This is a genomic window from Zoogloea sp., assembly GCF_041914405.1.
Taxonomy (GTDB): Bacteria; Pseudomonadota; Gammaproteobacteria; order Burkholderiales; family Rhodocyclaceae; genus Zoogloea.
Map to the genome: position 1 here is coordinate 170,560 of NZ_JAYSDK010000001.1, position 57,219 is coordinate 227,778.

Below are 57,219 nucleotides of genomic sequence, written 5' to 3' on the forward strand. Positions count from 1 at the left end.
TCCACCAGGCGGATGTTCTTGACCTTGGTGCCGACCTTCACCACCGAGGACGAACCCTTGACCTTCAGGTCCTTGATCACGGTGACGCTGTCGCCGTCCTGCAGCACGTTTCCGTTGGCGTCGCGGACGACCTTCTGTTCCTCGGCGGGGGCCGCCTGCGGCCATTCATGGGCGCATTCGGGGCAGACGAAGTTGGCGCCGTCCTCGTAGGTATATTCGGAGCCGCACTGGGGGCACTTGGGCAGACTGCTCATGGAGATTTCCTGTATCGGTTACGGAGTTCAGGCGCTGCGCTTCTTCAGCAGCACGCCGCACTCCAGGTGGTGTGTATAGGGAAACTGGTCGAAGGCCGCCGAGGCGGCGATGGCGTGGCTGTCCTGCAGCGCGGCGACGTTGTCGCGCAGGGTCTCCGGGTTGCAGGAGATGTACAGGATGTTGTCGAAGCCGCGGGCCAGCTCGACGGTCGGCGCGTCGAGGCCGCTGCGCGGCGGGTCGAGGAACAACGTCGTGAAATTGTAGCTGGCCAGGTCCACGTCCTTCATGCGGCGGTATTCGCGGCCGCCGGCCAGCGCGTCGCTGATCTCGTCGCTGGACATGCGCACCATCGCCACGGTGTCGATGGCATTGGCTTCGAGGTTGTAATGGGCTGCATGCACCGACGACTTGCTGACCTCGGTGGCCAGCACGCGGCCGAAATGGGGCGCCAGCGCGATGGTGAAGTTGCCGTTGCCGCAATACAGCTCCAGCAGGTCGCCGCCCAACCCGCGAGCCTGGGCGCAGGCCCAGCCGAGCATCTGGCGGTTAACGCCGCCATTGGGCTGCGTGAAGCTGCCCTCGATCTGCTTGTAGCGCAGCGTGCGGCCGTCCAGCTCGAAGGATTCCAGCAACCAGTCGCGGCCGATGACGATCTTCTGCTTGCGGCTGCGGCCGATCACCTGCACGCCCATGTCGGCGGCCAGCTCAGCGGCGGCAGCCTCCCAGGCGGCGTCGAGGGGACGGTGGTAGACCAGGCAGATCATCAGCTCGCCGCTCAGCGTGGCGAGGAAATCCACCTGGAAGATCTTGAGCTTGAGGGCCTCGCTGGCCATCAGGCGCTCGCGCAGCACCGGCATGGCGCGGGCAATGGGCTCACAGGCCGGCGGAAAGTCGTCGATGACCACCGGCACCTTGGGTGCGTCCGGGTCGTACATTGCGTAATCCACCCGCGGCCCCATGTGCCACATGCGGAACTCGGCGCGCAGCCGGTAGTGCAGGGGCGCGGAGCGGAACACGTCCGGCTCGGGCAGGCCGAAGGGCGCGAAGTCCTGCTTGAAACGCGCGACCTTGGCGTCCAGCTGGGATTCGTAATCGGCGGGGTTGAAGCTGGGTAAAGGCATGGTATTCAGGCACATCCAGTACGCCCCGGCACGGGCCAGCCGGCGGCGGAGGACGGACTATACGCCTGTACCCCTGCCCAAGGTAGGGTCAGCCAAACAGGCGGGCCGCGCTGGCGCAGGACAGCCGCGCCGCCGCCTCCAGCGGGCGGGTGCGCTGCTCGGCGGAGATGATCTCCACGCCCCACGGTCCGTCATAGCCGCCGGCCTGCACCGCGGCGATGAAGGCCGGCAGGTCGAACTCGCCATCGCCGCACAGGCGGCGGCGGTCCAGCGTGTCGGCGATCGGTGAGCCGACGGTGGCCAGCGTGCCGTCGTCCAGCTCCGCGCCGCCTATCGTGCCCGGCGGCAACGCGGCAATCCGTTCCAGCGGCATGCCGCCGCGGATCACGTGCCAGCTGTCGAGCATCAGCCCGCCGCCGCGACCGGCGCTGGGCCCGATGATGGCCAGCGCCGTATCCAGGTCGGGAATATTGGAAAAGGCGATCGGCTCCAGCGTGACCACGCTGCCGACGGTGCGGGCCTCGCCGGCGAGTTGCTGGAAGGCGTCGTGCATGCGCTCGATGCTCCAGTCCGCCCTGCCGAAATCCCCGGCGGCCTTGATATGGTGGGCGCCCAGCTCGGCCGCCGCGGCCAGCAACAGTTGGCGGTCAGCGTCGGACTGGCGGCGCGCCGGGCCGTCGGCACACCAGTCGAACAGGGCTTCCAGTTCGACATGGCGGAGGCCGTTGCCGGCGAGGATCGCGCGGATCTCGGCGTAGCCGTGGCAGGCCAGGATGCGGCGCAGGTCGGCCTGCTTGAAGCCGAAGCCCGTATAGCAGGCCCGCCCCGCCGCCTCGGCCCGGGCGCGGAAGGACCACGGGCTGTGGTCTTCGGCACCAAACGTGTAGTTGCCGGCCAGCGTCCAGTAACAACCGATGAGCTCGACCGGCATCGCGCCCGCCCCTCAGTGCGGGTAGTAGCCGACCGCCACCACCAGCCCACCGACCTTGCGCAGCAGGGTGTGCTTGCGCTCGACCTTGCTGGTGACGGTGTTGCGCCAGGCGTAGTCGGTCTCGCCCTGGTCCTTGTCCTTCACGCGGGCCAGCAGCGTCTCGATGAAAGGCTTGCCGTCGGCGTCCCGAAGGGCCAGCGCGTCGCTGCCGACCAGGCGCGGGATGGCGCCGTGGGCCTTGAAGCGCTTGTCGTCGAGGCCGATCGCAAAAACGTAGAGGTCGTCCTCGCTGAAGCTGCCGTTGAGCTCGTTGAACGCGGCGATGGCCTTGGCCGGGTCTTCCTTCACCGCGGCGGCGGCCCGCTCCACCAGCGCCCGGGCCTGCTCGGCGCTGCCGTGGGGCAGGTAGTAGCCGACGGCGATGATGCGGTCCTTGACCTGCTCGAAATAGGTCAGCTTGCGCTCCACCTTGCCGTCGCGGCGGTTCAGCCAGCGGTACTCCACCGCGCCACCGCCCTTGGTCTTGGCGACGTCGAGCATCTCGCGGAAGAAGGGCTTGCCGGCAGCGTCCTTCATGTCGGCCACGTTGCGGTCGATCAGCGCGGCCGACGAGCCACCGCTGGCCAGCATGGTGCCCTTGCTGTCCAGCACGTACACGTACAGGCTGGGGGTCAGGAACTCACCCTGGCGGCTGAAAGCGCCGAGGGCCAGGTCCTGCTTGTCCTTGTAGTAGGCGACGGCCTTGGCGAGCAAGGCCTGGGCCTGCTTGGCGTCGTCGTCGGCGGCCTGGGCCGCCGGGGCCAGCAATGCGCTCGACATCAGCAGCGCGGCAGCAAATTTGGGGAACATCGGTTTTTCCTTTCGTCGTTCAGACCAGGTCCGGCACCAGCACGCCGCGCCCGACCAGCTTGCCGTCGCGCAGGTCCTGCAGCACCTGCGGCCCCTGCTCGATGCCGAAATAGCTGGCATCCACGTGGATGCGCCCGCTCTGGGCCAGCGCGATGACTTCCATCAGCTCGGCGCGGGAGCCCCACAGCGGCGTGCTCACCGAGCAGCCGAAGGGCAGCGTCCATTGGGTCAGCGGGATCGTGCCGCCGCCGACACCGACCACCGTCAGCTGGCTGTTGCGGCCCACCAGCTGCACGGCCAGGTCGAGGGTCGGCTGGATGCCAACGAAGTCCAGGACCAGCGCAGCCTTGCGCCGGCCGGTGAAGGCGGTGATCTGCTCCGCCGCCGCGGCAGCGTTGCGGGAATTGACCACCAAATCGGCGCCCAGCTGGCGGGCGTGCTCCAGCTTGCGGTCGTCCACATCCACCGCCACCACACGGGCGCCGCACAGCACGCGCAGCAGTTGCACCGCCATGTGGCCGAGGCCGCCGACGCCGATCACCACGGCCGTCGCGTCCGGCGTCAGCAGGTGCAGGCCGCGTTTGATGGCGTGGTAGGGCGTCAGGGCCGCGTCGGTCAGCGGCGCGGCTTCCCGTGGAGCCAGGCTGCCCAGCGGCACCAGCAGGCGCGGCGAGGGCACCAGCATGTATTCGGCCATGCCGCCGTCGGTGCCGATGCCGCCGCCGTTGTTGGGCAGGCTCTCCCAGTTCTCGCAATAGGCCTCCATCGACAGCAGGCAGGCATGGCAATGGCCGCAGCCCCAGAAGCCGAACACCGCCACCGGGTCGCCCTCCTTCACGCCGGTGACGCCGGCACCCAGCGCCGCGACCCAGCCGGCGTTTTCATGGCCGAGGGTGAAGGGACCGTGGAAATGCATCGCACCGTGGTCCAGCACGTGGAGGTCGGAATGGCACACGCCGGCGCCACCGATCCTGACCAGCACCTGGCCGGGGCCGGGCTGCGGGATCGGAACTTCCTCGACGATGGGCGCAGCGCCCGGAACGGTGAAGCGGACAGCTTTCATGCTCATGGATGCATCCTCGGCGGGGCGTTGGGTGTCAGCGGGCGGTGGCGGCAGCGAGGCCCTGGAACATCAGGGCGTAGGCCATGCGTAGGAAGGCGTCGGCCTCATCAGGCTGGCCGGATTCGGTGGTGAATTCGCTGTGGTAGTTGAGGCGGCTGCGCCCACCAGCCAGCGGCTCGATGCGCCCGGTGGCCTGGTAGGCGGTGATGCCGGCGGGGCGCTGGCCGACGATGGACAGCTTGTAGGTCATCGTCTCCGGATCCTGGAAATCCAGCCGTTCACTGACCGGCGCGGCAAAGCCCTTGTTGTAGATGTGGCGGGTCAGGCCGATGCCCTCGCCTTCGAGCTCGACGCGCTCGATCTGCACGGCCGGCACGTCCTGCGGCCACCAGCGTTCGATATGGGCGAAGTCGGCGAGCAGGTCCCACAGCAGCGCGGCGGGGGCGTCGAAGTCGTGATGGGTGGTGATCTGGTGCATGGTGTCTCCGGGTCTTGTATTTGTCGGGGTGCTGCAGTCACTACTACGGCAGCGCGGCGGACGGCCGTGCCGCGATGCACTCGCGCCAGGCGGCCAGGCGCTGATGGGCGGGATCGAGTCCCTGCCCCACCAGGGCGCCGAACTCCACGAAGCAGAACAGCAGGATATCGGCCACCGTCAGCGCGTCGCCGGCAATATACGGCTTGTCGCCGAGCTGTGCCTCGAACCACGCGAGACCCTCGCGGGCGCTCTGCTTGAGGTCGTCGGCAGCCTGGGGCAGGCAACGCACCCGTTCCTGGAACAACGGCAGGCCTTCGGCGCCGCGGAAGCCGGCGGTCATCGGCTGGACCACCAGCAGGTCCACGCGCCGCCACCACATGCGCGTGACGGCGCGGGCCTCCGGCGTGGCGCCGATCAGCGCCGGCGCCGGCCGGAACTCCTCCAGGTACTCGCAGATTGCGGTGGTCTCGGCAATGCGCAGGCCGCCCTCCAGTTCCAACACCGGCGTCGTGCAGGTCGGGTTGATGGCCTGCCAGGCCGGCTGGCGGTTCTCGCCGGCGATGATGTCCACCACCACATGGTCGAGGGAAATGCCCTTCTCGGCGGCGAACATCCTGACGACGCGCGGGTTGGGTCCGATCGAGGTGTACAGCTTCATGGCCGGCGCGCTCCGCTCAGAACTGCACGCGCTTGGTGTAGCCGCCGTCGATCACCAGGTTGGTACCGGTGATGTAGGAGGCCGCCGGGCTGGACAGGAAAACCATCGCGCGGGCCACGTCTTCCGGCGCGCCGAAGCGGCCGAGGGGCATCTCGGAGAGGGTCTTGTCGTACAGCTCGGGCATCGCCTCCTTGATCATCGACCAGTTGCCGCCCGGGTAGGCGATGGGGCCGGGGCAGACGGTGTTGACGCGGATCTGCTTGGCGGCCCACAGCTGGGACAGCTGCTTGGCGTAGGTGATGATGGCCGCCTTGATGGCATTGAAGGCCTGCGGGTAGATGAAGGTTTCCACGGCCGCGGTGCTGGACATCAGGATCACCGACGGGGATTCGGACTTCTCGAGGAAGGGCTCGAGGGTCTGGCAGCCGGTGACGGCGCCCATCATGTCGAGGCGGAACGTCATGTCCCAGTCGGTGGTGCCCTGGGCGCCAGAGGAGCTGGCGTTGTGGATGAAGATGTCGCAGCCGCCCAGGCGCTCGGCGGCGCTGGTCAGCCAGGCCTGGTAGGCGGCGCCGTCGTTCATGTCGAAGGCGTCGCCGATGACCTTGCCGCCGTGCTGGCGCAGCTCGCCGACGGTCTGCTCGACGCGCTGCTTGTCACGGGAGAAGAAGGCGATGTCACAGCCTTCCGCCGCGTAGATTTCCAGCGCCGCCTTGCCGATGCCGCGGCTACCGCCGTTGATGATGACTTTCTTACCGCGCAGTCCGAGTTCCATTTGTCTCTTCCTTTCGAGTGAAGTGCGGCGGGCTGGCGCCCGTCTGATCTTGCTTGTGTGCGGTGGGCGAATGAATTCGCCCCTACATGTCGGTGCTGCCTTTTCGTGGGGGCGAATTCATTCGCCCGCCGCCGGTTCGGCCCGGCCTTTGCCCCAGGCGATGCCCCGGCGCAGCAGTTCGTAGAACACCGGCTGCTCCCAGGCGCACTTCTGCTTCTCGGGCCAGTAGTCCATGAAGGGCTGCATGTCGTAGTGGCCACGGCAATGGCCGAGGGTCAGGTAAAGCACCGCGCCGGCGCCGATAGGACGCAGGTAGAGCACCGGGTGGCGGGCGCGCTTCCACTTGCTGCGCGCGAAGCCGGTGCCCTCCCCTTCGAACTCGGTGTCGAGGAGCACGTGCAGTTCGGCGTGGATGTCGGACAAGTAGAGCTCGTCCACCACCTCGAACGGCTCAATGCCCTTCACCAGCTCATGCTTCGGGTCGGCCACCTCGACCCGGTAGGGGCCGATCGGCGGATGGGCGATGAACTGGCTGCCGAGGGTTTCCATGAAGTGCGGCGCCAGCGCGGGCGAATCCACCAGGCCGTTGTCGAGGAAGCGCAGGATCGACGCGGTGCCATGCAGCGCGTACCAGCGCCCGCCGCCGGCGACCCAGGCGCGCAGGGCTTCCTGCTCGTCAAGGCTGGGGACGACATCACAGGTGTAGGTCACCAGGAAGGCGGCGTTGCGGATCGCGTCGAGGTTCGAGTAGTCCTCGAAGACCCGCACGCGGATACGCTCGTCCTCGCCGAGCAGCTTGAGCAGCTCGAGGCGGGCGAAGTCGATGTCGTGGAACTTGCCGGAGGCCACCAGCACGCAGTCGATGCGGCCGGGCGTGTTGCTGTCGCTCATCGCCGCCTCCTCAGCCCACCGCGCGGATCGGCTCGCTGCCGTCCCAGTTGCGGGCGGCATCGCGCATCACGTCGAAGAAGGCGTAGTTATCCGGCGGGAAGCAGATCATCTCGATCAGGCTGCCCGGGCCGCCGCCCGCATCCACGTAGATCGCCTCGCCGCCACCGGGCAGCCAGATCTCCTGCAGCACCGTGGCGCCGGCCTCGGCACAGATCTCCCGCGCCTTGGCCATGTCCTCGACGACGATGCAGACGTGGTGCAGGCCTTCGCGGCCCTCGCCGCGCCAGCTCTTGTAGATCGACGGCGCGTCGTTGTGCTGCTCGATGATCTCCACCTGGGTGTCACCCCAGTAGGCGATGTACACCGAGAAGTCGATGCTGGCCGGCTCGCCCTTGTACTTGGCCGCGTCGACGACGATGTTGGACAGCTTGAAGAACGGGCCGACGCCCATCGTCTCCGTCCAGTAGCGCAGCGCGCCGGGCACGTCGGCCGGCACATAGGCCATCTGCATCACGCTGCCGAGGCGGCTGATGAGGGATTGATTGCTCATCCTGGTGCTCCTCAAGCCTGGGCCGCCGCGGCGACGGCGGCCTGGATTTCTTCGCGGGTGGGGTTGCGGCGCAGGGTCAGGCCGCCATTCACCTGCAGGTTCTGGCCGGTCATGAAGCACTCGTCGCTGGCCAGCCACACGGCGGCGGCGGCGATGTCCTCCTTGGTGCCGATGCGTCCGAGCGGGTAGCCGGACAGGAAGCTGTCGAAGAGGCCCGGCACATCCTTGGCACCGGCCGTCATCGGCGTGTCGGTGAGCCCCGGCGAGATGGAGTTGGCGCGGATACCGCGCTCGCCGAACTCGTGGGCGACGCAGCGGATCACGTGGTCGGTGCCGGCCTTGGTGCCCATGTAGGCGGCGTGGTCGTTGAGCATGATGGTGGCGGTCGCCGAGCTGATCTGGATGATCGAGCCGCCCTTGGCCAGAGTGTCCACCGCCGCCTGGCAGAAGTAGAACGGGCCCTTGAACTGCAGGTCGGTGATCTGGTCGATCTCCGCCACGGTGGTTTCGGTGAAGCCCTTCAGCAGGCCCCAGCCGGTGGCATTCACCGCGATGTCCACATGGCCGCCCCAGTCCTTGGCGAAGGCGAACAGGGCCGCGACCTCGTCCTTGCTGGTGATGTCGCACTGGTAGGCCGCGCCGCCGATGGTCCTGGCGAAGCGGTCCAGCTCGTCCAGCTTGCGGCCGGCGACGACGACCCGTGCGCCTTCGTCCGTGAAGCGGCGGGCGATGACCTGGCCCATGTTGTCCTTGCCGGCGGCGCCGAGAACGATCGCCACCTTGCCTTCGAGTTTCTTGCTGGCTGCCATGTCAGGCTCCTCCGCCGATGATCGATGAAGCGTTGTCGAGAACGATGTGGGCGCCGCTCATGTGGCGCGATTCGTCGGAGGCCAGGAACAGCACCGTGTTGGCCACGTCGGTGGGCTGGCCGAGACCGGGCAGCGTGTCGGCGCCGACCGCCGCCAGCAGCGGGGTGTTGATCATTCCGGGCAGGATCGCGTTGCAGCGCATCGCGTAGCCCTTCTCGCGGATGTGCGCGGCGATGGTGGTGGTCAGCGCCAGGATCGCCCCCTTGGCGGCGGCGTAGGTGATGACCCCCGGAAAGCCGCGGATCGCCGACAAGGACGAGATGTTGATGATCGAGCCGGTGACGCCGGGGTTGGCCTTCATCGCCCTGATGGCGGCCTGGCAGCCGAGAAAGGTGCCCTCGGCGTGGATCGCGTTGAGCAGCCGGTACTGTTCCAGCGTGGCCGTCTCGATGTCGGCCGGCACGACGATGCCGGCGTTATTCACCAGGATGTCGAGCTTGCCGAAGCGCTCCAGCGCAGTGCCGACGGCCTTGTGCCAGTCGTCTTCGCTGCGCACGTCATGGCGCACGAAGATCCCGTCGATATCCCGGGCGAGGGCCTGGCCAGCCTCCTCGTTGAGGTCGGTGACGACCACCCGCGCGCCTTCGCGCGCCAGCGCCTGGGCATCGGCACGGCCGAGGCCCGATGCGGCGCCGGTGACGAGGGCCACCTTTCCATTCACACGTGCCATTCTTCTGTCTCCTTCGGTCGATCTGCGCGGCCCGCCTCGACGGGCGGACTCACTTCAAAAACAGACTTGATTCTTTTTATAAAAAGCGGACGCCGGGACCAATCTGGGGACCGCCACTTTCCCGGCGTCCGGGCGCAAGAACTCAATCCTGCAGCGCCTCCTCCGGCATCAGCGCCTTTTCCGCCGGGCTCATCACGTGGTTCTTCACGGTCTCGCCCTTGAGCAGGAAGTGGGACAGGGCCGGGATCAGGATCAGCGCGCCGAGCATGTTCCACAGGAACATGAAGGTCAGCAGGATGCCCATGTCGGCCTGGAACTTGATCGGCGACCAGGCCCAGGTGATCACGCCGGCGGCGAGGGTCACGCCGACCAGAGCCACCACCTTGCCGGTGAAGGCCACCGAGCGCTGGTAGGCCTCGCCGAGGGAGTAACCCATGCGCTGCTGGGCCAGCTGCACGCTGAGCAGGTACAGCGCGTAATCCACGCCGATACCGACGCCGAGGGCCACCACCGGCAGCGTCGCGACCTTCACGCCGATGCCGAGCTTGACCATCAGGGCTTCGGCCAGCACCGAGGTGAGGACCAGCGGCAGCACCGCCACCACCACCGCCCGCCAGCTGCGGAAAGTGATCGCGCACAGCAGGATCACCGACGCATAGACGTAGAGCAGCATGGTGCGGTTGGCGTCGCGAACCACGATGTTGGTGGCCGCATCGACGCCGGAGCTACCGGCCGCCAGCAGGAACTGGCGATCCTTGGTGTCGTGCTGGGCGGCGAACTCGCTGGCCGCGGCGACAACCCGGTCGAGGGTCTCGGCCTTGTGGTCGGACAGGAAGGCCAGCACCGGGATCAGCGAACACTGGGTGTTGAGGAACTCGGAGTTCCAGCTCATCGCGTTGCCGATCTGCGCGTCGATCAGGCCCTGGTTGTCGCTGACGGTGATCCACTTCGGGTTGCCCTCGAAGCCGCCGGCGGTGTAGTTGCGCACCGTGTCGGCCAGGGACACCGTCTGCTGCACGCCGGGGACCTGGGCCAGGTGCCAGGCGAGGCGGTCGGTCTCGGTGAGGGTCTCGAAGGAGCGGCAGCTGTCGGGCGGGGTCTTCACCATCACGGCGAACACGTCGCTGGAGATGCCGTAGTTGGCGGTGATGAAGGCGTTGTCCTGGTTGTAGCGGGAATCCGGGCGCAATTCGGGCGCGCCGGCGTCCAGGTCGCCGATCTTCAGGTCGTGGGAGACGACGAAGCCGATCACGCCGAGCACGGTGCTGGCGACGATGGCGATGGTCGCCCAGCGGCGCTCGGTGAAGTGGTCCAGGCAGGCCCACAGCTTGCCCATGCCGCGGCCCTTGATCTCGTCGCTCTCCTCCTTGAGGCTGCGCTTGGCGGCCGCGGGGCTGACACCGACGTAGGACAGCAGCACCGGCAGCAGGATCAGGTTGGTGGTAATGAGCACCGCCACGCCGAGGCTGGCGGTCATCGCCAGTTCGCGGATCACCGGGATGTCGATCACCATCAGCACCGCGAAGCCCACCGCGTCGGCCAAGAGCGCGGTAAGGCCGGCCAGGAACAGGCGGCGGAAGGTGTAGCGGGCCGCCACCAGCTTGTGGGTGCCGCGGCCGACGTCCTGCATGATGCCGTTCATCTTCTGGGCGCCGTGGCTGATGCCGATGGCGAAAACCAGGAAAGGCACCAGGATCGAGAACGGGTCGAGGCCGTAGCCGAAGGTGACGACCAGACCAAGCTGCCAGATCACCGCCACCAGCGAGCAGAACAGCACCAGGCCGGTACTGCGCACGCAGCGGGTGAACATGTAGATGATGAAGGTGGCGATCGCTGCGGCGATGGCGAAGAAGGTCATCACCTTCTGCAGACCGTCAATGAGATCGCCGGCCAGCTTGGCGAAGCCGATCACGTAGATGTTGACCTTGGCGTCCGGGCCGCTGGCGTAGCGGGCGCGGATGTCCTCCAGCGACTTCGACAGGTCGTGGTAATTGACCGCATTGCCGTCGCCGTCCTTGGACAGCAGCGGGATCTGGATCATGCTCGACTTGTAGTTGTTGGCCACCAGGCTGCCCACCACGCCGGCACGGCCGATGTTGATGCGCAGATCCTCGATGGATTTGGCCGAGCCGTCGTAGTCGTTGGGCAGCACCGGACCGCCGGTGAAGCCTTCCTCGGTCACTTCGACCCAGCGCACCACCGGTGTGAAGATGGACTTCATCCAGGCCCGGTCGACGCCCTTCAGGATGAAGATCTCGTCGTTGATCTTGGCCAGGGTGGCGAGGTAGTCGGCGTCGAAGATGTCGCCCTTGGGGTTTTCGATGACGACCCGCACCGAATCCCCGAGACCGCGCAACTGTTCCCGGTTTTCCAGGTAGTTGGTGATGTAGGGATGGCTGTGGGGCAGCATCTTGTCGAAGCTGGCGTTCACCGTCATGCCGCGCAACTGGAACGCGAAGAAGAGGGTGATCACCAGGCAGCCGAGCACGAGCAGCGCCCGGTTGTTGAAGATGAGTCGTTCGAGCAGGCTGCCGGAGCGTTCGTCGAAATCCTTCGGATCCGAGATCACGGCCATCTGCTGCTGATTGTGGCTAAGGTCCATGGCACTCACACTGAGGTTGGCAGGGGCGGCAGGGGCGCGCTCACTGGATGGATTCGAGGCGCACGCCTTCGGCGCCGACGAGGACGATCCGCTTGTCGTCCAGCGGGGCGAGGCCGAAATAGGCCATCGGGCGGCTGGTCTTGACGGGCTGGAAGGTCTTGCCGTCGTCGCGGCTGACGTTCACCGCGCCGGCCTGGGTGGTCAGCAGCACGCTGCCACCATTGAGCGCCACGCCGCCGGTGATGCCGGCCGGGGTGCCGAGGGAGGCCTTCTCCCAGCTGCGGCCCTGGTCATCGCTGCGGTACAGGCTGCCGCGCATGCCGAAGGCCAGCACGGTGTCCTTGTCGGTGACGACGAGGCCGAACAGGGTGCCCTTGTAGGGCGTCGGGGCCTGCACGAAGCGCTGCGAGGCCTTGTCGAAGCGCCACACCGCGCCCTGCTCGCCAGTCAGGTAGAGACTGCCGGCGCGCCCGCGGATGCTGTAGAAGTGCAGCTCGCCGGGGTTGTCGGTGCGGTCCATCCACGGCGTCCAGGTCTTGCCGCCGTCGGTGGTGCGGAACAGGCGGTTGAAGGTGCCGACGACGAAGCCGGTCGTCTCGTTCTCGAAATACACATCGAGGAAGGGCTGGGTACCGCCACCGGCCTGCAGGTTCTTTTCCCGCTCGACCAGCATCGCCGCCTCCGGCGCGCCGGAGCCCTGGAAATGCCGCAGCGTCAGCTCGGCCGCCTGTACACCGTCGAGCTGCTTGACCCAGGTGGCGCCGCCATCGCTGGAATGCAGCACGACGCCGCCGTGGCCAACCGCCCAACCGAGCTTGGGGCTCGGGAAATTGACCGCCACCAGGTCGGAGCCGACCGGCACGCGGGCCTGGGTCCAGCTGGCACCGGCGTCGTCGGAATAGATGATCATGCCGCGCAGGCCGACGGCGACGATGCGCGTACCGGCCACCGCCGAGCCGAGCAGCGCGCTGGTCGCGCCGATCTTGCTCTGGGCTGCGGGGATGTTGATCGGATTGTCGAACGCCAGGGCGGTCCCCGCCTGCGTCGATGCGATGAGTAGCAGGGACGCGACGACCCCTGCCTTTTTTATTATCGGCAACACGTGTGTTCTCCTTCCACCAGGTGAGACTGGGGCAGGCGCCGGACCGGATGCACCGGCCCGCGCCTGTCGGGGTGAGGCTGGGTGCTGGCTTAGCGGATACCGCCGCCGGCCAGGGCCTCGGAGCTGAAGAAGTTGTTGGGCTTGGCGTCGGTGACGATCCAGCCGCCGGTGTCGGTCACGTTCTGCTGGCGGGCGTAGTTGCCGGTGGCCAGGTCGGCGGTGACCCATTCGTCGGTGGAGTGGTGGCCCGGGGCGTCATACAGGGAGATCGGCAGGCTGTAGGTGACGCGGTAGATCTGGTTGGCCGAGTCGTAGCCTTCGGTCATGCCGATGCCGGGCATGTCCTCGTCCCAGTACAGGGTGCGCTTCGGATAGACGTGGCGCTTACCGTCCTTGAGGGTCGCTTCCACCACCCACACGCGGTGCAGTTCCCAGCGCACGCAATCGGGGTTCAGGAAGTTCTTGGTGGCGAAGGCGGTGGAATTCGGGCAGCTCTTCGGATCACGCACCTTGTAGGTGTTGTACGGGATGTACATCTCCTTCTTGCCGATCAGCTTGAAGTTGTAGCGGTCCAGCGCACCGTAGAACACCGCCGCCTCGTCCACCGTGCCGGCGCCGCCGCCGGTCGGGCTGGGGGTGTCGTAGGCGATGTCCGGCGACAGCTTCACGCGACGCTGGCCGGGCAGGTAGGACCAGGCGCGGCGGCCGACGTTGACCATATCCACCGAGTCATGCACGACCAGCTTCTCGCCGGCCTTGCGGGCGGGATCGGAGTAATCGACGCGGATCTTCTCGTAGGGCTCGTCGGCGCTGATCGGGGTGGTGCGCTTCGGGTCGAAGATCGGATACTGGATCCACATCGTGGCGACACCCGTCGTGGTGTTGTTGCCCTGGGTATCCACCACGGTGCCGGTCATGCCTTCCGACATCAGCGCGTAACCGTCGTACTTGAACAGGCGGTTCCACATCACCTCGTTGCCGGTCTTGGGAATCGGGAACGGGATGCCCGCGTAGCAGCCTTCCAGCTGCAGGCCGTTGTTGATGGTCTTGCAGGCGGTGGCGTTCTTGATCGAGTTATCCAGGTAGAACTGCGGATAGGTGATGTTGCGGTGGGTCGGATAGACGTCGATACGGAAGCCGGCGTACTTCTTCATCATCGCCTTGATGCCCTCGGACAGCTTGCCGGCGTGCTTGTCCATGTTCTTGGCATCGATGGAGTACAGCGGCTTCTCGTTGGCGAAGGGGTCGGGGCGGTGCTTGGGGTTCTTCGGGTCAAAGTTGGCCGGCGGCTTGATCGGGCCGGCCAGGTCGGGAATGGTGCCTTCCTTGTTGCCCTTCTTCTCGGCGCCCCACGGAGTCAGCGTGGAGCCGAGCTGCTTGGCCTCCTCGGCGGTGACGGCGGCCAGGGCGGACGCGGAAACGGTCGAGGCGACAGCCAGTGCGACCAGGGTGCGGATGTTCGTTTTCATGCCTTGTCTCCTGCCTGATTCTTAGAATGTGGTCTTGAACGTGAAGGACAGCCAGCTGCGGTCGCTGATCGCCGCGTTGCCGTTGAAGGCCGATACGGTGCCGTCGGCGGCGCGCAGGTAATTGCCGAAGTAGTTGGTGTAGGCCAGGTCGAACTTGTACTTGGCCATGTACTCGGCGCCGACCCCGATGCTCCAGGTGCCGCTGTTCTCGTTACCGCCGAAGGGCACCGGGGAATTGCCCTTGAGGCCGATGTCGTAGTGGATCGGCATGGTGATGTCGACACTGGGCAGGGCCTGGAACCAGGTCGGCGTGAAGGTGGCGGAAATACCGTAGGCCGAATCGGTGGAGCAGCCCGACTTCACGCCGGAGCAGGCGCCGTACTTGTCGCCGCTGAACAACGCCTTGGAGCCTTCATCCACGTGGGCCAGGCGGCTGTAGGAGAGTTCGGCCATCAGCGTCGCCGAATCGAACACCGCAGTCTTGCCGACGTAGGCCAGCGCATTCACCAGACCATGCCAGGTGGAGCCACGGGCGATCTCGCTGGAGCCGCCGAGCGTGTTGAGGGCTCCGTTGTCGCGGCGTACCAGTTCGGCGCCGAAGGCGATGCCGGAGATCTGCTTTGACACGCTGACGCCCCACAGGCGCACATCCTGGGCGTAGGCGTTGTACATATAGCCGGCCGGGTTGGCGAGGATGGTCGGCACCTTGTCGTCGAAGTGACGGTAGTACAAACCGACGGTGGCCTGCAGCCATTCCGGCGTCAGCTTGGTATTGACGCCCCAGCTGCCACGGTTGCCCGGGTTGTGGCCACTGCGGTCACCGAGATAGGGCGTGCCGAAAACATTGGTGCCACCGGCGAAAAAGGGATCGGCGCTGGACAGGTAGGTGCCGCCCTCGGGCAGACGGTACGGCGCCCATTCAAGGTAGTACTGGGCTGCCACCGACACGGTGTCGTTGATCTGGGCCTGGGCCGACAGCTGGCTGAGCGGCAGGAACAGTTCCTTCGCTTCGGAGCCCGGCGTCGCCAGCGCCTTGCGGAAATCCACCGGGCCTTGCGAGTAGGACACGCCGTGGATCGGCGAGAACAGGGACTCACCCCAGTAGATCGTGTGGCGGCCGAACTTCACATTGACCGGCACGTCGGCGATGTCCACGCGGCCGAACACGAAGGCGTCGAGCAGCTCGCCGGACTTGGTGTAGTAGCGCTTCACCGTGTCGGTGTAGCGGTTGCCGGCATAGGGCGACGGCAGCGCCGCCAGGGCCGCCAGGGCCGGGTTGCCCTCGAACTTGTCGTTGTAGGCCGCGTCGTACCAGGCCGCGCCGGACAGGCGGAAGCCGTAGTTCTTCTTGACCACGAAATCGAGCTCGGACAGCAGGTCGACGCGGTTGGTGACCAGGTCACCCTTGTCGAACTTGCCGTCGCTGCCGTTGTGCAGCCAGGTGTTGTAGATGCTGGCGTCACGCCCCTTGGTACGCATGCCGACGTTGTACTTGACGGTGTTGTCCCAGCGGATCTCCACGTCGGAACCTTCCGCCGTCGGGATCTGGAACGCCATGGCCTGGCCAGCGGCCAGGGATGCTGCCGCCAACGCGACTGCGGTCGCCATCCGACGACGCGGAATGCCGCTGACAAATCTGTTTTTCACGCCTTTACCTCCTCCGGTTTGAACACTGCAAGGCTCTCCGGACACCTTCCCGATCCGGCCCAACCCAGTCTCTTTGCTTGATGTAAAAAACCATCTAGCTCGTTTTTTTTGAAAGATTACTCCCAAACTTTTGAACTGCCAAGCGGGAATTTTGAAATATCGACAGAAGCCAGTTCGGCTCTGTCAGCGGGCACCGGACGGGGATCCGTCAATCAGGCGGAGAAGCTTGCGTGGCGCGGCTTGCGGGGAAACGAGAGGGGGACGCGGAAGACTGCGGAGAGGCTGGACGAGATGCGAAAACAGTGGATTTCAGGCCCGCCGCAAGGCCATATGGGTACGGATCAGATCCAACGCGCCGGCCCGGAAACACTCTTCCGGCTCGCTCGACAACCAGTGCTTGATAAGCCCACCGACAAACACGAAGGTGTCCTGGGCGACGATCGCCGGATCGAAGCCCGCCCGCAGCAGGCCCTTCGCTGCTGCGCGCTGATAGGCCGCGGTCAGGCCATCCAGGAATTCCAGCTGGCCTTCGGTGCGCATGCGCAGGCCGCTGAAATCCTCGACGTATTCGCACTTGAAACTCAGGATCTCGATGGTCTCCCGCGTCTCGGGCTGGTCTTCCATGATGTGGATGATCTCGCGCAACGCACGTTCGATACCCTGCAGCGGATCCGCCTCCGCCTCGTCGAAGACCACGCGGTCCACGAAGGGCAAGGTGGCCTGCTCACGCATCGCAAAGAAAAGATCAGTCTTGTTTCTGAAATGCCAATAGACTGCCCCGCGGGTCACCCCGGCGGCGGCGGCAACCCTTTCCAGCGTCGTCCGGGCCACCCCGCATTCCAGGAAAACCCGCCGGGCGGCGTCCAGGATATGACGGCGCGTGAGCTCCGCTTCTTCTTTTGTCTTACGAACCATCCGGGTTATCCGCTATCTGAAATGTGGTGCCGCGCTATTTACATACATCCGTGATTGTATAAACTTTTCACAATCAAGACCAAAAATCCAGCCCCCGGAAGTCACCCATGAACGCCACCCCGACCGCCTCCTGTACGTTCGCGCGCCGCGCGACCCTGCCCACCCTCGTCGCCACGGCCCTGTTGCTGGGCGCCTGTACGAGCAAGGACCAGCAGGCCGGCCCGCCACCGGGCGCCGGGCAGGCACTGCCGGTGACGGTGCTGGCGGTGCAGCCGACCCGCGTCGAGACCAGCGTCGAGGCGGTGGCGCAGACCGAGGGCGCCAAGGAAGTCGAAGTGCGGGCCCGCGTCGGCGGCATCCTGACCAAGCGCATCTATGAAGAAGGCACCGCCGTGAAGGCCGGCCAGCCGCTGTTCCAGATCGACCGCGAGCCCCTTGAAGTCGCCGTCGCCCAGGCCAAGGCCCAACTCGCCCAGAACAAGGCCCGCCTCGAGCAAACCGCCCGCGAGGCAGCCCGTTTGAAGGCCCTGCTCGCCCAGCAGGCGATCAGCCAGCGCGAATACGACACCGCCGCCTCCGACGACGCAGCAGCCCGCGCCGCCGTGCAGGCCGCCGAGGCCTCGCTGCGCCAGGCCGAGCTGAACCTCACCTGGTCATCGGTCAGCGCGCCAGTGTCCGGCATCACCGGCCGCGCTGCGGTGTCGGAAGGCAACCTGATCAGCACCGGCGGCCTCCTCACCACGGTGGTCCAGGTGAACCCGATGTGGGTGCGCTTCTCGGTTTCGGAGAACGAACTCAACGCGGCGATGCCCGGCGGAAAGTTCAAGCCCCAGGCGGTGCGCGGCGTCGAGCTGGTGATGCCGGACGGCAGCACCTACCCGGTACGCGGCAAGCTCAACTTCGCCGCCAGCCAGATCAACCCCAGCCTCGGCACCCTCCAGCTGCGCGGCGAGTTCGCCAACCCGGACGGCAGCCTGCTGCCCGGCCAGTTCGTGCGCGCCCGCCTGCTCACTGGCGAGCGCGACGGCGTCTTCAAGGTGCCGCAGAACGCGGTGATGCAGACCGACAAGGGCGCCGTGGTGATGCTCGCCGGCGCCGACAACAAGGTCGAGCCGCGGCCCGTGCAGACCGGCGCCTGGAGCGGCAAGGACTGGATCATCCTGGGCGGCCTGAAGGCCGGCGACAAGGTCATCATCGACAACCTGATCAAGGTCCGTCCGGGCGCCCCCGTCGCCCCCCACGCGCCGGGCGAAGGCCCCGGCGCCGCCAAGCCGGGCACCGCCCCGGCCGCGGCACCGGCGGCTGCGCCGGCGAAGGGTTGAGGGAGCACGGTCCATGTCGCGTTTCTTCATCAGCCGCCCGATCTTCGCATCGGTCATCTCGATCATCATCGTGATCGCCGGCCTCATGGCCTCGCTCACGCTGCCGGTCGCCCAGTACCCGGAGATCACGCCGCCGACGGTGATCATCTCCGCTACCTTCCCCGGCGCCAACGCCGAGACCCTGTCGCGCACCGTCGCCGCCCCGATCGAGGAGCAGCTGTCGGGCGTCGAAGGCCTGCTGTACTACAACTCCCAGAGCACCTCGAACGGCACGGTCAGCATCACCGCCACCTTCGAGGTCGGCACCAACCCCGACACCGCGCTGATCGCCGTCAATAACCGGGTCAAGGTGGCCGAGCCGCGCCTGCCCGACGACGTGCGGCGCACCGGTGTGCTGGTGCAGAAGCGCTCCAACAACATCCTGATGCTGGCCGCCGTCCGCTCGCCGGACAACACCTTCGACACGCTGTACCTGGCCAACTACGTGGCCATCAACATCATCGAGGAAATCCGCCGCATCCCCGGCGTCGGCGACGCACAGCAGTTCGACCCGCTATACGCGATGCGGGTGTGGCTGAAGCCCGACGTGATGGCCAAGCTCGGCGTCACGACCACCGACGTTGCCGCCGCGATCAAGGTGCAGAACACCCAGAACGCCGCCGGCAAGATCGGCGCCGAACCCGTGGTGAACGGCCAGCAGCTGACCTACACCGTCAGTGCCAAGGGCCGCCTGCTGACTCCCGACGAGTTCGGCAACATCGTCCTCAAGGCCAGCGGCCCCAACGGCGTGGTGCGCCTGAAGGACGTCGCGCGCCTCGAACTGGGCGCAGACAACTACGACCGCAGCGCCAAGGTGAACGGCTCGCCGGTGTCCGGCATGGGCATCTACCTGCAATCCGGCGCCAATGCGCTGGACACCGCCAAGGCCGTGCGTGCGCGCCTGGACGAGATGCAGAAGCGCTTCCCGAAGGGCATGGAGTACTTCGTGCCCTACGACACCACGCGCTTCATCCAGGAGTCCGCCAAGGAGGTGATCCACACCCTCGTCGAGGCCGCCATCCTGGTGATCGCGGTGGTCTACCTGTTCCTGCAGAACTGGCGCGCCACGCTGATCCCCATCGTGGCGGTGCCGGTGTCGCTGATCGGCACCTTCGCCGGCATGTGGCTGTTCGGCTTCTCGATCAACACCCTGACCCTGTTCGCGATGGTGCTGGCGATCGGCATCGTCGTGGATGACGCGATCGTCGTGCTGGAGAACGTCGAGCGCCTGATGAGCGAGCAGAAGCTGTCGCCGAAGGACGCGGCCATCGAGGCAATGCGCGAGGTGTCCGGCGCGGTGGTAGCCATCGTGCTGGTGCTGTGCGCGGTGTTCATCCCGGTGGCCTTCCTCGGCGGCATCGCCGGCAAGCTGTACCAGCAGTTCGCCGTCACCGTCGCGGTGGCCGTGGTGATCTCGGGCATCGTCGCGCTGACCCTCACGCCGGCCCTGTGCGCGCTGCTGCTCAAGCCGACCCACGAGGAAAAGCCGCTGTTCCGCCCGTTCAACCAGGCCTTTGAAGGCTTCACGCGCTTCTACACCAACACCGTCGGGCTGACCCTGCGCCACGGCATCGTCGGCACGGTGGTCTTCGTGCTAACCATCGCCGCCGCCTTCGGCCTGTTGCGCGTCGTGCCGGGCAGCTTCGTGCCGGCCGAGGACCAGGGCTACCTGTTCGGTTTCGTCACCCTGACCGATGGTGCCTCGGCCCAGCGCACCGGCGTGGCCGCCGAGCAGATGCGCCAGCGCATCATGTCCGACAACATCGAGAACATCTTCTTCATCAACGGCTCGGACTTCATCACCGGCAACAACCGCGCCAGCGTGGCGACGACCTTCATCGTCTTCAAGCCGTGGGACCAGCGTACGGTGACCACCACCGACATGGCCGGCAAGTTCATGGGCATCGGCATGAGCCTCTCCGACGGCATGGGCCTGGTCTTCAACCCGCCGCCGATCCAGGGCCTCGGCACCGCCGGCGGCTTCGAGGTGTATGTGCAGAACCGCGCCGACGGCGACCCGCGCACGCTGGCGGCGGTCAGCGCCCAGTTCGTCGAAGCCCTCAAGAAGCGCCCCGAGCTGACCGGCATCAACACCTTCTTCCGCGTCACCGCACCGCAGCTGTACGTGGAGGTGGACGAGCCGAAGGCGCTGGCGATGGGCCTCCCGCTGGACGCCATCTACGCGACCCTGCAGGCCAACACCGGCACGCTGTACGTCAATGACTTCAACCGCAGCGGCAAGACCTTCAAGGTCCAGGTGTCGGCTGACGCCGCCTACCGCATGAAGCCGGACGACCTGCTCAAGCCCTACGTGCGCAGCGCCACTGGCGAAATGGTGCCGCTGTCGGCGGTGGCCACCGTCAAGACCATCACCGGCCCCGAGATGGTGGAGCGCTTCAACGGCTTCGTCGCCGCCAAGGTGCTTGGCAACGCCGCCCCCGGCTACAGCTCCGGCGACGCCATCAAGGCGGTGGAAGAAGTGGCGCTGGAAGTGCTGCCCGAAGGCTACCGCGCCGAATGGGTCGGCCAGGCCTTCCAGGAGAAACGCACCGGCAAGGCCTCGATCATCGCCTTCGTGTTCGGCATCATCATGGTGTTCCTGATCCTCGCGGCCCAGTACGAGAAGTGGTCGCTGCCGCTAGCGGTGATCATGGCGGTGCCGTTCGCGATGTTCGGCGCGCTGGTCGCGGTGCTGTTGCGCAACATGCCCAACGACATCTACTTCCAGATCGGCCTGGTGGTGCTGGTCGGCCTCGCCGCCAAGAACGCGATCCTGATCGTCGAGTTCGCCGCCCAGAAGCAGGCCGAAGGCATGAAGATCGTCGATGCGGCGATCGAGGCGGCGCGCCTGCGCTTCCGCCCGATTGTGATGACTTCGCTGGCCTTCGTGCTCGGCGTGCTGCCGCTGGCCATTTCCTCCGGTGCCGGCGCCGCCGCGCGGCGCTCGATGGGCACTGGCGTGGTCGGTGGCATGCTGGCAGCAACCTTCATCGCGACGATCTTCATCCCCCTGTTCTTCAAGTGGCTCAGCCGCGGCAAGGTCCGCCATCCGGCCGGTGACCTGCCCAAGAACCACTCCAGCCACGACGAGGTGAAGCCATGAACCGCCCCCGACTGACCGGCCTGCCGCCCCTGCTGGCGCTGGCCCTCGCCCTCGGCGGCTGTGCCCTCGGCCCCGACTACGCGCGCCCCGACGCCGCCGTCGCGCTGCCCGAGGCCTACACCGCCGCCGCCCCGCTGGCCCAGAGCCCCGGCGTCGAGAGCAACTGGTGGAGCCTGTTCGGCGACCGCCAGCTCGACGAACTGGTCAAGCAGGCCCTGGCCAGCAGCCCCGACGCCCGCCTCGCCGCCGCCCGCATCGAGGAAGCCGACGCGGTACTGGCCCAGGTGGACGCCGCGCTGCTGCCCCAGGTGGACGGCAACGCATCGAGCACCCGCAGCCGCACCGTGCTGCCCAACACCAACCCGCCGAAGAACCTGACCCGCACAGTCAACAAGCTCGGCCTGTCCACCTCCTTCGAGCTGGACGTGTGGGGCAAGCTGCGCCGCGCCTCCGAAGCGGCCCGCGCCCAGGCGCTGGGCACCCGCTACGCCAGCGACACGGTGTCCCTCAGCCTGTCCGCCGCGGTGGTGCAGGCCTACCTCAACCTGCGCGCCATCGATGCCCAGCTGCTGGTCACCCGCGACTCCCTCGCCGCCCAGCAGCGCAGCACCGAGCTGACCCGCAGCCGCTTCAGCGGCGGCATCGCCTCGCGCCTCGACGTGGAACAGGCCGAAGGCGCGCTGGCCAGCTACACCGCCGTGCAGCTGCAACTCGACAAAAGCCGCGCCCTCGCCGAGAACCTGCTCGGCCTGCTGGTCGGCCAGCCCGGCCTGAAGGTCGCCGCCGGCGACCTGCGCAGCCTGCCGCTGCCGCCGGTGCCGCCGGCCGGCCTGCCGTCTGCCCTGCTGGAAGCCCGCCCTGACGTCCGCCAGGCAGAAACCGCGCTGATCGCCGCCAACGCCAAAATCGGCGTGGCCAAGGCTGCGCTGTTCCCGAGCATCACCCTCACCGGCAGCTTCGGCCGCGAAAGCTCGGACCTCTCCAAGCTGTTCGATGCGCCGGCCACGGTGTGGTCCTTCGGCGCCGGCCTGACCCAGCCGATCTTCGAGGGCGGCCGCCTGCGCGCCCAGGTGGACCAGGTCACCGCCCAGCAGAAGCAGAGCCTCGAGAGCTACCGCAAGGCCGTGCAGACCGCCTTCCGCGAAGTGAACGACGCGCTGGTCAGCGTGCGCCAGAACGGCGAAGCCGAAGACGCCTACACCAAGGCGATGGACGCCGCCAAACGCGCCCTGCAGCTGGCCCAGACCCGCTACGAGCACGGCTACTCGGCCTATCTCGACGTGCTGGTCGCCCAGCGCACCGCCAACGACGCCACGCTGGCCTGGGTGCAGAACCGCCAGGCTCGCCTCAGCTCGACGGTGGACCTGTTCAAGGCCCTCGGCGGCGGCTGGAAGGCCGGCTGAGCGGCAAGCCGCAACGCATGAGAAAAGGCCAGGGCATGCCCTGGCCTTTTTTGCTTGCAGAGAGTTGGGGCCTGCTCGGCCGCCTGGCTTGACGCCGTGGGTGAATGAATTCGCCCCTACAGGAGCTGGCCCCTGCCGCTTACTTCGCCAGCTTGAACTGCTTGAGTTCGCCGGTCAGGTAGCCCACCGCGGCACCGAACTTGTTCTTGTAGTTGGCCTTGATCAGCGGATCCAGCGTGTCCTTGACGACGTTGTGGATGCTGCCCCAGTCGCCCGGATGCTGGAAGTTGCTCATGATGTAGGTCCAGCCGTTGATCTCATCCACCGCATGCAGGCCGGTCGATTCGCCGCCGGCGGGGATCGACATGATGCGCGACAGCACCTTGGTGTCGATGTTGTAGGCCCACAGGAAGTTATTGACGTGCTGGCCGCTGTCTTCGCCGATGAACAGGGTGCGCATCTTCTCGGAGAACTTCAGGTTGTCCGGGTTGGCGACCTTGTTCGGGTTGCCGGTGTTGCCGAGCGCGTCGGCGGCGATGTCCTCGCCGATCAGCAGCGCCTTGGTATCCGCCGGCATCCACTCGCTGTTGATGGCCGCACCCTTGTCGTCCTTCAGGCCACTCGTCAGGTTGAGAGCCATCACCGCGCCGGCCTTGAGGGCCTTGTTGAGGGAGATGCCGTTGCCGGCGGTGTAGCCCTTGCCGCCGACGACCATCGAGTCCTGGCAGTTCTGCAGCGCGGAGTAAGCCACCTTGTCCTTGACGTTGACGGTCGTGCCTTCCATCTTCGTGAAGCCCATGCTGGCGCCCACATAGGCCGCGTAGCGGTGGGTTTCGAGGAAGGCCGCGGCCTTCTCGTTGATGACCTTGATCCACTCGGTCTTGCCGTTGGAGATCACCTTCCTGAAGCTGGCATCGGCAGGGTCGGTGCTGCGCACGTCCATGATGTCGGTCGGCTTGATGCCGCTGTCCACCAGGGCCTTGATCTCGGCGCTGCTGGCCGACCCCAGCTTGATCCACGACAGCGGTGCGGCGGCGGCAGCCGGATCGATGGAGAAGCCGGCACCGACCTTGGCCACGTACAGGGAGCCGGCGGACAGATCGTTCTCCTTGTCGGCAACGAACACGAAGTAGCCGCTGTTGGTCGCATCGTCGCCCATGAACACCGTGCGGCGGTCCGGCATCACCTGCACCAGCTCGTGGGAGATGCGGCCCAGGCAGTAGTGCTTCTTGATCGAGCCGGTGCCGTCCGCATTGACGGTGACTTCCGGCAGATGGCCGTAGTGATAGGGATTGGCGGTCGCCTCGTTGCCGAACAGGTTCTTGCTGAAGGCCTTGAGCTGGGCGTTGCTGGCCACGAAGGCGTCCGGCTCGTACTCCTCGCTCGACAGGTGGGTGCCCCACGGCGACAGGCTGGCGCCACAGGTGATCCACAGGCCATTGACCTTGGAGGTATCGACGTTGTGGTACTTCACCAGGGACAGCTTGCCAGTGGCCGGGTCCTGGTCCAGGGTCAGCACGGCGATCGGCGACGGTAGCTTGCCGTACATGTCGGTCTTGCCGTCCTGCGCCCAGGTGGTGTATTCGAACTGCACCACGGCGAACACCGGGTTGCCCTTCACGCCGTCAACCTTGGCACCGGCAACGGTCAGCAGTGAGGTGCCATCCGGCGCATCGGAGAAGAACTGACGCTCCTGGCCGGCCACCGTCGTATCGATGATCGGCTGGTTGTTGATGTCGTAGTAACCGCCCGCCAGGATCTTGCCGCCCTTGCCGTCGGCCACCAGATCGCCGGTGATGAAGAAAGGCTGGTAGGACAGCGTGTAGTCGAGCTTGCTCGAATCGGCGAAGTTCACCGACATCACGGAACCGACGGTGGTCGTGGCCATCGCTGCCGGGTTGGCCAGGGTCGGGGCCGGCATGTTGCTGAAGCTGACGCTGGACAGGGCCACCGGCGCATCGGAACCGCCGCTGCCACCACAGCCGCCCAAGAACGCGGAAGCCCCCGCGATGGCAGAGGAGAACGGCAGCAAGGGAGCGCCCGACATGAGCTTCAAGAGATGGCGACGGGACGAGTCCGGCAGGGTTTTCATAACAGTGACAACTCCAGTGAGATTGCGTAAAGGTCGCAATCTTCACTGGCAATCATGAAAGCTTTATGAAAGCCTGGTGATAGCTTTCCCCTGCCGCCCCAATCGCCACTGCCAACCCAATCGCCACTGCCAACCCAAGCCCCCGCCATGCGCCTCACCGTCCGCGAATTCGAAGAGCCAGACCGCGAAACCCTGCGCGGGATCTACACCGCGTCCCGCCGTGCCGCCTTCACCTGGCAGAACCCGGCAAGCTTCCAGCCCGCCGACTTCGACACCGACACCGAGGACGAATGCATCCTCGTCGCGCTGGCCGATGACGTGCCGGTCGGCTTCGCTTCCATCTGGGAGCCCGACAGCTTCCTGCACACCCTCTTCGTCCATCCCGACTTCCAGCACCGGGGCGTCGGCAAGATGCTGCTCACCCACTGCTCGGCCTATTTCACCGCCGCCACGCCGACGCTGAAATGCCTCAAGGCCAATACCCAGGCCATCGGCTTCTATATGCACCAGGGATGGAAAGCGGTTGCCGACGGGGACTCGCCGGACGGTCCTTATCTACTGTTCGCGCGGCCCGCCGAGGGGGAGTGCGGAAATAGCCAATACCGCCCGCCCCCTGCGGACTTGATCTAATTCAATACGGCAATTGCAGGCCCGTGCTAGAGCACGTCTGGCGGCTTATTTGCCTGTCTTTTAAGAGGACAATTCTCACAAACCCATTTTCATATAACAGAATTTCACATGAGGAGTTGCTAGGATTTTTCTTCCGAATAAAAAGGCATAAAAATGAGACCGACCTTCGCACTCCTTTCCGCATTGTTTCTTTCCACCACCTGCAACGCCGCCACGCTTGAATCCATTCTGGAGCCCTTTCCGGTGCCGGCAACAGAGGATTACACGGCCAACGAATGGCCCATGCTGAACAAAATCAAGGGCGTTAAGTGGAAGAAGAAGGAAGGGCCGAGCGGCGCCAACTGGGGCGAAACCAGGCTCGACAAGCTCGGCCCCGCGATGGTGTCCGCGCAGGGCGCCCGGACCATGGTGTTCGAGTTCAGCGTGTCGATTTCGGAAGGCCAGGGCAAGATCTTCGAGCAGGAGCAATTCGACGACGTACTTCGTGCCCAATTCTCGCCCGACACCAAGATCCGCAAACTGCGCGGCGTCTGCGCGGAAGACGTCGGGCGGCTCAGCGGCAGCGCCGTTTATGAAGTCACGCTGAAGGACAAGAAACCGGTCTTCGCCTTCGTTTCCACGGATGCCGGCGGCAATTCGCCCAATAGCCGGACCTCCGGTTTCGATTTCTCGGTGCAGAACGAAGCACGCTGGAAATGCTCGGAACCGACGCCGGAGCCCCCGAAGCGGACCGTTCCCGTACGCACGGCCCCCGTTGCGGCGCCCAGCCCGCAGGCCGTCAAGGCCGGCAATCGTCTTTTCGGCGCCTGGAAAGTCACCCACTGTGAATTCTATTTGAATGACCAGCTCGCCCCGATCCAGAACTGTCGGCTCAATAGCGGACTCGATTTCCGTTTCACGCCCGAAAAATTCGAATTCCAGATCCAGGGCCGCGACACCGAAATCAGCACCGCACCCAATTACCAGGACACGCAGAACTGGGTGGATGTAATGGACTCCAAGGGCAAGATGAATCGCTTCGTGCTGATCGCCCCGGACAAGGCCTACTTCGCCACGAACAAGAAGGACAACAAGCAGACCAAGTTCTACCTGACGCGGGTGTCACAACTCGTCGAATAAAGGCGTCCCAAAAAAACTGCAATCCGTGGGGGCGAATTCATTCGCCCTCAGTCGGTTGAATAAAGTCCGCGGGCGAATAAATTCGCCCCCACAGTATTCCACTCACCTCCTCCCTCATTCAACTCACCCCCGCTACCTCAGCCAAATCCAGGAAATGTGAACTGTGCCGTAGCGGGCACCCCGGATGCCATGCGATACCTCATCCATCGCCACGACATACCCGGATGCAATGAAAGCCTTGCTGCTACTGCTCGCCCTCGTACTCCCGACACTGGCCCAGGCCGAGGACGAAGGCATCGCAAAGATTTTCCAGGCCCACGGCGTGGAAGGCACGATGGTGCTCACCGCCCTGCACGGCGGACAGACCTTCATCCATGACGAAGCCCGCGCCGCCCGACGCTATCCGCCGGCCTCCACCTTCAAGATCCTGAATACCCTGATCGCCGCCCAGGAATGGGCCATCGCCGACCGGGAAACCCCCTTCAAATGGGACGGCCGCGAACGCGAGATACCCGACTGGAACCGGGACCAGACCCTCGCCACGGCCTTCAAAGTATCCTGCGTATGGTGCTACCAGGACATCGCCCGCAAGATCGGCCCCGCCACCTACCGGCGCTATCTCCGCCAGGCCGATTACGGCGTCCTCGCCGAACCCTTCGACCTCACCACCTTCTGGCTCACCGACCAGTTGCAGATCAGCGCGCGGGAACAGGTCGCCTTCCTGAAGAAGATCGTGCTGCGCCAACTGCCCTTCGGCCCCCACGCCCACCAGGTGTTGCAGGACGTGATGCTCGCCGAACAGACCGAGCACTACCGCCTTTTCGCCAAGACCGGCTGGGCCACCCGCCGTCAGCCGCAGATCGGCTGGTATGTGGGCTACGTGGAAAGCCGCGGCGAAGTCTGGCTGTTCGCAACCAACATCACCCTGCGCTCCGACAAAGACCTGCCCCTGCGCCAGGCCATCACCCGCGCCGCGCTGACTGAAAAGGGCGTGATCCGCTGAGAGGGTGCAGAGGCCAACTCTTCACCGACAGAGCCATCTGCATAAGGCCGCGAACAGATCGTCCGGCACAACCGGCTTGGCGACGAAGTCGTTCATGCCAACCTCCGTGCAGCGCTTGCGATCGTCTTCAAAGACACTGGCCGTCATGGCAACGATAGGCACGTCCCGGTAAGGCTCCAGGCTTCGGATCTGCCGGGTTGCCTCCAGCCCGTCCATCAGGGGCATCTGCATGTCCATCAGGATCAAATCGTAGACCTGCGATCTCGCCAGATCGACGGCTTCCTGCCCGTTGTCGGCCGTTGTCACGACCAGGCCCAGGTCCCGCAGGATGAAGGCGGCAACCTCCTGGCTGGTCGGGTCGTCCTCAACGAGCAGGACTGCTTTTCCGGAACACACGGCCTTGAGCACGTCCTCCGCGTGTTCCACCGAGGGCTCGTCGCCGTCGCGTGCGGTAGCCCGCCCTTTTTCAAGGCACACGGTGAACCAGAACAGGCTGCCCACCCCGGGCGTGCTGCTGGCGCCAGCATGCCCCCCCATCAACTCCGCCAAGCGCTTGCTGATCGTCAGGCCAAGACCGGTTCCGCCGTATTTTCTCGTCGTTGAATCGTCCGCCTGCTCGAAGGGGGTGAACAGGCGCTGCATGGCCTCAGGCGTAATCCCGATGCCGGTATCTTCCACTTCGAAGCGCACGGTCACCTGGCCCGCGTCTTCCGCCTCCACCCGGGCGCGGAGAATAACGTGGCCTGCATCGGTGAATTTGACGGCATTACCCGCAAAATTGAGCAGCGCCTGCTGAATGCGCGTGGGGTCGCCAATAAATGTTTGCGCTTGAGCGATGGCGTTCTCGACGATCAACGCGAGCGGCTTCTTTTCTGCCCGCTCCGCCACCATGGACATCACGCTTTCGAGGATCGACCCGATATTGACGTCGGCGCGCGCCAGACTCAACTTGTCAGCCTCGATCTTGGAAAGGTCGAGGATGTCATTGATCACTTCCAGCAGATGCCGGCCTGCGGTGTCTATCTTGAGCAGGCGATCCCGCTGCTCGTCGGTGAGCGGAGAGCGGCGCAGCAGATGCACCATGCCGGTGATCGCATTGAGCGGCGTGCGGATCTCATGGCTCATGTTGGCGAGGAAACGGCTTTTGGCCAGGTTGGCCGCTTCGGCCGCCTCCTTGGCCATATGGAGCGCATGCTCCGTTTCCTTCCGCTTTGCAATGTCCATCATGAAGGCAATCAGCCGCGGCGGTGAGCTCGAGCCGCCCGGATGGTAATAGACCGTCATCTCGACGGGCAGCAAGCGCCCGTCCTTCGTTTTTTGCGTCGTTTCAAATTTGATGGAGCCCTGCTGGCGAAGCTGGACGCTGACCTGCCTGAACGCTTCCGGCGGGAAAGTTGGATCGATATCCGAGACAGACCGCTGCAGCATCTCGTCCACCGAATAACCCAGAAAACTGGCGTGATACTTGTTGGCATAGATGAAGCGCCCGCTCTCCAGGTCAGCCCAGGTGATGCCGATGCCGACGCTATCCATGGCGAACTGCGTGTCGAGCAGTTGCTCGTTGACCCTCTTGAGTTCCGCGGTCCGCTCGGAAACCAGTCTCTCCAGGCTCGTCCGGTGTTGTTCCAGTTCAATCTGGTTCTCGATCTGCTTCGTGATGTCTCGAGCAATCTTGGAGGCACCAACGATCTCCCCGTTCAGACCGAAAATCGGTGAAATCGTGGCCGAGACGTAGATGGGTGTGCCGTCCTTGCGGAGCCGCCTCGAAACGATGTGATCGACCACCTTGCCGGCACAAATCTGACGCAGGATATCGGCTTCCTCGTCTTTCATTTCCGGTGGAAACAGCCGATCCATCGGCTTTCCAATCATTTCAGCCGCGCTGTAGCCGAATATGATCTCGGCCCCGGGATTCCAGGTCGTCACGATGCCATCCAGGGTCTTACTGATGATCGCATCGTCGGACGATTGAATGATCGCCTCGTAGCGACGGGTCTGGAGTTCGGACTGTTTGCGCTCCGCGATGAAATCATTGATTGATTCCACCAGCACGTCGATTTCATCGTGCCCGCCCGTGATCTTCCACCGGTCGGCCTTCAAGGTCGGCGCATCCCGAATGTCTCCGAGCTGCGTGAGATCATTGGCGAGGCGATGAAGATGCCTGGCGACCAGTTGATAGACGACCGCAAAAAGGGCAAGTGCCAATCCGATGATTTTGACCAGGTCCGTGATGACCAAGGTCTCGAAGCGCTCGGCGACCAGCGCATCAACCTGCCCATAGGATTCCGAAATCCGCAGCGTGCCGATCCGCCAGCTACCGTCCGGCGCCATGATCGGCAGAGCCCATGTGCGTTCCGGGCTGCCGGTGAAACCCGGCTGTGCGATATCGACAATGCGCCGGTCGAGATCCATCACTTCGACCCTGACAAGCGACCCCGAACGCAACATCCCGGTCAGCAAGGCCTTCATGCCGTGTACGTCGTACTGCCACAGGGAAACGGAAATAGCCGAGAGGCTCTGATTGACCGCGGCCTCGACCTCGGCGTGAGCCGCCTGGAGCGCCTTCTCGCGTTCATGCACAAGCCCGAAGGCGGTGGCCAGGGTAAAGACGACCAAGCCTGTAAATATGACAAGGGCCAGAATCTTCAGTGCAAGTGCCGACCCCCACCTGCCCCTTGCCGCTTTTAGCCGCCGAACCGGACGAACCGAATTCATTTCTTCTTCCAGATCTCTTGATAAGCGACGATCGCCTCACGCGTTGCCGCATCTTCATAGCCGTCACCGGCTTTCATCCGGTCGGTCGTGACGAGAACCGGCCTCGATTGAAATCCGCTCGCGGGCGCCCCGGCAAAGGCGCGGTTCAACTCATCGGCCAACTGATAACCCTGGAGCCTGAGCGGCTCGGCAATGGTGGCAACTTGCAGGGAGACGCCGGCAGCGATACGGCTCATCGCCTTGGCGGAGCCGTCCCCCGCCGAAATGTTGGCAACATCCGTCCGGCGGAGCGCCATCAGCGGAAAGGAGATTTCGTCGAAATAGGCGTCATTTACTGCCAGCGTATAGGTCCAGGCGTTTCCATACTTTGAATTGAGCCTGGCAACGGCCGCGGGCATCAAGCTCTTTACGTCGGAGATCGGCACGTTCTCGATTGAAAGCACCTGGCACCCCCGGTTGTGCCCGCAAGCAGCAATACCTTTCTTCATGGCTTCCGTCTTGGCGTTTGCCACCGCATATTGGGCATCGTTGAATATCACGACCCCCACCGGCCTTCCCCTTGCCGCGGCGTCTCTCAATACAAACTCCACCGCCATTCCCGCCACATCAGCCGGGCGGGTTGAAATGTTGGAAAACAGATTATTGGTTTGGCCGGACGATTTGTCTGCATGCCAGCCAACCAGCGCAATGCCGCGCGCCTTTGCAGCGCTCACAACGGCGGAGAAGTCATGCGGATCGAAGCCCCCAAAAACCAGCCCATGGATCTCGGTGGAGACGGATTTGGACAAGAGTGCCGCCTGGATCCGCTTCTGACCTTGACCATCCTCCAGAACGAGCCGCCACCCCAGTTTGCGCGCGGCCTCTTCAAAGCCGCGATACGCCCCCATCACGCCCCCGTTCCTGAAATCCGAGGCCACGAAAACGACCGTTTTCTGTGCTTGTCCGGCAGGGCCAGGCGGTGGGCCCTGGTGGATCTCTGCGGCAATCCCATGCGGCGGACACACGCTGAACAAGATGCAGACCAGAGAACCGATTGCGATCTTCATGGCGGTTCTGGATTTGAATTTTGTCTGACTCTACGCCATTCGAACTTCAGCCATCAATGAAAAAGGCTATTTGAGAATCGCTTTCACTGGTACGCGCGATGCGCCCATTTGAACCCCCGCCCTCCACGTATCTAGAGTTCAAATCCTGGCATCTCGGGTCCAAATCCCGACTGAACAAGTTCACGTCCGGACACCAAAAGTTCTAGTCGGCGCAACACACGGCACCGGGCGCCCAACCCAAGGATGGCGGAAACCCCAAAGTCCGGCCATTTCTGCCAAATTCGAAAAATGTGAACTGTTCCGTAGCGGGCCCGTCGGCAGCCGTGCGATATCTCCCCCATCGCCACGACATACCCCAATGCCATGACCGACTCGCAGCTCCCCGACCTCGCGCAACCGCCCCTGGCCCCGGCCCAAGACACGGCCCGCGCACCAGTCTAAAAGGGCAGCGTCCACCGATGACCCGAAAACCCTACCGCAAGAAACGCTCCGCGCTGGCAGACCTGCTCAATGCCCCGTGGCCGGTGAGTGCATTACTGGCCTTGGTGGTCTATGCCGGCCTCAAATGGGCCCTGCCCGCCTATGGCGCCGGCCGCATGTACCTCCAGCCGGTCAGCATTGCGCTGGCGTCCTTTGCCGAACTGGCCGGCGGCGGCCTGCTGTTGATCGCCCTGCTCGCCTATCTCCGCACTGCCGTCGGCACGAAGAAGGCCGCCACGGCCGGCGAGCCCGTGCCGGAGCCGGCAGACGGCGCCGTGCATGCACGTGTCGCCCACCCGAAGCGAGAATCCGCTTTCCACGACAGCCCCGTCATCGCCCCCACCGCACCGGAACCCCAGTTCGACGCCCGCCCCAGCGCCTGGAGCGTCGAACTGATCCGCGACCTGGAATGGAAGCGCTTCGAGGACGTCTGCCAGCGCTTCTACGCCAGCAAGGGCATCCACAGCGCCACCACACCCCTCGGCCCGGACGGCGGCATCGACATCCGCCTCTTCCAGAACGCCACCGAAACCGACAAGGGCAAATGCACCGCCATCGTCCAGTGCAAAGCCTGGGGCGAGCGCCTCGTCGGCGTCAAACCCGTGCGCGAACTGCTCGGCGTCATGACCCACGAAAGAATCCCCAAAGCCTTCTTCATGACCAGCGGCGGCTTCACCCCCGACGCAAAGGACATCGCCAAGGCCAACCACATCACGCTGATCGACGGCGAGATGTTCCTGATGATGATTCTTCGTTTACCGGAGGATGTGCGGCAGGAATTGCTTAATTTCGCAATTGAAGGGGATTACAAGGTGCCGACGTGTCCGAGCTGCGGGATAAAGATGCGGGTGGTGGCGGGGAGCAATGGGAAGGCGGAGTTTTGGGGGTGTTTTAATTATCCGCGGTGTCGGCAGGTGTTGGGGATAAGAAGGGAGAGGTGAAGAGAGAATTAAATAAGGATTCGGACAGACGGCTCCCGGCCAGTAGGAGACCTTGGGGAGATCTTCCGAAAAGCAGCCACAGTGGCGAACGCTCCACGAGAAAATGGCAATCGCGTTGTTTGCAGGCAGAATCGTGGACGGGGAGTTAACGCGTAACGTATTTCACCGCCCCTTATGGCATAAATATTTGATGCAATCTGCCGAAAGGTCCGCCGGGTCTTGCACCCCAAGTACAGATTTGACTTGCCTATACGGCCTTCAACCTGCGTAAACGTCAAATATGACTTATATTTAAATTAAATACTATTACCTGGCTGTTGTGATGGATACGGAAGAACTTCCGCTCCTTGATGCCTTGCGGGGCTTGGCAATGCTCCAGCAGGAGTTTCTTCGTCTCGCGCTGTTCGTCGCGTCCGAAGGCCCGGTATCCTTCGAGGGAGAAAAGCTAACTTGTTCGCTTGGTGACGGGCAGCGGCGCACAAGCACATTTCTGGCGATGGCTGCAGGTCAGTCATTTGAGACGCTGCTTCATATGGCGAAACTTCGTGGCATTCCGGTTCGGGACGCATATCCGATCGCCCGATCAGCAATCGAATCCTTCATAAACGCTAGCTATCTCTTGGCCGAGTCCGACACCGTGGCTGCGCGAGCTATCCGGTACATCGACTTTGCTGCGTGGCGTCACCACAATCGAAAATTTGGAAGCGGAGAGTTCTCAATCGAGGTTCGCTTAGACCCTGACCCGGCAGCCACACTTGTGAAGGAGTATCCTGAGTTTAGCGGCAAGGGCAAGGGCTTATGGACTAACCTCGATGTTCCAAGCCGCATCAGGAGAGTTGGCGAATTGGCGGGCCCTCGATCTGGATCCCGACTGCTTGCGGCGTATGGTCTGATCTATTCTGTTTCATCCGAGATCATCCACGGTTCTCCCTTCGGGGCCAGCTACTTCTATTCGGCACATTTGAAGGGGGAGGCAACTGCTGAGGCATTTCAAGCCGCGACTGTGCGCCACCTTGAAGAGATCTTCATCGGTGTGCTGCATGCAGGTTGCGGGTACCTTGCAGCGTTCTTTGGGCAACAGAACATGCAAGCGCCATTGAACGGTGAGGAGAAGATATTTGCTCGACTCTTAGAGTTGAGCACAAAGCCGTCTTCGGCGTTCCCGGCTAGTGCGCGTCAGGCAACAGAGCCACAGAACGAACAATGAAATGCTGCCCAACGCATCATTCCAGCGATCCTGCGCGAAAAGCCGCGCAGGCCGTTGAAGTCACTCGTTAGGCGTCGCAACCCATGCCTCTTCCCTCACGCCTCTACAAGTACGAGTCCTTCACGGCGCAGGCATTGGAGAATCTGAAAAATCACTCCGTCTACTTTGCCTCGCCGAGTTGCTTCAACGACCCATACGACTGTGCAGTGTCACCGGGCGTCAAGGAGCCTAGTGACAGAGATGTCGAACGGATTCGCAATTACTACCTCGCAAAGGCTGATGTTCCGGAGAATGCGCGTAGTCAGTTCGAACGACTTGATGTTGCAAGCATGCGTGCCATGCTCTTGCGCCAAGGGCAGAGCGTCCTGGACGAGGCCGTGAAGGAGTTTTTATCTACGCGAGGCGTTACCTGCTTCTCCGAGCGCAACGACAGCCTGCTGATGTGGGGCCACTACGGAGGGCGATTTAAAGGCTTCTGTCTGGAGTTTCGAACAGACTGCCCTCCTCTGACAAAGGCTCGTCAGGTCCGGTATGCCGAAGAGATGCCTCAGGTTGATCTCATTCCATTACTCTGCTCCGACGAGGAAGACTCTCGCGAAGTGCTTGACCTCTACTGCACCAAGGCGCTCGACTGGCACTACGAGAAAGAGTGGCGCTGCATGCATGACAAGGCCGGAACTCTCTACACCTACCCAGCTGAAGCACTTACGGGCATATTCATCGGGCCGGATGCTGCCTTCGCATCATTCGAGATCCTTGCTCTCATTATCATGAACCAGAACCCCGGAGTTCAACTTTGGCAAGGTCGACGAAGCCAGTCAGAGTTCTCTGTCGAGTTCGAACCAGTCACATACACCCCTCATCTAGAGGCGAAGCGTCTTGGACTATTGCCTCGCGATGCCTAATCCGTCGTTCGAGGCGACCTGCTACGGCACACAGTTTCCCTCCGCGGTCGCCTGAACTCCAACGTTGAACGTCTGCTTCCCTGAGAAGGCAACGTCCGCTTAGGGTCGGGAACTGTCAGTTGATAATCTGGCGACGGATGGCAGTAATGGCCGAGAACTCGCAATTTCCCAAAAAGCCGGCGCTTTCGCGCCGGCTTTTTACATCAAACCAACCCTTCCGCCTTCATCGCCGCCTGCACTGCAGGCCGCGCGGCTGCGCGTTCCTGGAACGCGATCAGGTTCGGGTAGGGGCTGAGGTCGAACTTGATGAACTTCATCCAGCCCAGCACGGTGAACAGGTAGCCGTCGGCGACGCTGAAGTCTTCGCCGAGCAGGTAGGGCTTGTCGGCGAGGTGGGCGTTCACGTGGCCGAAGCGGCGTTCCAGGTTGAGCTTGGCGGCGGCTTTCCAGTCGTCCTTGCTCATCGGGTGGAAGAAGGCGGTGGCGGACTTGTGGAGTTCGGTGCCGATGAAGTTGAGCCAGCTTTGCAGGCGGTAACGTTCGAGGCTGCCATTGGCGGGCGCGAGCTTCTTTTCCGGGGCGAGGTCGGCGATGTACTGGACGATGGCCGGGCCTTCGGTGAGGACTTCGCCGGAGTCGAGGACCAGCGCCGGCACGTAGCCGTTGGGATTGACCTCGAGGTAGTTGGCGCCGCTGCCGGTGACCTTGGTGGCGAGGTCGACGGTTTCGGACTCGTACTTGAGGCCGGCTTCTTCGAGGGCGATGTGCGGGGACAGGGAACAGGCGCCGGGTTTGAAATAAAGCTTCATGGAGTCTCCTGATTGTTGGTTTGGGCAGGTGTTGTTAGTTGAGTCACGTCAGCGCCGGGGCCGCTTTTTCATCCCGTGGGCGAATGAATTCGCCCCCACAGGGAAGAATGTGGCGCGTGCGCCCGGTGCATGCCAAGGATAACCGGCGGCGCGGGGATGCGCCGCTAAGGGTTTATTGCAATGCTGCCTTGACCAGCGTCGCCAGGCCAGCGGTGGGGCGGCCGATCAGCTGGCTGAGCTGGTGGCTGTCGTCGAACAGGCCGCCCTTGGAGGCGCCGATGTCGGACTCGGCCAGCAGCGCGGCGAGGCCTTCGGGCAAGCCGGCGCCGAGCAGTGCGGCCTTGAAGTCGGCTTCGGGCAGGTTCTGGTAGGCCACCGTCTTGCCGGACTGGCGGGCGATCTCGGCGGCCAGTCCGGTGAGGGTGTAGGACTCGTCGCCGGCCAGCTCATAGACCTTGCCGGCCTGCCCGTCGCGGGTGAGGACGGCGGCCGCGGCGGCGGCGTAGTCGGCACGGGCGGCGGAGGCGATGCGCCCTTCGCCGGCGCTGCCGAGCACCACACCGTACTGCAGCGCGGGCGGGATGCTGGCCAGGTAGTTCTCGGTGTACCAGCCGTTGCGCAGGATGACCGCCGGCAGACCGGATTCGGCGATGAGCTGTTCGGTGGCCTTGTGCTCGGCGCCCAGCGGCAGCGGCGTGGTGTCGGCGCGCAGCAGGCTGGTGTAGGCGATCAGGCCGACCTTGGCGCGCTTGGCGGCGTCGATCACCGCGCGGTGCTGGGGCAGGCGGCTGCCGACTTCGCTGGAGGAGATCAGCAGCAGCTTGTCGGCGCCGGCAAGGGCGGTGTCGAGGGTTTCCGGCCGGTTGTAGTCGGCCTCGCGGACCTGCACGCCGCGGGCGGCGAGGTCGGCGACCTTGGCCGGCGTGCGCACGGCGGCGACGATCTGGGCGGCGGGAACGGTTTGCAGCAGGTTCTCGATGACGAGGCGGCCGAGCTGGCCGGAGGCGCCGGTAACGACGATCATGATGCGACTTCCTTTATCCGGGAGAGAGGAAGCGGCAGAATATCCGCCTAACTAACTTTTAGTAAGTGCGCACCAAAAGGTAAGTTTAATCATGAATGCAGACCACGACGACGGGGCCGAGGCCCGCCCGACCCTGGCCGAGATGATGCGGCGCGGAGATGTGTTCGCCGAGAAGTGTCCGTCCCGCGAGGTGCTGAAGCACGTGACCAGCCGCTGGGGCGTGCTGTTGCTGGTCGGCCTGCTCGGCGGCACGCACCGCTTCAGCGACCTGCGCCGCAAGGTGAACGGGATCAGCGAGAAGATGCTGGCGCAGACACTGCAGCAGCTGGAGAGCGACGGCTTCGTCACGCGGGTCTCTTACCCGGTGGTGCCGCCCCACGTGGAATACACGCTAACGCCGCTGGGCGAGCAGATCGGCCGCAAGGTCGAGGCGCTGGCCGACTGGATCGAGCTGAACCTGCCGGAAATCCTGGCCGCCCAGCAGGCGCGGGCGGGGCAGGAGAATCCTGTAGGGGCGAATTGATTCGCCCAGCCCCAGGGAGAGATTCCTGGGGGCCGAATATCGCCGGGAGCCTTTCGGTGGGGCTTCTGCTGTGGGGGCGAATTCAATAGCCCAACGGGGGGTGGGTGAGCACCCCGGGGGGGGTTGGGGGGGGGTTGGGGGTGGGGGGTCCATTGCTTCCCCCCTCGGGGGGTTCCACCCCCGCGGGGGGCTATTCAAGCCCCCCCCACAGGATTTGGCTTACTTCGCCCCCCCGCCGAGCACCTTGTACAGCGTGACCTGATTGCTCAGCCCGGCCAGCCGGACGGTGATGAGGCTCTGCTCGGCGCTGTACTGGGCGCGCTGGGAGTCGAGCACCGCTAGGTAGCTGTCCACGCCCTTGTCGAAGCGCGCCTTGGACAGCCGGTAGCTGGCCGCGGTGGCGTCCACAAGGGATTGCTGGGCGGCCAGCTGGCCTTCCAGCGGCGTGCGCAGCGACAAGGCATCGGCGGCTTCGCGGAAGGCGGTCTGCACGGCCTTTTCGTACTGGGCCAGGCCGATCGCCCGGTCCGCCTCGGCAACCTTGAGGTTGGCGCTGATCCGCCCGGCGTCGAAGATCGGCAGGGTGATCTGCGGCGCGAAGCTCCACGCACCGGCACCGCCCTTGAACAGCTCGGACAGCTGGCTGCTGGCGACGCCGCCCTTGGCGGTCAGCGTGATGCTCGGGAAGTAGGCCGCCCGCGCCGCGCCGATGTTGGCGTTGGCGGCCTGCAGCGCACGCTCCGCCTGCAGCACGTCGGGGCGTCGCTGCAGCACGTCCGCCGGCACGCCGTCGGGCAAGCCGGCCAGCGCCGAGACGCTGCCCAGTTCGCCCGGCTGGGCCAACTCGTCGGGCAACGGCCCACCGATCAGCAGCGCCAGCGCGTTGCGGTCCTGGGCCAGCTGGCCGGTGTAGCGGGCAACGTCCACGCGCGCCGAATCGACGCTGGTCTGGGCCTGGCGCAGATCCAGCTCCGACGCGCTGCCCAGCTCGAAGCGGCGCTTGGTGAGGTCGTAGGAGCTCTGCTGGCTGACACGGGTTTCCTCGGCCAGCTTCAGGCGCTCGTTGTCGGCGACCAGCGTCAGGTAGGCGCTGGCGACCTCGGCCACCAGGCTGATCTGCGCGCTGCGCCGGGCTTCCTCGGTGCCGAGGAACTGGTACAGGGCCTGGTCCTTGAGGCTGCGGATACGGCCGAAGAAGTCCAGCTCGTAGGACGCGAAGCCGAGGCCGGCGGTGTACTGGTGGGTGGTCATCGCCTGGCCGGTGGTGGACAGGCTGGCCGGCGTGCGCTGGCCGGTGCCGCCGGCCGTCGCCTGCACGGTCGGGAACAGGTCGGCACGCTGGATCTGGTACTGGGCGCGGGCCTTCTCGATGTTGAGGGCGGCGACGCGGAGATCCCGGTTGTTGTCCAGGGCCAGCGCGATGAGCTGGCGCAGGCGCGCATCGGTGAAGAAGTCCTGCCAGCCGATGTCGGCCGCGGCGGCAGCAGAAGCCGTGGCCCCCGCGCCGACCGGCCATTGCTGCGGCACCGGCGCGGCCGGCGTCGCGTAGTCGGGCGCCAGCGTGGCGCAGCCGGCCAGCACGGCGGAGGCCAGCGCTGCGGCGAGAAGAGTCATGCGGGGCATCTCAGCGCACCTCCTGGGCAGGGATGGATTCGGCCGGGGCGGCATCCAGAGCGGTCTTGCCCCGGAACACCCGCCGCACGGCCACGAAGAACAGCGGCACGAACAGCACAGCCAGCACGGTGGCGGACAGCATGCCGCCGATCACGCCGGTGCCGATGGCGTTCTGCGCGCCGGAGCCGGCACCGCTGGAGAGAGCCAGCGGCAACACGCCGAGGATGAAGGCCAGCGAGGTCATGACGATCGGCCGCAGGCGCAGGCGCACCGCCTCCAGCGTCGCGTCGATGAGGCTCTTGCCGTGCTCCATCTGCTCCTTGGCGAATTCGACGATCAGGATCGCGTTCTTCGCCGACAGGCCGATGGTCATCAGCAGGCCGACCTGGAAGTACACGTCGTTGGACAGCCCGCGCATCATCGCCGCCAGCAGCGCGCCGATGATCCCCAGCGGCACCACCAGCATCACCGCGAACGGGATGGACCAGCTCTCGTACAGCGCGGCCAGGCACAGGAACACCACCAGCAGCGAGATCGCGTACAGGGCCGGCGCCTGGGAGCCGGACAGGCGCTCCTGGTAGGACAGGCCGGTCCATTCGAAGCCGATGCCAGCCGGCAGCTTGGACGCCATGTCCTCCATCGCCGCCATCGCCTCGCCAGTACTGTGGCCGGGCGCCGCGGAGCCCATGATCTCCGCCGACGGCAAGCCGTTGTAACGCTCAAGGCGCGGCGAGCCATAAGCCCAGTGGGCCGACGCGAAGGACGAGAAGGGCACCATGTCACCGTTGCTGTTGCGCACGTACCACTTGTTCAGGTCTTCCGGCTGCATGCGGGCCGAGGCGTCGCCCTGCAGGTAGACCCGCTTGACGCGGCCCTTGTCGATGAAGTCATTGACGTAGGCGCTGCCCCAGGCGGTCTGCAGGGCGTTGTTGATGTCGGCCAGGGACAGGCCCAGCGCGCCGGCCTTGGCGTGGTCGATGTCGAGCTTGTACTCGGGGGTATCGTCCTGGCCGTTGGGGCGCACGCCGACCAGCAGCGGGTTCTGAGCGGCCATGCCGAGGAGCTGGTTGCGGGCGTCGATCAGGGCCTGATGGCCGAGGCCGGCGCGGTCCTGCAGCTGGAAGTCGAAGCCGCTGGCGTTGCCGAGTTCCACCACCGCCGGCGGCGCGAAGGCGAAGGCCATCGCGTTGCGGAAGGTGGAGAAATAGCCCATCGCCTTGCCGGCCACCGCCGCCACCTTCAGGTCGGGGCGCTTGCGCTCGCTCCAGTCCTTCAGGTTGATGAAGGCCATCCCGTTGTTCTGGCCGCTACCGGCGAAGCTGAAGCCGGTAACGGTGAAGATGGAATCCACGGCCTCCTTCTGGTCTTCCAGGAAGTGGTGCTCGACCTTCTCCATGACCGCCAGCGTGCTCTCGGCGGTCGAGCCGGCGGGCAGGATCACCTGGGACATCAGGAAGCCCTGGTCCTCGTCCGGCAGGAAGGCGGTCGGCAGGCGCAGGAACAGCGCGCCCATGCCGACCACGATGAGGCCGTAGATCAGCAGGTAACGCTTGCTGCTGCCCAGCATGCGGGCGACGACGGAGCGGCTGCCCGCGTTGCTGCGCTCGAAGGCGCGGTTGAACCAGCCGAAGAAACCGCCGAGCAAGCCGCCCTCGCCGGCCGTGTGCCCCTTCTCCACCGGCTTCAGCAGCGTTGCGCAGAGCGCCGGTGTGAGGACCAGCGCCACCACCACCGACAGCACCATCGACGACACGATGGTGATCGAGAACTGGCGGTAGATGACGCCGGTGGAACCACCGAAGAAGGCCATCGGCACGAACACCGCCGACAGCACCAGCGCGATGCCGATCAGCGCGCCGGTGATCTGGTTCATCGACTTGCGGGTCGCTTCCTTCGGCGACAGGCCCTCCTCGCTCATCACCCGCTCGACGTTCTCCACCACCACGATGGCGTCGTCCACCAGCAGGCCGATGGCCAGCACCACGCCGAACATCGTCAGCGTGTTGATCGAGAAGCCGGCCGCGGCAAGCACCCCGAAGGTGCCGAGCAGCACCACCGGCACCGCGATGGTCGGGATCAGCGTGGCGCGGAAATTCTGCAGGAACAGGTACATCACCAAGAAGACCAGCACGATGGCTTCGATCAGGGTCTTCACCACTTCCTCGATGGAGACCTTCACGAAGGGCGTGGTGTCGTAGGGCGCCACGGCCTTCACGCCCGGCGGGAAGAACTTGGACAGCTCGTTCAGCTTGGCCTTCACCGCGTCGGCGGTGTCCAGCGCATTGGCGCCGGTGGCCAGTTTGATCGCCAGGCCAGTGGCCGGCTTGCCGTTGTAGCGCGCCACCACGTCGTAGGACTCGCCGCCGAGCTCGATGCGCGCGACGTCGCGCAGGCGCACGGAGGCGCCGTCGGCGGTGGTGCGCAGCAGGATCGCACCGAACTGCTCTGGCGTCTGCAGGCGGCTCTGGGCGGTGATCGTCGCATTGAGGCGCTGCCCCTTCGGCGACGGCATGCCGCCGAGCTGGCCGGCCGAGACCTGCGCGTTCTGGGCGGTAATGGCGGCGCTGATGTCGGCCGGAGTCAGCTTGTAGTTGTGCAGCTTCGCCGGATCGAGCCAGATGCGCATCGCGTACTTGCTGCCGAACAGCTGGGTCTCACCGACGCCGTTGATGCGCGAGACGATGTCCTGCACGTTGGAGGCGACGTAGTCACCCAGGTCGATGTCGTTGAGGCTGCCGTCTTCGGACACGAAGCCGACCACCATCAGGAAGTTGCTGGTGGCCTTGGCAACCTGCACGCCCTGCTTCTGCACCTCCTGCGGCAGCAGCGGGGTGGCCAGGGACAGCTTGTTCTGTACCTGCACCTGGGCGATGTCCGGATCGGTACCGGCATCGAAGGTCAGGGTGATCGTCACCGAGCCCGACGAGTCGCTGGCCGACGACATGTAGGTAAGGTGGTCGATGCCTTTCATCTTCTGCTCGATCACCTGGGTGACGGTGTCCTCCAGGGTCTTGGCAGAGGCGCCGGGATAGGTCGCGCTGATCGACACCGCGGGCGGGGCGATCGGCGGATATTGGGAGATCGGCAGCGTGCGGATCGCCAGCACGCCGGCGAGCATGATGACGATCGCGATGACCCACGCGAAGATGGGCCGGTCGATGAAGAAACGGGACATGCGCGTACTCCCTTAGCGTGCCGCGACCGCCGGGCCGGCCGACGTCGGCGCCTCGGCCTTGGTGGCCGCCACCGGCTTGACCGGCGCACCCGGATGGATCTTCTGCAGGCCGTCGACGATCAGCTTGTCGCCGGCCTTCAGGCCTTCGCTGACCAGCCACTTGTCGCCCAGCGCGCGGCTGGTCTTGAGGGTGCGCTGCTCCACCTTGCCGTCGGCGCCGACCACCATCGCGGTCGGGTTGCCCTTGGTGTCGCGGCTGACGCCCTGTTGCGGCACGAGGATGGCCTGCTCGTCGACGCCTTCTTCGAGCACCGTGCGCACGTACATGCCGGGCAGCAGGTCGCCCTTCGGGTTGGGGAAGACCGCGCGCAGCGTGATCGTGCCGGTGCTCTGGTCAACCGTCACATCAGAGAACTGCAGCTTGCCGGGCAGCGGATAGGCGCTGCCGTCCTCCAGCACCAACTTGACCGCTGCCTGGCTCGCGCCGGCTTTCTTGAGCTGGCCGCTAGCCAGGTCGCGCTTGAGGCGCAAGAGCTCGGCGCTGGACTGGGTCACGTCTACATAGATCGGGTCAAGCTGCTGCACGGTGGCCAGCGCGGTCTGCTGGCTGGCCGTCACCAGCGCGCCCGGCGTCACCGTCGAACGGCCGATGCGCCCGGCGATCGGCGCCGCGACCTTGGTGTAGGCCAGGTTGATGCGCGCAGTCTCGACCGCTGCCTTGGCCGCCGCCACATCGGCCTGGCCCTGCTTGAGGGCGGCCTGGGCGTCGTCGTAATCCTGCTGGCTCACCGCCTTGATGGCCACCAACTCCTCGTAACGGGACGCCTTGCTGCGGGAGCTCGCCAGGTTGGCCTCGGCCTTGGCGAGGCTGGCGCGGGCGCTCTCGAAGGCAGCCTGGTAGGTGGCCGGATCGATCTGGTACAGCGGCTGGCCGGCGGCCACGTCACCGCCCTCGGTGAACAGCCGCTTCTGGATGATGCCGCCGACCTGCGGCCGCACCTCGGAAACCATGTAGGCAGCGGTACGGCCGGCCAGCTCGGTGGTCAGCGCGACCTTCTGCGGCTGGATCTCCACCACGCCGACTTCGGTCGGCCCCATCGCGTGCTGTTCACCGGCAGCCTTCGGCTCGCCGCAGCCGCTCAAGATCACACTGCCCAGCACCAGCAGAAACCCAGCGGAACACACCGCCCTGTTCATTTCGATCTGCATATCCAACACCTTTCCTGCCTAGAGTGGGCGCGAAAACTGCCCGTTGGGGAGAGCAAAAAATATTCGGCGCCCACAAAAGAATGAACGCTCATTCTAGTTCGAGCGCTCATTCTATATTAGAATTTGCCGTATAAGCAAACGCCTACAGATGGCAGACCCTCAACGCAAGGGTTGCCCCATGAAACGAGGACGAGGAGAAAACAGCCATGAACACACAGACTTACGCCCAGCAGGAGCAGCCCCGCGCCGAGGCCCGCAAGGCCCAGGTGCTCAACGCAGCCACCGAGTGCTTCCGCCGTCAGGGCTTCCACGGCGCCAGCATGGCGCAGATCTCGAAGGCCGCCGGCATGAGCGTCGGCCACATCTACCACTACTTCGAGAACAAGGAAGCGATCATCGCGGCGATTGTCGAACGCGACCTGCTCAACCTGCTGACCATCACCCAGCGCATCCGCGCCGCCAGTGCCGACGGCGACATCCTGCGGGCGATGGTGGATGACATCCAGAACTGCACCGAAGAACTCAACAACGACCAGGACGCGCCGCTGATGCTGGAGATCATCTCCGAAGCCGCGCGCAACCCGGACGTCGCCACTATCGTGCAGACCGCCGACCGCACCGCCCGCGAGCGCCTGGTCGAACTCGTCCGCGAAGGCCTGGCATTCCGTGGCGTGAGCTGTACCGACAGCCAGATGGAAGGACCACTGGAAGTGCTCTACGCGGTCTTCGAGGGCCTGACTGTGCGCATGATCCGCAATCCGGACCTCGACCCGCACATCCTGCTGCCGTCCCTGCGCAGCGTGCTGGAGCACATCCTCGAGGAACTGATCTTCAAGACCGCCCGCACAGCCGCCGTCGAGACCGCCTGAATGGAGGCTCAGCGTGCACGCTCATTGACATCGAGCAAGCGCCGCCCCGTGCGAAGCGCGTAGCGTATGGGTTCCCACGACCACATCGGTGAGGTGCCCATGTTCCCGCTGCAGAACTTCTACGCGCCTGCTGGCGCCAGCAGGCTCAACGACCTGATGTCCTTCTACCAAAGCACATTCGTGTGCGCCCAGCGTCTGGTCTCACTCAACCTCAAGGCGGCCCAGTCGCTGATGGCGGGCAATCTGGAGACAGTCCAGACGCTCGCCAGGGCCCGCGACCTGCAGAGCTGGAGCGAAGCCCAGGTCGCCCTGACCGAGCACTTCATCGAGCAGGTGATTGGCTACGCCGGCGATTTCAACGAGGTGGTCGCCGCCAACCAGCATGAGATGGTCGAACTGTTGAATCTCGGCGCCAACAAGCCGGGCGAGACGCAGGCCGCGCCACCCTCGATGCTGGCGGCCGGCCCGGCGATCGTCGATGAAATGGTCCGCAGCATGCTCGGCGCGGCCATCAAGTCCCGCGATGCGATGCTCGACATGGCCAAACAGGCGGATGCCAGCCTGCCACGGCAGCCGGCCCGCAAACGCTCCTGAGCGCGCCTGATGATGAACGGCAAGTGGGCCCCGGGCTTCACTTGCCAGCTCAGGTTGTTACCAAATATTTAGAATATAAGAATATTTGTAATTACGATTGAACCAAATTGAGTACCCACCTAAAATCAATACCACACTGATGTCATGGTATTGATTTCCTCTGCAGGGATGTTTTTTTCACATGACTTCAGCTGACAAGAAGGCTTGAACGCTGAAGGCACGACCCCGTCGTGCGCCGCCACAAGCCCGTTCGAATCCACTGTGATCCAACCAGCCAAAGGCGGGAACATCCATGCACACGACGAATCCACCTGCGAGGCGCAAGCGGCGCCTCGGCATCACACTGACGCTCCTCTCTGCCAGCGTGCTGGGCGGACTGGCCTATGCCGACTCCGACTGGCTGCAAAAGCTGCTCCCCAGTTCCGGCACGCAACAGGTTCAGACCTCGGAGCGCAGCACCAAGGCCACGGGCAGCACGACCAAGACGAGCTCCAGACGCAGCGACGACAGCGCCAATGGCAACTGGTCCGACACCACCAATCCCTTCCTCGGCACCAACTCGGTTTCGTCGACAAGCATCACCACCCAGAGCAGCAGCACGACCACCACCACCGGCAGCTTCGCGTCCCGTTACGCGCTGCTGGCCTGGAACGACCTGGGCATGCACTGCGTGGACGGCAAGGACTACTCGATCATGTCGATCCTGCCGCCCTACAACAACTTGCACGCCCAGCTGATCGACCGCCAGTACGGCAAGCAGGTCACCTCCGGCGTGACGCTGACCTATGAGGCGATGCGCGACCCGTCGGGCTCCATCAACACCTCCTCGGCCAACAAGACCAACTTCTGGCAGTACGTCAAAGCTCTGTACGGCGGCGCGCCGGCGCCCAACCGCGGCCTCAACCTCAACGACCCGACGGTCAGCAACCCGACGCCGAGCACCCAGCCGGCCGCGATGAGCTACAACCTGGTGCAGAGCTGGTACGAGGCCGAAGGCCTACCGATCCTGCCCTACGACGACACGCTGACCAGCAGCGGCTACAACAAGAATTACTACCCGATGGTGAAGGTCGTCGCCAAGAACAGCAGCGGCACCGTGCTGGCCACCACCCAAACGGTGCTGCCGGTCTCCGACGAGATGACCTGCATCAGCTGCCACGCCAGCAATTCCAACAAGGACGCGGCCAAGCCTCCCGTGCGCGGCTGGGCCAACTACAGCGCTGACCCGGAAAAGGACTGGAAGAAAAACGTGCTGCGCCTGCACGACGACAAGCACGCCAACGACCCGGTCTATCAGGCGGCCCTGCTCAAGCTGCAACCGGTGGCCAGCGGCGGCCTCGCCCAGCGGGCCGACCAGGGCACGCCAACCCTGTGCGCCTCCTGCCACGGATCCAACGCCCTCGCCTCACCGGGCTTCACCGTCACGGCCAACGGCCAGAGCGTGAAGATCTCCGCCCTCACCTCGGCGATGCACCGCATGCACGGCCAGGTGAAGGATCCGCTCAAGCAGGTCGCGCTGGACAGCATCGGCAACCGGGACTCCTGCTACCAGTGCCACCCGGGCTCCGTCACCAAGTGCCTGCGCGGCGCCATGAGCGAAACCCCGGGCCTCGACTGCCAGAGCTGCCACGGCAACATGGGCGCGGTCGGCAAGGCCAGCCGGGTCGGCTGGCTGCAACAGCCCAACTGCCAGTCCTGTCACCACGACGGCAAGCGTGAAACGACGGCCGTCACCGACGTAACGACCGGCGCGCTGCGCGTGGTCACCGACGCCCGCTTCGCCACCAACGCCAACACGCCGAAGACCGGCTTCTCCCTGTTCCGCTTCAGCGTCGGCCACGGCAAGAACCAGTGCGAGGCCTGCCACGGCTCCACCCACGCCGAGTACTCGTCGAAGAACCAGACCTGGGCGAACAGCCACGACAACGACCTGCTGCAGTCGAAGGCCATCCAGGGCTACGCCGGCACGATCACCGAATGCACGGTATGCCACGCCAAGGTTCCGCTGACGAAGAACGGTGGCCCCCACGGTATGCACACCATCGGCCAGAGCTGGGTCGACGCCCATGGCGACATGGTCGAATCGGGCGGCGCGTCGTCCTGTACCGCCTGCCACGGCAGTGACTACCGTGGCAGCCCGCTGTCCCAGGTGAAAATCGCCAAGACCTTCACCCACGACAGCAAGGCCTACACGCTGGCCGCCGGCACCAAGGTCGGCTGCTACAACTGCCACAACGGTCCGAAGGGAGACTGAGACCCGGCTATTGCCTGCTATCGGTCGGCATAAGGGGCGCGCAATGCGCCCCTTTTTGCATCTTGCCGCCCCGCCTCAGCCCGGAATCTCGGGCTCGACCAACTGGGCGAGCAGCTGCAGCGATTCCTGCCAACCCAGGTAACAAGCCTGTACCGGGATGATCTCAGGGATGCCTTCCTGCACGATGTTCAGCTCGGTGCCACAGAACACCGGACTGAGTACGACCGTGGTCTGCATCTCGCCGGGCAGGTTGGGGTCGTCGAAGAGCCCTGTGTAGCGCAGCCGCGCAGCCGGCTCCAACTCCAGGTAGGTGCCGCCGAAGGCATGGCTGTGCCCGCTGCCCAGGTTCGTGAAGGACATGCGGTAGGTACCGCCAACCCGTGCATCCAACTGGTGGACGGTGCCGGTGAAGCCATGGGGCGGCAGCCACTTGGCCATCGCGGCGGGATCGACAAAGGCCCGGTAGATGCGCTCCGGCGGTGCGCGCAGAACCCGATGGAGGCGGACGGTATGGGTGCTCATGGCTACTCCTGGCAAAGAGGGCACGGCCAAGGGACGCTCCGGTCGAGCCGGCGCCACCTGGCCTATTTCCCCAGGGTTTCGATGCGGAAACGCATGTCGAGGACCGCAGCCTGCAGCGCCTGTTCCACGCCCTCCCGCCCGCCGGGCCGATCGGGATAATCCGTCCAGTCACCGTAACGCAACTGCCAGCCACGCAGGGATTCGTCATCCACCCGCAGGATGAGTTCAGGCACCAGGAAGGCATCACCGGCCGCGGTGACCAGTTCGCGCAGCGGAACCTGGTCGGGAGACTCGATGAACATCGCAGCGTACTCCGCTCAAGGACACAAGGCGCCAAGCATACCCGCCAGCGCGCATGACTCCAGCGCTGCAGTATAGTTGGCGAACGGCCCCCCGCTCCCCACCCGGCAACGGCAGCGCCAGGTGTGTCAAATGGTCACAAAGCACGCGCCCCGTGCCCCTGTCTCCCTCACTGCCACCGGAATCGGAAACAATACGCAGCCGCGGCGGCGATAACGCCCCGCTCCCGGCAGAACCAAGGGAGGAACGGTGTTCCAATCGCTCAATGTAAAAAAGCAGTTGCTCGTCGTCGCGGCCGTGGTGTGCGCCCTCTTCGCGGGCCTGGTCATCATCGTCTGGAGCGCGACGCAATCGATCATCGACGCTGCCCACGGCATGGCCCAGGGCAAGGATGTCATTGCCGATGTGCTGCCACCGCCGCTGTACGTCATCGAGGCCCAGCTGACGGCCCTGCAACTCGGGCAGGCCCGTGCGGCAGAGCGCCCTCCGCTGCTGGGCAAGCTGTCCTCCCTCAAGCGAAAGTACGACGAGCGCAACACCTATTGGGCACAACAGGCGCTCAGCCCCGAGCTCCGGGACGCGCTGCTGGCAACCCAGAAGCGCACGGCCGACGCCTACTGGCGCTTCCTGTTCGACGACTATGTCGCCGCCCTCCAGCGCGACGATACGGCCGAAGCCGCCGAACTCCAGCGGACGCTGCTGGAGCGCTATGAAGCCCATCGGGCCACCGTCGATGCAACGGTGAAGATCGCCTCGGCCTTCGCCGACCAGACGTCGAACAACCTGTATCTGACGGCAACCCGCGTCCGCCTGCTGGTCGGCGTGCTGACCATCGGCGGCGTACTGCTGGCAGGGGGCATGATGCTGGTGAGCGCCCGCTCCATCCTGCGCCGCCTGGGGGGCGAGCCGGTCGCCATGCAGCAGGTGGCCCATCAGATCGCGATGGGGGATCTGAGCGTGGAGGTGGACGTCGCCTACGGCGACGAGCACAGCCTCGCCTCCTCGATCCTGCACATGAAGGACAGGCTGAAGGAATCCATCACCCTGCTCGAACAGGAGCGCCGGCAGCTGCGCACGCTGATCAACACCCTGCCCGACCTGGTCTGGCTGAAGGATCCCCAAGGGGTCTTCATCACCTGCAACAACAAGTTCGAACGTCTTCTCGGAGCCTCCGAAAGCGAGATCATCGGCAAGACCGATCACGACTTTCTCCCGACCGAACAGGCCAACGCCTTCCGGCAGCACGACCTATATGCCATCGAGCGCGGCCAGCCCTGCGTCAACGAAGAGACGGTGACCTACCAGGACGACGGCCACCAGGAAATGCTGGAGACCATCAAGACGCCGATGTACGACGACTCCGGCCGCCTGATCGGCGTGCTCGGCATCGCCCGCGACGTTACCCGCAGCCATCGCCTGATGGCCGAACTCGATAGCGCGCGCCAGGACGCCCTCCGCTCGAACACCGCCAAGAGTGCCTTCCTGGCCAACATGAGCCACGAGATCAGGACCCCGATGAACGCCATCATCGGCATGGCCGACCTGGCGCTGGCGACCTATCTGAGCCCACGGCAGGCCAACTACATCGGCAAGATCCGGGCCGCCTCGGAGAGCCTGCTTACCATCATCAACGACATCCTCGATTTCTCGAAGATCGAAGCGGGCAAGCTGGACCTCGAACGCGCCCCGTTCGTGCTCGAAGCGGTATTCGAGCAGCTCTCCGGCATCGTCGCGCTGCGTGCCGAGGAACAGGGCATCGAACTGCACTACGACATCGACGACGACTCCCGGCTGCTCGAAGGCGACGCTCTGCGGCTCGGCCAGATCCTGACCAATCTGGTATCGAACGCCCTCAAGTTCTCCACCGGCGGCAACGTGATCGTGGCGGCGCTGGCCGGCCCGGTGGAACAGGACGAGGTCGAACTGCATTTCTCGGTCAGCGACGAAGGCATCGGCCTCAGCGAGGAACAGGCGGCGCGGCTATTCTGCCCCTTCACCCAGGCCGACTCCTCGACCACTCGCCGCTATGGCGGAACCGGCCTCGGCCTGACCATCTGTCGCCAGCTCGTCGAGCTGATGGGCGGCAGGATCTGGGTCGAAAGCACCCTCGGGGCCGGCAGCACCTTCCACTTCACGGCACGCTTCAAGGCTCTCGGCCCCGATCGCCGGCGCGGCATCGGGGACTTCGGGCAACAGCTGGCCGCCCATGCCGCCCGACCGGTGCTGGTGATCGACGACAACCCGGTGGCACAGCACATCCATGCCCATCTGTGCAGGCAGCTGGGCTTGCAGGTCGAGCTCGCCAGTAGCGGCGACGAGATTCTGGCCCGCCTGGACGCGGCAGCGCCGCCCGACTACCTGCTGTGTCTCGTCGATTGGCGCATGTCGGGGATGGACGGCATCGAGACGATCCGCCGTCTGAAGGCGGTTTACGGCGCCCGGCAGATGAAATGCCCGCCGATGCTGCTGGTCACCGCCTTCAGCCACCACAAGGAGCTCGATGCCGTCGCCGGCGAGATCGACGGCCTGCTGGCCAAACCGGTCAGCGCCCGCCACTTGTATGTCGAGATCGCCAACAGCCTCGGCTTTCCGGAACAGGGCGCACCGGTCATCGAGCGGCGTGGCGCCACCACCCGGCCCTGGTCGCGCTTCCAGGGGCTGGACATCCTGGTCGTCGAGGACGTGGAAATCAATCGGGAGATCATCGGCGAACTACTGGGCAACGTCGGCCTGGCGGTCCGCTTTGCGGCCAATGGCAAGGAGGCGCTGGAGGTCGTGGCCAGCCAGCGCCCCGACCTGATCCTGATGGACGTGCAGATGCCGGTGATGGACGGCTTCACGGCAACCCGCCTGTTGCGGCAGAACCCCGACTGCCAGGACCTGCCGATCATCGCCCTGACCGCCAACACCATGGCCGACGAAAAGGAGGCCTGCCGACAGGCCGGGATGAACGCTCACGTGGCGAAGCCGATCTGCATGGATGTGCTGTTCGACGAGATCGCCGCCCAGCTGCCCCCCGAGCGCATCGCTGCCGCCACGCTCGCCGAGGACGAGACGCCTGCCGCGCACTATCCGGAACTGCCCGGGATCGACGTGGCGGTCGGCCTGACCTATGTCGGCAAGATGAAATCCCTGTGTCGCCTGCTGGCCAAATTCCGGGACACCCACGGCAAGACCTTCGAGCCCAACTTTGCCCAGGCCATGGCCGCTGGCGACTGGGGCACCCAGGTCCGGCTCGCCCATACCCTTAAAGGCATCGCCCGTACCCTGGGCGCCTACGATCTCGGCGAAGCCGCCGCAGCCCTGGAGGCCGCTGCGGGCAACAAGGACGGCGGACTCACCGCGGCGCACTTGGCCCAGACGGTGGAGCGGCTCGGACAGGTCACCGAAGGACTGGAGCGGGTCGAAGAGCTGGTCCCGTTGTAGCCGACCGCGGCCTCCCTGTTGGGAGACGATTCGTCCGCGGGCCTCACCCCCCGCGCGTTCCGACCGCAGTCTCAGCTCAGCGCAGTCTCCGACAGCCAGCGATTCAACAGCGCGAACAGCAGCTCCGGTGTCACCGGCTTGGCGATGAAATCGTTCATGCCGGCCTCCAGGCAGCGGGCCTTGTCTTCGGCGAAGGCGTTGGCGGTGAGCGCAAGGATCGGCACCTTCCGCCCACCGGGCAACGCACGGATGCGGCGCGTGGCTTCGAGACCGTCCATCCCGGGCATCTGCATGTCCATCAGGATCAGGGCATAGTCGGTGGCGGCGGCCATGTCCAGCCCTTGCACGCCGTCCTCGGCGGCATCCACCAGCAACCCCACATCGCCGAGCAGGCTCAGCATGATCTCCCGATTGACCGGCTCGTCCTCCACCAGCAGGACGCGGCGCCCCTGATGGCGGGCCGCCAGGCACTCTTCCGCACTCTCCTCGGCGTGCAGCGTGCTGACGGACAAGGCCTGCCCGCCCTTGCGCAGGCGGGCGGTGAACCAGAACGTGCTGCCCTGCCCCGGCATGCTGCTGGCGCCGGCCTCACCGCCCATCAGCTGGGCGATCTTGCGGGTGATCGCCAGCCCGAGGCCGGTCCCGCCATACTTGCGCGTCATGCTGTTGTCGGCCTGCTCGAACAGGTTGAACAGACGCGGCATGGCTTCCGGCGCGATGCCGATGCCGCTGTCCGCAACGACGAAGCGCAGCAGCACGCTATGCGCATCCTCTTCCAGCGTCTCGATGCGCAGCGTGATGGCGCCGGCCTCGGTGAACTTCACCGCGTTGTTGGCGTAGTTCAGCAAAGCCTGCTGCAGGCGGGTCGCGTCCCCCAGTAGCGCACAGGCCGGTAGCTGCAGTTGCACGTCGAGGCGCAGATGGCGCTCGTCGACCTGCCCGCGGATCAGGTCCGCCACCCCGTCGACGATGCGTTCCAGATGGAGCGGCACCTCATCCATGCTGAGCTTGCCCGCTTCGATCTTGCTCAGTTCGAGCACCGCATTGATGATGTGCAGCAGATGAACACCCGCCGCCTCCAGCTTGCCGAGCTGCTGGGTCTGGCGGACATTCAGGCCGCCGCGGCGCAGCAGGTGCGCCATGCCGATGATCGCATTGAGCGGCGTTCGGATCTCGTGGGACATGTTGGCCAGGAAGGCGCTCTTGGCCAGGTTGGCGCCTTCCGCGGCCCGGGTGGCCTGCAGCAGCTCCTCGGTACGGCGGGCCACCGTAAGCTCCAGATCCTGCCGGTAGCGAGCCTGGCGCCACAGCAGCACCGCCAGCAGTGCCAGGCAGGCCACCGTCGACACCGTCGCGATCAAGGCCGTCCGCCACCACTCGGCAAGGAAATCGACCGTCGCCAGCCCCACCGCCACATAGAAGGGATAGGCGCCGACCCGCTTGTACGCGTAGATGCGCTCCTGCCCATCGAGTGCGGCCTGGAAGCGGATGATCCCTTCCCGGTCACCCTGCTCGATACGCGCGTGCATCGGATTGCCGGAGAGCGCGTGGTTAACGGCCTCTGGCCGCGGCGGAATGCGCATCACCAGCCGCGCATCATCGCTGCGCCGCCAGGTGACGACCCCATGCAGGCCGAGATCGATGGCGTGCACCAGCGTGGACAGGTAGTCGAGTTCAAGCGGGGCCATCGCCGCACCGGCAAAACGCCCCTGGGCATCGCGGACCGGCAGCGCGGCGAAGAGCTGCGGCCGGTGGCTGATGCGCCCGACACTGACCTCGGAGAAGAACAACGGGTGCTCCGGATGCTGCTTCAGCACCTCGAAATAGCTGCGCCCCCGTGCGCTCGGCGGCGTACCCGTGGCGAGACTCTCGGACAGGTACAGCACGTTGCCGTCCCGGTCTATCAGGCGTAGCCCGCTGATCTCGGGAAAATGCTGGGCCCAGGCGGCGAGCTTGCGGTGCAGGTCCGGCGCGTAGCGCTCCCGGGCGGAGAGATCGAGGGCCTCGACGGGGACCTCCGCCGCTAGGGCGGCGAGGGTCGTCTCGGTACGCCGCAGGGACACATCCAGGCGCGCCTCCAGCACCTCGACGAGGTTCCGCGCGTTGGCGGTCGCCAGCCGGGTCTGGCCCTGGTAGCTCTCCGCCAGGAAGAAACCGAGCAGCAACAGCACGCCAACGGCGAAAACCAGGAAGCCACCGAGGGACTTGCAACAGGACCACCCGGTGGCGGCCCGCGGGCCTCCCGGGCGCGCCACCGCCCCCCCTTCCGGGTGCTCGTCGGCAGCAGCAGAGGGGGCAGCGCACTTCGGCACTTCGGACGACGGCACAGGGGTCCGCATGGGATCGACGGGGACGGGGAGTCTCGGGATGACGTGTCCGAGCGATCATAACGCCCCGGTCAACCCCATGCACGCCGCCACGCCGTGTGTATCCTTTATTTACCCGCCGATATTGCACATCGTGCAAGGGATGTTCGACGCCGCCGCGCGAGAAAAGACCGGGCACGAAGATATCTGGCCGGCACAGTGGAAGCGGCGCGATAGTGCATGCTAACTTCCGCCCCCCGTTCAATCGCTCCACCGTCATGGCTCCGTCCGCCGCCCTGCTGCCGCCCGTCGTCGACCAGCGCCTGCGCGACTTTGCCGGCGGCACACCGCTGCGGGTCCGCCACCATGGCGCCGGGGCAGCCGGTAGCGACGTGTATTGCCATGCGGTGGTGCGCGATACCGTGGCGGCGTCGGGCGGGCGCCAGTGTTTCGGCTGGCTGCACAGCCTGCCAGCCCACGCTGGGCCGCAGCAGGGCGCCCACGGCTTCACCTTCCATTCCGTGTGGCTGGCGCCGGACGGGCAGCTGGTGGACGTGGCGCCCCACGCCTTCTCCCGGAACGGCTGGAGCGTCTTCATCCCTGACCGCCGGCGGCGTTACGACTTCGCTCAGGACGTGGGCTACAACGCGCTGGTCATCTACACGAACACCCGTGTCAGCGACTACGCGCGCAAGCTCAGCGGCCTGCCGGTGGTGCCCGGCGAGCTGTACTGGACGTCCCACCTCTACCTGTTGCCGGTAGCCACCTATGAAGGCCGCTTCCGCCGCGCGTCCCGCTACTTGGCCGAGATCGAGCGTCGCTACGGCCTGCGCAGCGACGGCAAGCGCCTCGTCGGGCTGGCAGGACTCAGCCACAGCCAGCGCATCGAACTGGCCTTCAATTACGGCGTGTACTGAGGGCCGGCCTCCCGGCACCTTGCCTGTGGGGGCGAATTCATTCGCCCCCACAGAGATTCGGATTGGGCTTGGGCGGAGCCACAAGTGCATGCCCTGCCCCGCCGACAGCCTTACACCACCTGTACCTCGATGCGCCGCGGCTGGGCGTGCTCGGCCTTGGGAATGCGCAGGGTCAGCACGCCATGCTCGAAGCTGGCCTTCACCTTGCCGGCGTCGAGTTCCTTCGACAGCGTGAATTGGCGGCGGTAGCGCGGCAGGCCGACCTCGGTGTGGGTCAGCTCCATGCCCTCCGGTGCTTCGAGCACCACTTCACCATCGATGGTCAGCACGTCGGCCTCCACGTGCAGGCTGAGGCGGTCCTTCGGCACGCCGGGCAGGTCGGCATACAGCGTGATGCCACCGGCGTCCTCCAGCACATCGACGGGGGGCAGCAGCGCGGCGTCCTCGTGGGTCGCGGCGGCGCTCTTGGGGGCTTGGTTGGTGTCGCTCATGGTCGGTCCTCCGGGGCTTACTGGATGCTGATGCGGCGCGGCTGGGTTTCTTCACGGCGCTGCACGCTGACGTGCAGCACGCCGTCGCGGTACTTGGCGACGATGGAATTGGGGTCGATGTCGTCGGGCAGGGACACCACGCGACGGAAACGCCCGGCAAAGCGCTCGCCGATATGCACGGTGGCCTGCTCGGAGACGGCCGGCGCCTTGCGCTCGCCGGCAATGGTCAGGATGCCCTTCTCCAGTTGCACGTCCAGCGTGGCCGGGTCGAGACCCGGCGCGAAGGCGTAGATCTCCACGGCATTCGGGGTGCCACCCACGTTGAGGGCAGGATAGCCGCGCTTCTGGCCGCGAATGCTCGGCCCGGGTTCGACGGTCTGCGGCACCTCCCGCTGCAGCCGCTCGAGTTCGGCGAGCAGATCGCGGGGGAACATGGATCGGTAGTACATGCGAGCCTCCTGAAGGTAGGGGAAAGGGCGGCGCCGGGGCGCCCATGCCCCATAGCTGAGTGCGCACCATGGCGATTTCAAGACCTTGAAGTTGACGCCCGCATCCCCCATCTTTCGCGCTAGCGCGTGCGAGCCGAGCCGGCCCTCACGTTCCGTGACAGGTCACAGCGACGGGCAGCCAGCATGCGATACGACGACGATCCCCTTCACCAGCAGCAGCGCTTCGTCCAGCGCTGGCTCCTCATCACCGCCTGCGTCGGCGCGCTGATGCTGCTATGGCATTTCATGCCGGCGCTGGAATCCGGCTTCAGCCCCCGGCAAGCCAGCGAGCGCACCGTAACGCCCCGCGGCGACCTGGCCGCCGACGAGAAATCGACCATCGAGCTGTTCGAGCGTGCGCGCAATTCCGTGGTGTTCATCACCACCTCCCAACTGGTACGCGACAACTGGACCCGCAACGTGATGTCGGTGCCGCGCGGCACGGGTTCGGGCTTCATCTGGGACGACGCGGGCCACGTGGTGACCAATTTCCACGTCATCCGCGGCGCCTCGCAGGCCACCGTGCGCCTCGCCGACGGGCGCGACTACCAGGCGGCGCTGGTGGGCGCCAGCCCGGCCCACGACATCGCGGTGCTGCGCATCGGTGTCGGCTTCAAGCGCCCACCGCCGGTGCCGGTGGGCACCAGCGCAGACCTGAAGGTCGGGCAGAAGGTCTTCGCCATCGGCAATCCCTTCGGCCTGGACTGGACGCTGACCACCGGCATCGTGTCGGCGCTGGACCGCAGCCTGCAGGGCGACGACGAGGGGCCATCGATCGAGCACCTGATCCAGACCGACGCGGCAATCAACCCCGGCAACTCCGGTGGCCCGCTGCTCGACTCGGCCGGCCGCCTGATCGGCATCAACACCGCGATCTACAGCCCGTCCGGCACCTCGGCGGGCATCGGCTTCTCGATCCCAGTGGATACGGTGATGCGGGTGGTGCCGCAGCTGATCCACAGCGGCAAGTACCTGCGCCCGGCGCTGGGCGTGGAGCTCGACGAGAGCCTTAACCAGCGCCTCGCCCGCGGGCTGGGCGTCGAAGGGGTGGTGATCCTGCGCGTGCCGCATGGCTCCGCGGCCCACCAGGCCGGGCTGCGGGGCATCACGCAGAACCCGGACGGCAGCCTGGTGCCGGGCGACATCATCGTCGCCGTGGAAGGCAAGCCGGTGGATTCGGTGGCCCGCCTGGCGGCGCGTCTCGACGACTTCAAGGTCGGCGACAGCGTGTCGATCGAGATCCTGCGCGGCCGCAACCGTCAGTCGGTGACGGTCACGCTGCAGCCGGGCAGCTGAGCATCCGCGAAAAAACGGGGGCCGCAGCCCCCGTGTCGATTACAGCTCGGTGAACAGCGCCGCGTCGGGCAGGCGCGACTTGGGCAGCTTGGCGTTGAAGTCGTCCGCGCCGCTGTAGCCGAGGGCCACCAGCACCACGCCGGTGAGGCCGCGCTCGGTGAGGCCGAGGGCCTCGTCCAGCGCCTTGGCGTCGAAGCCTTCCATCGGACAGGCGTCGATGTCCAGCGCCGCGGCGCCGAGCAGCAGGGTGCCGAGGGCGATGTAGACCTGGCGCTCGATCCAGCTGCGCTCATCCTGCAGCTCGGTCTGGTGCAGGTTCACGTAGAAGCGCCGGCTCTTGTCCTGGTTGGCCTTGGCCTCGTCGGTGGCGAAACGGCCGTCGGCCTGCTCGGCGGCCAGCACCGCCGACAGGTGGGCGTCATCCAGCGTGGTGCGGGCGCACAGCACCACCACGTGGGAGGCCTTGCGGACCTTCGGCTCGTTGTAGGCGAAGCCGCCCTGGGTGGCCTGCGCGACGCGGGCCTTGGCCTCCGGCGTGGCGGCAATGACGAA

Annotated in this window: 47 protein-coding genes (2 of these 47 cut by a window edge); 16 read left to right on the plus strand and 31 right to left on the minus strand. The window is 65.4% G+C overall.

Going from position 1 to position 57,219, the window contains the following annotated elements; all coding sequences use genetic code 11:
* From ACE3RX_RS00755 to ACE3RX_RS00835, 17 genes are all read right to left on the minus strand, one after another.
* Positions 1 to 254, minus strand: the 5' portion of a protein-coding gene (locus ACE3RX_RS00755; protein ID WP_079435169.1) for a zinc ribbon domain-containing protein YjdM. It extends 79 nt beyond the left edge of the window; 254 of the gene's 333 nt are visible here — the first part of the coding sequence; it begins with the start codon at positions 252 to 254; its stop codon lies off the left edge, out of view.
* Between the two features lie 27 nt (positions 255 to 281).
* The gene (gene trmA, locus ACE3RX_RS00760) at positions 282 to 1,376 is read right to left on the minus strand and encodes a tRNA (uridine(54)-C5)-methyltransferase TrmA (RefSeq protein WP_374479419.1); all 1,095 of its coding nucleotides are present in this window, start codon (positions 1,374 to 1,376) and stop codon (positions 282 to 284) included.
* Positions 1,377 to 1,464: 88 nt separating this feature from the next.
* On the minus strand, positions 1,465 to 2,307 hold the full coding sequence (locus tag ACE3RX_RS00765) for a sugar phosphate isomerase/epimerase family protein (protein ID WP_374479280.1): 843 nt from the start codon (positions 2,305 to 2,307) through the stop codon (positions 1,465 to 1,467).
* 12 nt (positions 2,308 to 2,319) lie between these two features.
* The gene (locus ACE3RX_RS00770) at positions 2,320 to 3,156 is read right to left on the minus strand and encodes a cache domain-containing protein (RefSeq protein ID WP_374479282.1); all 837 of its coding nucleotides are present in this window, start codon (positions 3,154 to 3,156) and stop codon (positions 2,320 to 2,322) included.
* Between the two features lie 19 nt (positions 3,157 to 3,175).
* The gene (locus tag ACE3RX_RS00775; protein WP_374479284.1) at positions 3,176 to 4,225 is read right to left on the minus strand and encodes an NAD(P)-dependent alcohol dehydrogenase; all 1,050 of its coding nucleotides are present in this window, start codon (positions 4,223 to 4,225) and stop codon (positions 3,176 to 3,178) included.
* 28 nt (positions 4,226 to 4,253) lie between these two features.
* A complete protein-coding gene (locus tag ACE3RX_RS00780) occupies positions 4,254 to 4,697 on the minus strand; it encodes an SRPBCC family protein (RefSeq protein ID WP_374479286.1) in 444 nt (147 codons plus the stop codon).
* Positions 4,698 to 4,740: 43 nt separating this feature from the next.
* Entirely contained in the window at positions 4,741 to 5,355 is a 615-nt protein-coding gene (locus tag ACE3RX_RS00785; RefSeq protein ID WP_374479288.1) for a glutathione S-transferase family protein, read from the minus strand.
* A 16-nt stretch (positions 5,356 to 5,371) separates the two neighbouring features.
* Positions 5,372 to 6,130, minus strand: coding sequence for an SDR family NAD(P)-dependent oxidoreductase (locus ACE3RX_RS00790; protein WP_079435164.1), 759 nt, complete (start codon positions 6,128 to 6,130; stop codon positions 5,372 to 5,374).
* 117 nt (positions 6,131 to 6,247) lie between these two features.
* Positions 6,248 to 7,021 carry a ThuA domain-containing protein gene (locus ACE3RX_RS00795; protein WP_374479290.1) on the minus strand — a complete coding sequence of 258 codons (774 nt, stop codon included), beginning with the start codon at positions 7,019 to 7,021 and terminating at the stop codon, positions 6,248 to 6,250.
* 10 nt (positions 7,022 to 7,031) lie between these two features.
* Positions 7,032 to 7,571: a VOC family protein gene (locus tag ACE3RX_RS00800; RefSeq protein ID WP_374479292.1), complete on the minus strand. Its 540-nt coding sequence runs from the start codon at positions 7,569 to 7,571 to the stop codon at positions 7,032 to 7,034.
* 11 nt (positions 7,572 to 7,582) lie between these two features.
* Positions 7,583 to 8,380, minus strand: a complete 798-nt coding sequence (locus ACE3RX_RS00805) for an SDR family oxidoreductase (protein WP_374479294.1) — start codon at positions 8,378 to 8,380, stop codon at positions 7,583 to 7,585.
* 1 nt (position 8,381) lies between these two features.
* Positions 8,382 to 9,110, minus strand: coding sequence for an SDR family oxidoreductase (locus tag ACE3RX_RS00810; protein WP_374479296.1), 729 nt, complete (start codon positions 9,108 to 9,110; stop codon positions 8,382 to 8,384).
* A 142-nt stretch (positions 9,111 to 9,252) separates the two neighbouring features.
* On the minus strand, positions 9,253 to 11,712 hold the full coding sequence (locus tag ACE3RX_RS00815) for an RND family transporter (RefSeq protein WP_374479298.1): 2,460 nt from the start codon (positions 11,710 to 11,712) through the stop codon (positions 9,253 to 9,255).
* Positions 11,713 to 11,752: 40 nt separating this feature from the next.
* A complete protein-coding gene (locus ACE3RX_RS00820) occupies positions 11,753 to 12,814 on the minus strand; it encodes a WD40/YVTN/BNR-like repeat-containing protein (protein ID WP_374479300.1) in 1,062 nt (353 codons plus the stop codon).
* Between the two features lie 89 nt (positions 12,815 to 12,903).
* Positions 12,904 to 14,283, minus strand: a complete 1,380-nt coding sequence (locus tag ACE3RX_RS00825) for a DUF1329 domain-containing protein (protein WP_374479302.1) — start codon at positions 14,281 to 14,283, stop codon at positions 12,904 to 12,906.
* A gap of 21 nt (positions 14,284 to 14,304) precedes the next feature.
* Entirely contained in the window at positions 14,305 to 15,930 is a 1,626-nt protein-coding gene (locus tag ACE3RX_RS00830; RefSeq protein WP_374479305.1) for a DUF1302 domain-containing protein, read from the minus strand.
* 309 nt (positions 15,931 to 16,239) lie between these two features.
* Positions 16,240 to 16,845 carry a TetR family transcriptional regulator gene (locus tag ACE3RX_RS00835; protein ID WP_374479307.1) on the minus strand — a complete coding sequence of 202 codons (606 nt, stop codon included), beginning with the start codon at positions 16,843 to 16,845 and terminating at the stop codon, positions 16,240 to 16,242.
* A gap of 107 nt (positions 16,846 to 16,952) precedes the next feature.
* On the opposite strand from ACE3RX_RS00835, the gene ACE3RX_RS00840 reads away from it, so the two are divergent.
* Genes ACE3RX_RS00840 through ACE3RX_RS00850 form a run of 3 tightly spaced genes read left to right on the plus strand, consistent with a single transcriptional unit; the run spans position 16,953 to position 22,712 of the window.
* The gene (locus ACE3RX_RS00840; protein ID WP_374479309.1) at positions 16,953 to 18,167 is read left to right on the plus strand and encodes an efflux RND transporter periplasmic adaptor subunit; all 1,215 of its coding nucleotides are present in this window, start codon (positions 16,953 to 16,955) and stop codon (positions 18,165 to 18,167) included.
* Positions 18,168 to 18,180: 13 nt separating this feature from the next.
* Positions 18,181 to 21,309: an efflux RND transporter permease subunit gene (locus ACE3RX_RS00845; RefSeq protein WP_374479311.1), complete on the plus strand. Its 3,129-nt coding sequence runs from the start codon at positions 18,181 to 18,183 to the stop codon at positions 21,307 to 21,309.
* The gene (locus ACE3RX_RS00850; RefSeq protein ID WP_374479313.1) at positions 21,306 to 22,712 is read left to right on the plus strand and encodes an efflux transporter outer membrane subunit; all 1,407 of its coding nucleotides are present in this window, start codon (positions 21,306 to 21,308) and stop codon (positions 22,710 to 22,712) included. Before ACE3RX_RS00845 ends, ACE3RX_RS00850 begins: the two co-directional genes overlap by 4 nt.
* A 139-nt stretch (positions 22,713 to 22,851) precedes the next feature.
* Here the strand turns inward: ACE3RX_RS00850 and ACE3RX_RS00855 are convergent, their stop codons facing one another.
* A complete protein-coding gene (locus tag ACE3RX_RS00855) occupies positions 22,852 to 24,804 on the minus strand; it encodes a PhoX family phosphatase (RefSeq protein WP_374479315.1) in 1,953 nt (650 codons plus the stop codon).
* Positions 24,805 to 24,951: 147 nt separating this feature from the next.
* Here ACE3RX_RS00855 and ACE3RX_RS00860 point away from each other — a divergent pair, with 147 nt between their 5' ends.
* From ACE3RX_RS00860 to blaOXA, 3 genes are all read left to right on the plus strand, one after another.
* Positions 24,952 to 25,434: a GNAT family N-acetyltransferase gene (locus ACE3RX_RS00860; protein ID WP_374479317.1), complete on the plus strand. Its 483-nt coding sequence runs from the start codon at positions 24,952 to 24,954 to the stop codon at positions 25,432 to 25,434.
* 282 nt (positions 25,435 to 25,716) lie between these two features.
* Positions 25,717 to 26,553 carry a hypothetical protein gene (locus ACE3RX_RS00865; RefSeq protein WP_374479319.1) on the plus strand — a complete coding sequence of 279 codons (837 nt, stop codon included), beginning with the start codon at positions 25,717 to 25,719 and terminating at the stop codon, positions 26,551 to 26,553.
* A gap of 229 nt (positions 26,554 to 26,782) precedes the next feature.
* Positions 26,783 to 27,556: a class D beta-lactamase gene (gene blaOXA / locus ACE3RX_RS00870; RefSeq protein ID WP_374479321.1), complete on the plus strand. Its 774-nt coding sequence runs from the start codon at positions 26,783 to 26,785 to the stop codon at positions 27,554 to 27,556.
* A gap of 21 nt (positions 27,557 to 27,577) precedes the next feature.
* Here the strand turns inward: blaOXA and ACE3RX_RS00875 are convergent, their stop codons facing one another.
* Positions 27,578 to 30,271 carry a PAS domain S-box protein gene (locus ACE3RX_RS00875; RefSeq protein ID WP_374479323.1) on the minus strand — a complete coding sequence of 898 codons (2,694 nt, stop codon included), beginning with the start codon at positions 30,269 to 30,271 and terminating at the stop codon, positions 27,578 to 27,580.
* Complete coding sequence (locus tag ACE3RX_RS00880) at positions 30,268 to 31,317, minus strand: substrate-binding domain-containing protein (RefSeq protein ID WP_374479325.1); 1,050 nt, start codon at positions 31,315 to 31,317, stop codon at positions 30,268 to 30,270. Before ACE3RX_RS00880 ends, ACE3RX_RS00875 begins: the two co-directional genes overlap by 4 nt.
* A gap of 458 nt (positions 31,318 to 31,775) precedes the next feature.
* On the opposite strand from ACE3RX_RS00880, the gene ACE3RX_RS00885 reads away from it, so the two are divergent.
* The 3 genes from ACE3RX_RS00885 to ACE3RX_RS00895 all read left to right on the plus strand — a co-directional run bounded on the left by ACE3RX_RS00885 (position 31,776) and on the right by ACE3RX_RS00895 (position 34,850).
* Complete coding sequence (locus ACE3RX_RS00885) at positions 31,776 to 32,738, plus strand: restriction endonuclease (RefSeq protein WP_374479327.1); 963 nt, start codon at positions 31,776 to 31,778, stop codon at positions 32,736 to 32,738.
* 322 nt (positions 32,739 to 33,060) lie between these two features.
* Positions 33,061 to 33,945: a DUF5677 domain-containing protein gene (locus tag ACE3RX_RS00890; protein WP_374479329.1), complete on the plus strand. Its 885-nt coding sequence runs from the start codon at positions 33,061 to 33,063 to the stop codon at positions 33,943 to 33,945.
* A gap of 83 nt (positions 33,946 to 34,028) precedes the next feature.
* The gene (locus tag ACE3RX_RS00895; protein WP_374479331.1) at positions 34,029 to 34,850 is read left to right on the plus strand and encodes a DUF2971 domain-containing protein; all 822 of its coding nucleotides are present in this window, start codon (positions 34,029 to 34,031) and stop codon (positions 34,848 to 34,850) included.
* Between the two features lie 203 nt (positions 34,851 to 35,053).
* Here ACE3RX_RS00895 and gstA read toward each other — a convergent pair whose 3' ends face one another.
* Both gstA and ACE3RX_RS00905 read right to left on the minus strand, forming a co-directional pair.
* Positions 35,054 to 35,659 carry a glutathione transferase GstA gene (gene gstA / locus ACE3RX_RS00900; RefSeq protein WP_374479333.1) on the minus strand — a complete coding sequence of 202 codons (606 nt, stop codon included), beginning with the start codon at positions 35,657 to 35,659 and terminating at the stop codon, positions 35,054 to 35,056.
* Positions 35,660 to 35,831: 172 nt separating this feature from the next.
* Positions 35,832 to 36,683: an SDR family oxidoreductase gene (locus tag ACE3RX_RS00905; RefSeq protein ID WP_374479335.1), complete on the minus strand. Its 852-nt coding sequence runs from the start codon at positions 36,681 to 36,683 to the stop codon at positions 35,832 to 35,834.
* Positions 36,684 to 36,774: 91 nt separating this feature from the next.
* Here ACE3RX_RS00905 and ACE3RX_RS00910 point away from each other — a divergent pair, with 91 nt between their 5' ends.
* A complete protein-coding gene (locus tag ACE3RX_RS00910) occupies positions 36,775 to 37,206 on the plus strand; it encodes a winged helix-turn-helix transcriptional regulator (protein ID WP_374479337.1) in 432 nt (143 codons plus the stop codon).
* A gap of 219 nt (positions 37,207 to 37,425) precedes the next feature.
* Here ACE3RX_RS00910 and adeC read toward each other — a convergent pair whose 3' ends face one another.
* From adeC to ACE3RX_RS00925, 3 genes are read right to left on the minus strand one after another with little or no spacing between them, the layout of a single operon-like run.
* Complete coding sequence (adeC, locus tag ACE3RX_RS00915; protein WP_374479339.1) at positions 37,426 to 38,820, minus strand: AdeC/AdeK/OprM family multidrug efflux complex outer membrane factor; 1,395 nt, start codon at positions 38,818 to 38,820, stop codon at positions 37,426 to 37,428.
* Between the two features lie 10 nt (positions 38,821 to 38,830).
* The gene (locus ACE3RX_RS00920; protein WP_374479341.1) at positions 38,831 to 41,995 is read right to left on the minus strand and encodes an efflux RND transporter permease subunit; all 3,165 of its coding nucleotides are present in this window, start codon (positions 41,993 to 41,995) and stop codon (positions 38,831 to 38,833) included.
* Positions 41,996 to 42,007: 12 nt separating this feature from the next.
* Complete coding sequence (locus ACE3RX_RS00925) at positions 42,008 to 43,204, minus strand: efflux RND transporter periplasmic adaptor subunit (protein WP_374479421.1); 1,197 nt, start codon at positions 43,202 to 43,204, stop codon at positions 42,008 to 42,010.
* Between the two features lie 206 nt (positions 43,205 to 43,410).
* On the opposite strand from ACE3RX_RS00925, the gene ACE3RX_RS00930 reads away from it, so the two are divergent.
* From ACE3RX_RS00930 to ACE3RX_RS00940, 3 genes are all read left to right on the plus strand, one after another.
* On the plus strand, positions 43,411 to 44,073 hold the full coding sequence (locus ACE3RX_RS00930; RefSeq protein WP_374479343.1) for a TetR/AcrR family transcriptional regulator: 663 nt from the start codon (positions 43,411 to 43,413) through the stop codon (positions 44,071 to 44,073).
* A 66-nt stretch (positions 44,074 to 44,139) separates the two neighbouring features.
* Positions 44,140 to 44,667, plus strand: a complete 528-nt coding sequence (locus ACE3RX_RS00935; protein ID WP_374479345.1) for a phasin family protein — start codon at positions 44,140 to 44,142, stop codon at positions 44,665 to 44,667.
* Between the two features lie 292 nt (positions 44,668 to 44,959).
* Positions 44,960 to 46,921: a hypothetical protein gene (locus ACE3RX_RS00940; protein ID WP_374479347.1), complete on the plus strand. Its 1,962-nt coding sequence runs from the start codon at positions 44,960 to 44,962 to the stop codon at positions 46,919 to 46,921.
* Between the two features lie 75 nt (positions 46,922 to 46,996).
* Here ACE3RX_RS00940 and ACE3RX_RS00945 read toward each other — a convergent pair whose 3' ends face one another.
* Together ACE3RX_RS00945 and ACE3RX_RS00950 are read right to left on the minus strand one after the other, a co-directional pair.
* Positions 46,997 to 47,443, minus strand: a complete 447-nt coding sequence (locus ACE3RX_RS00945) for an SRPBCC family protein (RefSeq protein ID WP_374479349.1) — start codon at positions 47,441 to 47,443, stop codon at positions 46,997 to 46,999.
* A 62-nt stretch (positions 47,444 to 47,505) separates the two neighbouring features.
* The gene (locus ACE3RX_RS00950; RefSeq protein WP_374479351.1) at positions 47,506 to 47,745 is read right to left on the minus strand and encodes a hypothetical protein; all 240 of its coding nucleotides are present in this window, start codon (positions 47,743 to 47,745) and stop codon (positions 47,506 to 47,508) included.
* A 247-nt stretch (positions 47,746 to 47,992) separates the two neighbouring features.
* Here ACE3RX_RS00950 and ACE3RX_RS00955 point away from each other — a divergent pair, with 247 nt between their 5' ends.
* Entirely contained in the window at positions 47,993 to 51,169 is a 3,177-nt protein-coding gene (locus ACE3RX_RS00955; protein ID WP_374479353.1) for a response regulator, read from the plus strand.
* A gap of 71 nt (positions 51,170 to 51,240) precedes the next feature.
* On the opposite strand, the gene ACE3RX_RS00960 is transcribed toward ACE3RX_RS00955, so the two are convergent.
* Positions 51,241 to 53,508, minus strand: coding sequence for a response regulator (locus ACE3RX_RS00960; protein ID WP_374479355.1), 2,268 nt, complete (start codon positions 53,506 to 53,508; stop codon positions 51,241 to 51,243).
* 245 nt (positions 53,509 to 53,753) lie between these two features.
* Here ACE3RX_RS00960 and ACE3RX_RS00965 point away from each other — a divergent pair, with 245 nt between their 5' ends.
* Positions 53,754 to 54,392 carry a hypothetical protein gene (locus ACE3RX_RS00965; RefSeq protein ID WP_374479357.1) on the plus strand — a complete coding sequence of 213 codons (639 nt, stop codon included), beginning with the start codon at positions 53,754 to 53,756 and terminating at the stop codon, positions 54,390 to 54,392.
* Positions 54,393 to 54,502: 110 nt separating this feature from the next.
* Here ACE3RX_RS00965 and ACE3RX_RS00970 read toward each other — a convergent pair whose 3' ends face one another.
* Together ACE3RX_RS00970 and ACE3RX_RS00975 are read right to left on the minus strand one after the other, a co-directional pair.
* A complete protein-coding gene (locus ACE3RX_RS00970) occupies positions 54,503 to 54,883 on the minus strand; it encodes an Hsp20/alpha crystallin family protein (protein ID WP_374479359.1) in 381 nt (126 codons plus the stop codon).
* Positions 54,884 to 54,900: 17 nt separating this feature from the next.
* Positions 54,901 to 55,332, minus strand: a complete 432-nt coding sequence (locus tag ACE3RX_RS00975) for an Hsp20/alpha crystallin family protein (protein WP_374479361.1) — start codon at positions 55,330 to 55,332, stop codon at positions 54,901 to 54,903.
* A 183-nt stretch (positions 55,333 to 55,515) separates the two neighbouring features.
* On the opposite strand from ACE3RX_RS00975, the gene ACE3RX_RS00980 reads away from it, so the two are divergent.
* Positions 55,516 to 56,667 carry a S1C family serine protease gene (locus tag ACE3RX_RS00980; protein ID WP_374479363.1) on the plus strand — a complete coding sequence of 384 codons (1,152 nt, stop codon included), beginning with the start codon at positions 55,516 to 55,518 and terminating at the stop codon, positions 56,665 to 56,667.
* Between the two features lie 39 nt (positions 56,668 to 56,706).
* Here the strand turns inward: ACE3RX_RS00980 and nfsB are convergent, their stop codons facing one another.
* On the minus strand, positions 56,707 to 57,219 hold the 3' portion of the coding sequence (gene nfsB / locus ACE3RX_RS00985; protein ID WP_374479365.1) for an oxygen-insensitive NAD(P)H nitroreductase. It continues 141 nt past the right edge of the window; 513 of the gene's 654 nt are visible here — the last part of the coding sequence; the start codon falls outside the window, past its right edge; it ends in the stop codon at positions 56,707 to 56,709.

Bases quoted from the DNA above. Each gene is read 5' to 3' on its own strand.
- trmA (WP_374479419.1), bottom strand. From the start codon at position 1,376: ATGCCTTTACCCAGCTTCAACCCCGCCGATTACGAATCCCAGCTGGAC.
- ACE3RX_RS00765 (WP_374479280.1), bottom strand. From the start codon at position 2,307: ATGCCGGTCGAGCTCATCGGTTGTTACTGGACGCTGGCCGGCAACTAC.
- ACE3RX_RS00770 (WP_374479282.1), bottom strand. From the start codon at position 3,156: ATGTTCCCCAAATTTGCTGCCGCGCTGCTGATGTCGAGCGCATTGCTG.
- ACE3RX_RS00775 (WP_374479284.1), bottom strand. From the start codon at position 4,225: ATGAGCATGAAAGCTGTCCGCTTCACCGTTCCGGGCGCTGCGCCCATC.
- ACE3RX_RS00780 (WP_374479286.1), bottom strand. From the start codon at position 4,697: ATGCACCAGATCACCACCCATCACGACTTCGACGCCCCCGCCGCGCTG.
- ACE3RX_RS00785 (WP_374479288.1), bottom strand. From the start codon at position 5,355: ATGAAGCTGTACACCTCGATCGGACCCAACCCGCGCGTCGTCAGGATG.
- ACE3RX_RS00790 (WP_079435164.1), bottom strand. From the start codon at position 6,130: ATGGAACTCGGACTGCGCGGTAAGAAAGTCATCATCAACGGCGGTAGC.
- ACE3RX_RS00795 (WP_374479290.1), bottom strand. From the start codon at position 7,021: ATGAGCGACAGCAACACGCCCGGCCGCATCGACTGCGTGCTGGTGGCC.
- ACE3RX_RS00800 (WP_374479292.1), bottom strand. From the start codon at position 7,571: ATGAGCAATCAATCCCTCATCAGCCGCCTCGGCAGCGTGATGCAGATG.
- ACE3RX_RS00805 (WP_374479294.1), bottom strand. From the start codon at position 8,380: ATGGCAGCCAGCAAGAAACTCGAAGGCAAGGTGGCGATCGTTCTCGGC.
- ACE3RX_RS00810 (WP_374479296.1), bottom strand. From the start codon at position 9,110: ATGGCACGTGTGAATGGAAAGGTGGCCCTCGTCACCGGCGCCGCATCG.
- ACE3RX_RS00815 (WP_374479298.1), bottom strand. From the start codon at position 11,712: ATGGACCTTAGCCACAATCAGCAGCAGATGGCCGTGATCTCGGATCCG.
- ACE3RX_RS00825 (WP_374479302.1), bottom strand. From the start codon at position 14,283: ATGAAAACGAACATCCGCACCCTGGTCGCACTGGCTGTCGCCTCGACC.
- ACE3RX_RS00835 (WP_374479307.1), bottom strand. From the start codon at position 16,845: ATGGTTCGTAAGACAAAAGAAGAAGCGGAGCTCACGCGCCGTCATATC.
- ACE3RX_RS00840 (WP_374479309.1), top strand. From the start codon at position 16,953: ATGAACGCCACCCCGACCGCCTCCTGTACGTTCGCGCGCCGCGCGACC.
- ACE3RX_RS00845 (WP_374479311.1), top strand. From the start codon at position 18,181: ATGTCGCGTTTCTTCATCAGCCGCCCGATCTTCGCATCGGTCATCTCG.
- ACE3RX_RS00850 (WP_374479313.1), top strand. From the start codon at position 21,306: ATGAACCGCCCCCGACTGACCGGCCTGCCGCCCCTGCTGGCGCTGGCC.
- ACE3RX_RS00855 (WP_374479315.1), bottom strand. From the start codon at position 24,804: ATGAAAACCCTGCCGGACTCGTCCCGTCGCCATCTCTTGAAGCTCATG.
- ACE3RX_RS00860 (WP_374479317.1), top strand. From the start codon at position 24,952: ATGCGCCTCACCGTCCGCGAATTCGAAGAGCCAGACCGCGAAACCCTG.
- ACE3RX_RS00865 (WP_374479319.1), top strand. From the start codon at position 25,717: ATGCTGAACAAAATCAAGGGCGTTAAGTGGAAGAAGAAGGAAGGGCCG.
- blaOXA (WP_374479321.1), top strand. From the start codon at position 26,783: ATGAAAGCCTTGCTGCTACTGCTCGCCCTCGTACTCCCGACACTGGCC.
- ACE3RX_RS00875 (WP_374479323.1), bottom strand. From the start codon at position 30,271: ATGAATTCGGTTCGTCCGGTTCGGCGGCTAAAAGCGGCAAGGGGCAGG.
- ACE3RX_RS00880 (WP_374479325.1), bottom strand. From the start codon at position 31,317: ATGAAGATCGCAATCGGTTCTCTGGTCTGCATCTTGTTCAGCGTGTGT.
- ACE3RX_RS00885 (WP_374479327.1), top strand. From the start codon at position 31,776: ATGACCCGAAAACCCTACCGCAAGAAACGCTCCGCGCTGGCAGACCTG.
- ACE3RX_RS00890 (WP_374479329.1), top strand. From the start codon at position 33,061: ATGGATACGGAAGAACTTCCGCTCCTTGATGCCTTGCGGGGCTTGGCA.
- ACE3RX_RS00895 (WP_374479331.1), top strand. From the start codon at position 34,029: ATGCCTCTTCCCTCACGCCTCTACAAGTACGAGTCCTTCACGGCGCAG.
- gstA (WP_374479333.1), bottom strand. From the start codon at position 35,659: ATGAAGCTTTATTTCAAACCCGGCGCCTGTTCCCTGTCCCCGCACATC.
- ACE3RX_RS00905 (WP_374479335.1), bottom strand. From the start codon at position 36,683: ATGATCGTCGTTACCGGCGCCTCCGGCCAGCTCGGCCGCCTCGTCATC.
- ACE3RX_RS00910 (WP_374479337.1), top strand. From the start codon at position 36,775: ATGAATGCAGACCACGACGACGGGGCCGAGGCCCGCCCGACCCTGGCC.
- adeC (WP_374479339.1), bottom strand. From the start codon at position 38,820: ATGACTCTTCTCGCCGCAGCGCTGGCCTCCGCCGTGCTGGCCGGCTGC.
- ACE3RX_RS00920 (WP_374479341.1), bottom strand. From the start codon at position 41,995: ATGTCCCGTTTCTTCATCGACCGGCCCATCTTCGCGTGGGTCATCGCG.
- ACE3RX_RS00925 (WP_374479421.1), bottom strand. From the start codon at position 43,204: ATGCAGATCGAAATGAACAGGGCGGTGTGTTCCGCTGGGTTTCTGCTG.
- ACE3RX_RS00930 (WP_374479343.1), top strand. From the start codon at position 43,411: ATGAACACACAGACTTACGCCCAGCAGGAGCAGCCCCGCGCCGAGGCC.
- ACE3RX_RS00935 (WP_374479345.1), top strand. From the start codon at position 44,140: ATGGGTTCCCACGACCACATCGGTGAGGTGCCCATGTTCCCGCTGCAG.
- ACE3RX_RS00940 (WP_374479347.1), top strand. From the start codon at position 44,960: ATGCACACGACGAATCCACCTGCGAGGCGCAAGCGGCGCCTCGGCATC.
- ACE3RX_RS00945 (WP_374479349.1), bottom strand. From the start codon at position 47,443: ATGAGCACCCATACCGTCCGCCTCCATCGGGTTCTGCGCGCACCGCCG.
- ACE3RX_RS00950 (WP_374479351.1), bottom strand. From the start codon at position 47,745: ATGTTCATCGAGTCTCCCGACCAGGTTCCGCTGCGCGAACTGGTCACC.
- ACE3RX_RS00960 (WP_374479355.1), bottom strand. From the start codon at position 53,508: ATGCGGACCCCTGTGCCGTCGTCCGAAGTGCCGAAGTGCGCTGCCCCC.
- ACE3RX_RS00965 (WP_374479357.1), top strand. From the start codon at position 53,754: ATGGCTCCGTCCGCCGCCCTGCTGCCGCCCGTCGTCGACCAGCGCCTG.
- ACE3RX_RS00970 (WP_374479359.1), bottom strand. From the start codon at position 54,883: ATGAGCGACACCAACCAAGCCCCCAAGAGCGCCGCCGCGACCCACGAG.
- ACE3RX_RS00975 (WP_374479361.1), bottom strand. From the start codon at position 55,332: ATGTACTACCGATCCATGTTCCCCCGCGATCTGCTCGCCGAACTCGAG.
- ACE3RX_RS00980 (WP_374479363.1), top strand. From the start codon at position 55,516: ATGCGATACGACGACGATCCCCTTCACCAGCAGCAGCGCTTCGTCCAG.